Source organism: Mycobacterium sp. RTGN6, from assembly GCF_033804605.1.
Lineage (GTDB): Bacteria > Actinomycetota > Actinomycetes > Mycobacteriales > Mycobacteriaceae > Mycobacterium.
Genome location: NZ_JAPZKZ010000008.1, coordinates 171,815 through 229,485 on the forward strand (window position 1 = coordinate 171,815; position 57,671 = coordinate 229,485).

A 57,671-nucleotide genomic window follows, 5' to 3' on the forward strand; every position below is an offset into this window, starting at 1 on the left:
TGGCCAAAACCGTGGTCTCGTCGTCGCCGACGCGGGCGACGGGCACGTTCAGCAGCGAGTTCAGCAGCTGGCTCTTGCCTTGTTTGAGTTGGCCGGCGATGACCACCCGGATCTGCGGGTCGGAGATCCGCTCCTTGGCCCGGCCCAGTCGTTCCACCAAATCGCCGCGATCGTAGGTGGCCGCGATCTTGGTGCTGTGATCGATCAACTCGACGATGACCTTGACCTTGCGGGGATCGTTCGGTTGCGTCATATCGTCTTTCTTCTCTTGCGTGTTCGTCCAACGGTAGGCGCACGCACTAGCGGGGACCACCCCGATGAGAGGAGGTCCCCGCCAGTCGCGTTATTCAGTTGGTTCAGAACAAGCCCGCGTCCACCTCCACGTTGGTCTCGACCGTCTGCGAGTTGTCCACCGAGTTGTCGGTCTGCGAGTTGTCGACCGAGTTGTCGGTCTGCGAGTTGTCGACCGAGTTGTCGTCGTGGCTGGCGTCGACGTTCCCGGAGATGTCGCCGCCGCCGGTGTCGACGGTGGTGACGTCGCCGCCACCGGTGTTGGTGGTGGTGGAGTCGTTGTCGTTGATGACGATGCCGCCACCCCCGCCGCCGCCGCCGGCATTGGCGGAGTTGTCGTTGGCGACGCCTCCACCGAAGATGCCGCCGCCACTTTGCGTCGAGGCGTTGCCGCCGTCGCCGCCGCTCATGTCGACGTCGTTGATCACGGGGCCTTCGTTGCCGGAGATGATGTCGCCGCCGGCGGTCTGGTCGCCGCGGTCGTCGATCTCGTTGTCCTCGCCGACGTTGACGTTGGAGCCGCCACCGATGTTGCCGGTGTTGGCGTTGTTGTCGTCACCGACGACGTTCCCGTCACCCTCGACGTTCGTGGTGTCGATGTCGCCAGCGTTGCCGGTGTTCACGACGCCGCCATCGGTGGCGGTGTTCGTGGTCTTGTCACCGAAGGTGATGTCACCGAAGTCGAGGTTGACGCCGCCCTGCTGGAGGTCGCCGCCGGCATTCGGGCTCAGGAAGTCGTTGTTGCTGGCGACGTCCGTGTTGTTGCGGCTGGCGAACTCGGTCTGGGTCTGCGGCGCGAACGTCGTCTGCGGGGAGAACGGCGAGGCGATGCTGTGGTGGTTGGCCACCGCGCGCTGCAGGCCGACAACGGGATCGCCGCCGCCGCCGAGAGCGAGACCTGCCGGAGCGGCCGTGGCGGCCACTGCCTGGATCTGGGCGGGGCTGACGTTCGGCAGCCCGGCGTCACGCAGAGCCCCGTCCGGGTCCTGGATGAACGACGCGGCCACTTCGGGGCTGCGGAACAGATCGAGGATGAAGTCGAGCAGTGAGGTCATCGGAGTTTCCTTTCAGAGGATTGTTTCTTGGTCTGTCACCGGGTGGTCCGGCGAACTGAAGACAACGTTATGGAGTACGCGGGCTGCGGGAAACGGGGCCGGTTCCCCTTGATCGACACGGCCATGGCGGGCCGGGGCGGGGTTATGGGTTAGGGGATTAGGGGATTGGCCTGGGGGTGTCGGGGGATGGGGCGTGACGTGCCCAAATACGACGACGGCGCGGCCACCATGGGCCGCGCCGTCGTCGTACTGGGGTGAATGCCTAGATGAGATCCTCGAATCCCGGGGCGTCGGGGGTGGACTGATCGTCGTCGATGACGTGCTGAACCCATTCCGTCTCGTGCGCGGCGTCGTCGACCGGCAGGTCGTCGATGACGGGGGCGTCCAGCTGCAGCGCCGGGTCGTCCAGGCCTGCGACTGTGGGCACGTCGTAGCTCGGGGCGGCGGTATCGAACACCGCGTCATCGGAGGTCCCGATCAGGTCGTTGATCACGCCGTGCGGGTCGTCGAGTACCTGTTGTGGCAGGTGGTCGTCGAAGGCGTCGAACGCCGCGGTGGCCGCCCCGCTCGCCCACACATTGCTGACGGCGTCCGCGCCGAACCCGTCGACACCGGTCGTCGGCATGGCCGAGGACAGCGACTCCGCGACGACCGGGATCAACTGATTGACGTCCGCACTGGTCACGTCCGTAAGGTTGGCATCGGCGATGGCCTGGGCCGGGTCAGCGGCATACTGCGCTGCAGCCTCGGAATCACGCACCAGCGACATCACGAAGTCGAGGAGCGAATTGGTCACGACGCACCTCCTTTCTTGTCATCGGTTGTTGATGACGATGCTATCGACGATGCAGTCCGCCGTGATCGGTGCGAAACCCAGGCCTTTCGACATCCGGTTAGGGGGCCGACCGTTAGGGGTTCGTGGACACTAGGGGGATCGACGTCCCCGCCCACCCGTCGGCGGTTATGGTGAGGACTGATTCCGCCGCGACAGGCATCCGACACAGGGGTATCACATGAGCGACGCACTGGGATTGTCGATCGGAACCACGAATCTGGTCGCCATCCGCGAGGGTCGACCGCCGGTCACCCGACGGTCGATTTTGACGCTGTTCAACGACCGCGCGCCGGAGGTCGGGGCACCCGGGGAGTACCCGAACCCAGGTCAGCCCGGGCTCGTATTGACGTCGTTCGTCGAACGGGTCGGCGACCCGGTCCCCATCGTCGCGCCGGACGGGTCGTCGCACCGCGCCGAGTACGTGCTCGTCGATGCGCTCGACGCGCTGGCGCGCACGGTCGGCGGCGGAGCGCCCGTCACGATCGCCGTGCCCTCGCACTGGGGTCCCGCGGTCGTCGGCGCACTGCGGGCCGCGTTGCGCACGAAGCCGGGCTTGAACCCCAACGGCGTCGCCCCATCGATCATCCCCGACGCCGGGGCGGCCCTGACCGGCTTGCGGGCGGCGCCGGGACTGCCACCGAACGGGGTCGTCGTGCTGTGCGACCTCGGCGGGACCGGAACCAGCGTCACCCTCGCCGACGCCAGCGCGGGCCTCGCCCTCATCGGGGACACCGTGCGCTACCCCGAGTTCTCGGGCGATCTCATCGACCAGGCATTGCTCAACCACGTCGCGGCGGGCATCGCCGCGGCCAACGACACCGACCCGGGCAGCACGGCCGCCGTCGGGTCGCTGGCGCGGCTGCGCGACGAATGCAGGCGGGCCAAGGAGCGGCTGTCCGCCGACACCGCGACGGTCCTGCCCGCCGAGCTGCCCGGCTACGCCTCCGACTTCCGGGTCACCCGGCCCGAACTCGAGCACTTGATCGATCAGCCGCTCGGCGGCCTGATCAACGTCATCGAAGACACGTTGCAGCGCTACCGAATTCCGCTGTCGGCCATCTCCGCGGTGGCGACGGTCGGTGGCGGTGCCGCCATTCCGCTTGTCACGCAACGACTCTCCGAGCGACTGCGGGCGCCCGTGGTGACGACCCCCTCGCCGTTGCTCGCCACTGCGGCGGGCGCGTTCGTCGTCGCCGATCGCGGGCTTTCCCCGGATACGCCGACCGGCATGGCCCCGGCCGCCGACGACGCGACGGGACTGGCGGCCACGATGGGTTGGGCCGGCGGGGGCCCCGACGCCACGCAGATGGCCCCGGCCGAAGGCGCACCGACGTCGTCGGCGGGCTCGCTGGCGTGGTCGCAGGACGACACCGTAGGCGAAGAGCCGGTGCCGTACGCCGGCGGTGAGTACCAGTCGGAGTACAGCGGGCCGACCGATGCGCGTCCCGCCATGGCGTACGCCCACGACGAAGAAGACGACCTCCCCGAACCGGAGCCGCTCGCCTGGTACAAGCGGCCGCCCATTCTCTTCGGCGCCGCCGCGGCCGCGCTGCTGCTCGCCGCGGGCGGCCTCGCCATCACCCTGACCAGTTCGTCGGAGCCGTCGGGTCCGGTCACCGCAACGGCGACCAGCTACACCACCGACTCCAACGGCAACACGGTCCCGGTGCTGCCCCCCAACTCGGAGTCGCAGGTCGTGACCATCACCAAGCCCAACGGCGAGACGAGCACGTCGGTCGCGCCACCGGTGACCACGACGGAAACGACGACCTCCCCCACGACCACCTCGTCGACGACCTCGTCCACCACGACGACGACCACCACGACCACCACCACGACGACGACCACGACGACCACTCCCCCGACGACCACCACCACGACAACGACGACGTTGCCGCCGATCACGCCGCCGAGTTCGGAGGTGACGGTGCTGCCCAACACCGTGGTGTCACCCGCCTCGGTCGCCCCGGCAACGGCTCCCGCGGCGGTGCCCGAACTGACGGTCCCCGTATTGGCGCCTTCAGCGCCGTGACCGGACGCGGCGCGATCGCAGCGCTGACGGCGGCCCCGACGGAACCCGCCAAGCTGCTGGTCTCCGGCGGCATCGGCACGGGGAAGACCTCCGCGCTGACCGCAATCCGGTCGGCGCTGCGCGATGCGGGCGTCACCGTGCTCAGCCGACCACCGCGCCCCGACGAACGAACGACCGCGGCCGTCGTCATCGACGACGCCCACCTGCTCGACGACGACGAGCTCCGACGGTTGACCGAGCTGGTCTCCGATCCGCAGGCCACCGTCGTCGTCACCGCCGCGCCGCTGGCGCATCACGCCGCGCTCACCGAGTTGGTCACGGCCATCGCGCGGGAGAACGCGGCAGTGGAGTTGGGTCCGCTGCCCGGCAAGGAGCTGCTCCGCGCCGCGGCGGAAGTGCTTGGCGCCGTGCCGCCCGCTGAGTTGGGGCGGGCGCTGATGGCGTCGACGGCGGGGTTGCCGTTCCTGCTCTATCCGGCCCTGGACGCGGCCCGGTCGGCCGACGGGGATACGCCCGCAACGGCGGCCGTCCACGCGGCGCGCGTCGCGTTGGCCGAGCGCTTGGTCCGCGTCGCCGAACCCGTGCTGGACACCCTGCTGCTGTGTTCGCTCAGCCCCGAGCTTGGCCCGGACGACGTTGCAGCGGCGTTGCGACTCGAGGGCGCGGGGGCCGCCGCGTTGGTCGACGAGGCCAGGGCCACCGGCTTGCTGTCGCCGTCGCACAACCCCACGTTCCTGCGCTCCCTGCACCGCAGCCTCACGCAGCTCGTCGGCACCGCCCGGCATCACGACGTGGAAGCGTCGCTGCTGCGCTCACAGCTGGAGATGTCAACGCTGTCAACCGATCTCGCGCTGCGGCTGGCCGAACACGGCATGCGCGACGGCGCACTGGCCGACGAGCTCGCCAACCGTGCGGCGCACGGTCGCGGGGACCCCGGCCAGGCCGCCCGGCTCTATCGGGCCGCTGCGGAAGCCGGCGCCACCAAGCTGTCGGCCCAACTGGCCGATGCGCTTGCGATGACCGGGGACTGCGCGACCGCCGGGCGCCTCGCCGACGACCTGCTGAGCTCCGAGGACCCGGCGGAACGCGCGACGGCCGTGAGGATCTCGGCCAGCATCGCCATGCACGACGGCGGTGCGACCCAGGCCGCCGACCTGTTCCGCTGGCTCGGCCCGCAACCCGATGCGCACGTCGCCGCCGCCAGCGCGGTCGTGTCCGTCGCGACAGGCGACCCAGCCTCGGCGCGGGCGGCGCTCGACGTCGACGCAACGGGGCCGCCCACCTCGACAGCGCGCGCGGCGCGCAGTCTCGCCGACGGCTTGCTGCTCACCCTCGATCAGCCGTATTCGGTTGCCATGGCGCGACTTTCGCAGTCGATCACCGACCAGCGTCCGCCGGGCGTTGCGCCCGATACCGCGGCGGCCCTCGTCACCCTCGTCGCGCTGCACGGCGGCGACCCGGTGCGCGCGCGAAGCGTCATCGGACGGGCGGTGCGGGGAGCGGGCGACGACGAGGGTTTCGTCATCCACCGGCACCGGCTGCTACAGGGCTGGGTCCGGATGCAGGACGGCCAGCTCGCCGCGGCCTCGGCGGACGTCGCGACCGCGGTGGGCGCCGACCTTCACCGGCGCGACGCGTTGTGGGCGGCCGCGCTCCAGACGGCGATCGCCCGGCGCAGCGGCGACAGCGGGGCGGTGCAGAAGCATTGGTACACGGCGATGGAGGTGCAGTCGGAGCACTCCGTTGACCTGGTGTCGCTGCTGCCGCTCGGCGAGTTGTGGGTGGCGGCGGCGCGGGTGCATCAGGTCGACCGGCTACGCCAGCCGATCGCCGATGCGTTCGAACTGCTTGAGCGCCTTGGTAATCCGCTGTTGTGGTCGGTGCCGCTGCATTGGGCGGGCGTGCACGCTGGGATCCTGGCGAACGATCCCGCGGCGGTGGCCCCTCACGGTGCGGCGCTCACCGCCGCCGCGGCGCATAGCCCGTTCGCCAAGGCCCTGGCCGGGGCTGGCCGCACGTGGCTGCGGGTGCTGGCCAACCACGTCGACATCGACGAGGTCGGTGCCGCCGCGCGGGGGCTCGCGCAGTACGGACTTACCTGGGATGCCACGCGATTGGCCAGCCAAGCCGCGCTCCAGACACCCGATGGACGCGTGTCGGGTGCGATGCTTCAGGTGGCGCGCGACCTCAAACTCAACGCGTCGGGCGACGACGACGTGATGCCCGTGCCCACGTCGACTTCGACCGCCCCGCACGCCGGCACCGCCCAGGCGCCCTTCTCGCGGCTGTCGGATCGCGAACGCGAAGTCGCCGAACTGCTGCTGCAGGGCATGCAGTACCGCGACATCGGTGCTCAGTTGTTGATCTCGGCCAAGACCGTCGAACATCACGTGGCCCGGATTCGTCGCAGGCTCGGCGCGGAGTCGCGCTCGGAGATGCTCTCGATGCTGCGCGCGATACTGGGCTGACCGTTTGCGTTCGAGTGCGCTCGAACTTCTAACGTCGCGGCCATGACCACGCATACGGCACCACAGACATGGATCATCACCGGAGCCTCGAAGGGATTCGGACGTGCGCTGGCCGAGGCGGCCCTTGCCGAGGGCGATCAGGTCGTGGCGGCGGTCCGCAACCCTGACAGCGTGGCGGACCTAGCGACCACCCATGGTGACCGCATCACGAGCGTTCAGTTCGACGCCCGAGCCGTCACTGAAGCCGCAGGCCTCGTCCAGGTGGCGGTTGAGCACTACGGCCGGTTGGACGTCGTGGTGAACAATGCGGGCCGCGCCATCGTCGGCGCTGCCGAGGAGGTCACCGACACGCAGCTGCGCGACCTGATGGACCTGCACCTGTTCGGTCCCGCTGCGCTGGTGCGCGCGGCATTGCCGGTCATGCGGGCCCAGGGAGGCGGGACGATCGTGCAGATGAGCAGCCAGGGCGGGCGGATGTCTTTCCGAGGTGTGTCGACCTACTCGGCGTCGAAGTTCGCGTTGGAGGGATGGTCAGAGGCCTTGGCCGACGAGGTCGCCCCGTTCGGGATCCGCGTGATGGTCGTCGAGCCCAGCCGGTTCCGCACCGCGTTCAACGGCGCCGACGTGCTCGACTTCACCAACGCCTCACAGACCTATCGCGAGATCCTGGCCGACGTGCGAGCCGACATGGCCGGTGCAGACGGGAACCAGGAAGGCGACCCCGCCAAGGCCGCGCAGATCATCGTCTCCCTAGCCCATTCCGAGCAGGTGCCGCTGCGGCTGCCGCTCGGCGCCGAGGCCGTCGAGCGGCTCACGGCCACCTACCAACGCGGTCTGGACGAGGTCAGCCAGTGGGCTGAGCTGGCCCGCAGCGCAGACTTCACCGACGCCGCCGCCTCGCTGCGTCCGATCTAGGATCGAGTATGTCCACCGACGACCTGATGAGCAGGGCGCTCGCCTCGCTCAGCGAGCTCGACGGCCCGATGTCGATCGAGGTCATCCATCGGCTCGCTGACACCAGTGACGTCCGCGAGCCGATGACCATCGCCGAAGTCGCCGAGCTGCTCGACGTCTCCGCGCACACCCTGCGTTACTACGAACGCGCCGGGCTCGTCGAGGTCGACCGCGACAGCAGCGGCCACCGTAGCTACCATCCCGAGGCGGTGCGCCGCCTCGTCTTCCTCACCCGGATGCGACTGTCCGGCATGGCCATCCGCGATCTTCAGCACTACATCTCGCTCGTCGACAGTGGCGAGCAGACCGTGCCAGAACGACTCGACATGCTGCTCGAACATCGCGACACCATCCGCCGCCAGATCCGGGAACTCACGCTCTCGCTGGCCGCCACGGAATACAAGATCACCACCTATGGCGGCACCACCGGCGACACACACTAACCGCGTCCCCGTACGCGCCCCGATCCCCTAACGAAATTCCCCTACGGGGGTACCTAAGGCAGCGGGTCCGCCACCGATCCGATTAACGCGCACGCGTCCTACCGTCGTCCCATGCACACGAATCGACATGCCGGCCTGCGGAATTCGCTGGGCATCTCGGTCGGGGCGACGAACCTGGCAGCGGTTCACGGCGCCCAGACGATCATTGCGCCCGCCGTGGTGCGGACCGCACAGGGCGGCTGGCTCAGCGGTTTCGTCGATCGCATCGGCGACCCAGTACCCCTGGTGGCCTCGGACGGCTCGACCCACCGCCCTGAAGCGCTGCTCGCGGAGGCGCTCGAGACGACCATCATGGGCGCGACGCACGGTGCCCCGGTGTCCAACGTCGCGATGGCCGTGCCCGCCCACTGGTCACCGTCGACCGTGGCGGCGTTGCGCTCCGACGGCTCCAATCACAGACTGCTGGTGTCGGATGCCACCGCGGCGGCGTGGGCACTGCGCACCGAGGTCGGGCTGCCGTCCCGCGGCGTCGTGGTCGTGTGCGATTTCGGCGGCAGCGGAACCAGCATCACCTTGCTCGACGCCGCAAGCGATTTCGCGCGCATCGGCGACACGGTGCGCGTCACCGACTTCTCCGGTGACCTCGTCGACCAGGCCATCCTCTACAAGGTCGTCGCAGAACTCTCCGACGCCAGCCAGACTGATTCCTCCGGCACGGCGATGGTCGGCTCGCTGGCACGGTTGCGTCAGGCCTGCCGGCTGGCCAAGCACCGGCTGTCCGCCGAGACGGCGACGGCCATCACCGTCGACCTCCCCGGCACGCAGACCAGCGTGCGGCTCACGCGCGGCGAGCTCGAGACGCTCGTCGAAGGTCGCCTCGGGATGGTCGTGGGTGAACTCGAAGATGCCTTGTTGCGCAACGGCATTGCGCCGCAACACGTCGCCGCGGTGGCGGCTGTCGGTGGCGGAGCCCGCATCCCGTTGGTCACCCAGACGCTGTCGCAGCAGCTGCGCGCGCCCGTCATCACCACGCCGAACCCCCAACTCGCAGCCGCAGCCGGGGCGGTGTTGATGGCCACTGCCGAATCGGACCCCCGCACCGAGCTGACCCGGACCGCGCTGGCCCCCACGGCCGCAAAGTCAGCCCCCACGGCGGCAACGCCGGCCCCCACCGCGCTGGCCTGGTCGCAGGCCGAACCCGACGAGCTCGACGCGTTCGATCCACTGGAGGCCAGTCGCCCGGACGTCGACTTCGACCACGGCTCGGACGTCCCGGCACCCGAACGTCGCCGCGGACCCGTGCTCTTGTTCGTCGCGGCTGCGGCCGCCGCCGCGGCGGCACTGGCGGTCGTCGGCATGACGTCCTTCGCGCAGGACCTGACCCCGGCCAGCGCGGTCAGCACCATCGCGGTGTCGACGGCGCCCGTCAGTTCGACGCAGCTGCCGGTGTCGCAGGCAGGTGAGACGCAACCGGTCGTCGCGGAGACCGTCGTGGTCACGCAGGCCCCACGGCGGGTGCCCGTCGAGCAGCCGAAGCCCCAGCAGCCCGCACCCGTGGTGACCACGACACCGCCCCCGCCAGTGACAACCACCACAGCAACCCCTACCACGACCACCACCACGACGCCGACGACCACGACGTCGACGACGCCTCCGACCACCACCACCCCCACGTCAACCACGACGACCGCGACGTCGGCACCGGAAGTGACGATCAAGCACCCGATCGTCGTCAACCCGCAACCGAGCGTCTGAGGTTACGAGTTAGGACAGCCTTCGTAGCGACCTTCTACGCCATGATGCAACTATGAGCAGGCATCTAGCGTAAGTTACCGGCGAGTAACCCTCCTAAGTTACTCTCGAGTAACAAGATCTCGGGAGGCAAGCGGTGGAGACGCACACCCTGGTGTTGGTCACGATGATCATCGGCGTAGTGATGACCCTCGTCGTGCTGGCCTTCGCCGCAAAGCGGGTGCTGTTCCTGACCAACCTGATCCGGTCCGGCCAGACCACGATCGACGAGGACGCCCGCAAAGACGACCTCAAGACGCGCATCACGACGCAGTTCAAAGAGGTCTTCGCGCAGACCCGGCTGCTGCGTTGGTCGATCCCCGGTATCGCCCACCTCTTCACCATGTGGGGCTTCTTCATCCTTGGCAGCGTCTACGTCGAGGCGTTCGGCGTGCTGTTCTACCCGAAGTTCGAAATCCCGTTCGTCGGCCACTGGGACGCACTCGGATTCCTTCAGGACTTCTTCGCCGTCGCCGTGCTGCTCGGCATCGGCACCTTTGCGATCATCCGGTTGCGCTCCGAACCCAAGGAGTACGGACGGGACTCTCGGTTCTACGGCTCACACACAGGCGGCGCCTGGCTGATCCTGTTCATGATCTTCAACGTCATCTTCACCTACGCGATCTTCCGTGGCGCGGCCGTGGTCACCGGCAACCTGCCGTACGGCAAGGGCGCGTTCTTCTCGCACGCCATGGGCTGGCTGTTCGAGTTCTTCGGCGAGCACGCCAACCACTACATCGAACGCGGCGGGCTGCTGCTGCACATCGGCGTCATGCTCGTCTTCCTGCTGATCGTGCTGCACTCCAAGCACCTTCACATCGGACTTGCGCCGGTCAACGTCACCTTCAAGCGGCTGCCCAACGCGCTTGGCCCGCTGTTGCCGATGGAGTCGGGCGGCAAGTACATCGACTTCGAGGATCCCGACGAGGACGCAGTCTTCGGCCGCGGCAAGATCGAGGACTTCACGTGGAAGGGCTATCTCGACTTCACGACGTGTACCGAGTGCGGCCGCTGCCAGTCGCAGTGCCCGGCGTGGAACACCGGAAAACCGTTGTCGCCCAAGCTCGTCATCATGAACCTGCGCGACCACCTCTTCGCCAAGGCGCCATACATATTGGGCGACAAGGAAATGCCGGCCGACGCGGACTCTGCCAAGGAGCTGGTCTCCGCCGACGGTGGGTTCATCGAGACCAAGCACGACGACGAACACCACGTCCCCGAGTCCGGCTTCGAACGGATCATGGGCTCCGGCCCCGAGCAAGCGACCCGTCCGCTCGTCGGCACCCTGGAGGAGGGCGGCGTCATCGACCCCGACGTGCTGTGGTCGTGCACCACGTGCGGCGCGTGCGTCGAGCAGTGCCCGGTGGACATCGAGCACATCGACCACATCGTCGACATGCGGCGCTACCAGGTGATGGTGCAGTCGGAGTTCCCCGGCGAGCTCGGCGTGCTGTTCAAGAACCTGGAGCAGAAGGGCAACCCCTGGGGTCAGAGCGCCAAGGAGCGCACCACCTGGATCGACGAGGTCGACTTCGACGTGCCCGTCTACGGCGAGGACGTCGACTCCTTCGAAGGCTTCGAGTACCTGTTCTGGGTCGGCTGCGCGGGCGCCTTCGAGGACCGCGCGAAGAAGACCACCAAGGCCGTCGCCGAACTGCTCGCCACCGCGGGCGTGAAGTTCCTGGTGCTCGGCACCGGCGAGACCTGCACGGGCGACTCGGCCCGCCGCGCGGGCAACGAGTTCCTGTTCCAGCAGCTGGCTGCGCAGAACAAGGAGACCATCGACGGTGTCTTCGAGGGCGTGGAGACCGTCGACCGCAAGGTCGTCGTCACCTGCCCGCACTGCTTCAACACCCTCGGCCGCGAGTACACGCAAATAGGCACCAACTACACGGTGCTGCACCACACGCAGCTGCTGAACCGGCTGGTGCGAGACAAGAAGCTGGTGCCGGTCTCGTCCGTTTCGCAGGACATCACCTACCACGACCCGTGCTACCTGGGTCGGCACAACAAGGAGTACGCGGCGCCGCGTGAGCTCATCGGTGCGTCCGGCGCGACGCTCACCGAGATGCCCCGGCACGCCGACCGTGGGCTGTGCTGTGGCGCGGGCGGCGCGCGGATGTGGATGGAAGAGCACATCGGCAAGCGCGTCAACCACGAACGCGTCGAGGAGGCCCTCGATACCGGGGCGTCCAAGATCGCGACGGGCTGCCCGTTCTGCCGCGTGATGATGACCGACGGCGTCGACGACGTCACCGCAGGCACGGATCTGCCCAAGGCTGAGGTGCTCGACGTGGCCCAGCTGCTGCTGACCTCGCTCGACAAGTCCACTGTCACGCTGCCCGCCAAGGGGGCGGCGGCCGAAGCCGCCGCCGCCAGGGCCGCGGCCGCACCCGCCAAGGTCGAGGTGGCGCCGTCAGAACCCACGGCCGACGAAGCCAAGCCGCAGCAGGAGGACGCACCCGCCGCCAAGACCGAGACCGCCGCGGTTCCGGCCAAGGGCTTGGGCATCCAGGCGAAGCGCCCACCGAAGAAGGGCACCGCCGCAGCGGCTCCCGAGGCTCCTGCCGCCTCGGAGGCACCCGCGGTCGAGGTCAAGGGACTGGGAATCGCCGCCAAGCGCCCACCGAAGAAGGGCGCTCAAGCCGCTGCCGCTCCGGCCGCCCCCGTCGCCTCCGTCGCCTCGGAGGCACCCGCCGTCGAGGTGAAGGGCCTTGGCATCCAAGCCAAGCGCCCGCCAAAGAAGGGCGCTCAGGCTGCCGCCGCGCCCGCGGCACCGGCCGCGGAAGCTCCTGCGGCACCGGCGGAGACCCCTTCGGAGGCCCCCAAGGTCGAGGTGAAGGGCCTGGCAATCCAAGCCAAGCGCCCACCGAAGAAGGGCGTTCCGGCTACACCGGCCGCGCCGGCCACCCCCGAACCCGCGGCGGAACCCGTTGCCGCGCAGCCGGAACCGGAATCGGCGCCATCCAATGGCCAGCCCGCCGAGCCGGAAGAGCCTGCCGCCCCGGCGGTCGAGGTGAAGGGGCTCGGGATCGCGCCGGGCGTGCGCCGACCGCCGAAGCGGTAAATCGCTGGACAACCGATGGGACGATAGGGACGTGAGTACGCATCAGCTGCCGTGGCATACGGGCCACCAGCCACGCCAGCGCACGTTCACGCAGTCGACCAAGCTGCAGGACGTCCTGTACGAAATCCGCGGCCCGGTACACGATCACGCGGCGAGGCTCGAGGCCGAGGGCCACCGCATCCTCAAGCTGAACATCGGCAACCCCGCGCCGTTCGGCTTCGAGGCGCCCGACGTCATCATGCGCGACATGATCCAGGCCCTGCCGTACGCCCAGGGGTACTCGGACAGCAAGGGCATCCAGGCCGCCCGCCGCGCGGTGTTCACGCGCTACGAACTGGTCGACGGGTTCCCGCGGTTCGACGTCGACGACGTGTTCCTCGGCAATGGCGTCTCCGAGCTCATCACGATGACGCTGCAGGCATTGCTCGACAACGGCGATCAGGTGCTCATCCCCGCTCCCGACTACCCGCTGTGGACGGCGTCGACGGCGCTGGCGGGCGGCACCCCCGTGCACTACCTCTGCGACGAGACGCAGGGCTGGCAACCCGACATCGCCGACCTCGAGTCGAAGATCACCGACCGCACCAAGGCGCTGGTCGTGATCAACCCGAACAACCCGACCGGCGCGGTGTACGGACGCGAGACCCTGGAGCAGATGGTCGCGCTGGCGCGCAAGCACCAGCTGCTTCTGCTCGCCGACGAGATCTACGACAAGATCCTCTACGACGACGCCACGCACATCAGCCTGGCCACCCTCGCGCCCGACCTGCTGACCCTGACGTACAACGGACTCTCCAAGGCGTACCGGGTGGCGGGCTACCGGGCTGGCTGGCTGGTGATCACCGGCCCGAAGGAACACGCAACCAGCTTCCTCGAGGGCATCAACCTACTGGCCAACATGCGCCTGTGCCCGAATGTGCCTGCGCAACATGCCATTCAGGTGGCGCTCGGCGGGCACCAGAGCATCGAGGACCTGGTGCTGCCCGGCGGGCGGCTGCTCGAGCAGCGCGACGTCGCCTGGAACAAGCTCAACGAAATTCCCGGGGTGTCGTGCGTCAAGCCCGAGGGGGCGCTGTACGCGTTCCCGCGCCTCGATCCCGAGGTCCACGACATCCACGATGACGAACAGTTGGTGCTCGACCTGCTGCTGCAGGAGAAGATCCTGGTCACCCAGGGCACCGGGTTCAATTGGCCCGCACCCGATCACCTGCGCATCGTGACGCTGCCGTGGGCCCGCGACCTGGCCAACGCCATCGAGCGGCTCGGCAACTTCCTGGCCAGTTACCGCCAGTAACCGTCTACTGACTCTCCGGGAAGAGGAGCGCCTCTGTGACGCCGCCGCCGTTGACGGTCGGGCCGAGCAGCACGGTGGAGGTGTTGGCCGCCGGGTCGTAGCTCACCAACGCCGTGCCGCCGCCGCAGTCCGTGTGGCCCTGCAGCACCAACGTGTCACCGGCCGCCCCGATGACGAACACGCTTTCGGACATGCCGGGAACATCCACCCGCCTGGTGTGGCCGTCCAGGGTCAACCGAGACAAGAACGCCGTGCCGCAGGCACCCGCGGACTGGAGGAACGTACCGCTGGGCAGCTCCCACGCGATGCCGGCACCGAGGTCGTTCCCGAATCCCGGATCATCGCCCTGGCCGGAGTTGAGCGCGGTCAGCGAGGTGGACGCCCCGCTATCGATCGACACCGTCCAGAGCTGGCTTCCCGAGCCGTGCTCGGACGAGCAGCTGGCGACCAGCACCGTAGGTGCCCACCACCTCACCGGTGTGCAGTCGGCGTTCGGCATCGGCGTCGGCAGTGTTCGAATGATCTCTCCGTCGTTGCCGACCACCACCAGGCTGTTGTCGCTGCGCGGCACGAGCTCGTTTCCGAGGTTGGCGGTCGCGAGCACGAGCTGTGTCCCATCGGGCGATGCGAGGTAGCGGCCGCTGAACTGACCCGCTCCGCCGAGCTCCTCGGTCGGGTAGCTCTGTTGCACGTTGCCCGCCAGGTCGATCCGCGTCAACGTTCCAGGCTCGTTGCCCATGAAATGGGTTGACACCAGGAGCGCCTTGCCGTCCGGCCGCGTGTACTTGGGATAGCCGTCGGCAGGGATCGTCGTCTGCTCGCCGGTGTGCAGGTCGACCGAGATGACCTTCGAGGGCTTGGGGTACTCGCTGGAGGTGAAGAGGGCCTTGCTCCCGTCGCCCGACCAGTCGGCCAAGTCGAGGCGCGCGCTGGCGCCCGAGAAGGTCGTGATCGCGTAGCGGTTGCCTGCCGGGTCGACCAGGTACAAGGTCGTGGCGGCCGTCTCCGGGTCCGGCTCGCCAGGGGCAGGCTCTTCGCCGGGCCGGTGCGCGACGACGGGACTCCACGTCGCGAGGGTCCAACCAGGGCCGACGTTCGACCACGGCACGTCGTTGATCGTGGCCTCCACGCCGTTAGCCGCTGCAGGCGCGGCTGGCACCGATGTGGCCGCCGTCGTCGTGGGACCGCCCGATGGCTCGTGCGCCGCAGTCGAATTGGTCGACGAGCACCCCGACGCCATCATCGCGGCGATCGCGAAGGTGCCTACTCCAATGAGCAATCTGCGGTTCACGCTGATGTCCTTCCGTGGAACGGGCTTGTGGTTGTGTGGTGGCTAGCTTGCAGCCGATGCCTTGAAGGATTCTTGACGCCATCCCGTGGTGCTCGCGAGTGGTGCTTCAGCTAGCGCCTCTACCCTGTTCCGGGTGGCGCACTCACACTCACACTCGCATCCCTCCGGTCCTGCGCCGCTGAGCCCGCTGGCGGCCAAAATCGTCGTCGGCCTGCTGATCGCGATCGGCGTCGCCGTCATCGCAGGCGCCGCCCTTCTGTGGCCAGCGCATCAGACCGTCGACATCCCGCTGCCGTTCCAGAACGCGGCGGGCGGGGCGGTGACGACCGAGTCCGGCCACGTGTTGTCGAGCAGCGCCGCCGACTGCGGCAGTCCCTCGGTGGGTGAAGTGCTGACGTCCGCGCCGGTGGCCGCCCCGCCCGGCGCCGGCCAGTGCGTCCAATCACTCGTCGCGATCGACTCGGGCCCGAACAAGGGCGCGAACACCCTGCTGGAGTTCAGCCCCGGTCCCGGCCAGCCGAGCCTCGCCGTCGGCGACGCCGTCCGCGTCAGCCGACAGGTCGATCCCAACGGCACGACCACCTACGCGTTCTTCGACTTCGAGCGCACCTGGCCGCTGACCGCGCTGGCAGCCGTGTTCGCGATCGTCATCGTCGCGGTCGCCCGGTGGAGGGGGCTGCGCGCGCTTGTCGGCATCGTCGTCGCGTTCGGGGTGCTGATGGTGTTCCTGCTGCCCGCGCTGCGGGACGGCGCGCCGACCATACCCGTGGCCCTGGTGGCGTCGGCGGCCATCCTGTACGCGGTCATCTATCTTGCGCACGGCGTGAGCCTGCGGACCAGTGCCGCGCTGCTCGGCACCTTGACGTCGTTGTTGTTGGCCGCCGTACTGTCTTGGACGGCAATCGAACTGGCGCACCTGACCGGGCTGTCGGAGGATCAGAACAACGAGGTGGCCGCGTACCTCGGCGACGTGTCGATCACCGGGCTGCTGCTCGCGGGCTTCATCATCGGCTCGCTCGGCGTGCTCAACGACGTCACCGTCACCCAGGCCTCGACCGCCTTCGAGTTGGCCGAGACGGGCGCCTCGCGCAGGGCCATCTTCACTGGGGCGATGCGCGTCGGGCGCGACCACATCGCGAGCACCACGTACACCCTGGTGCTGGCGTACGCGGGCAGCGCGTTGCCGCTGCTGCTGTTGTTCAGCGTCGCCAACCGCTCGCTCGGCGACGTGTTGACCAGTGAGAGCGTGGCCATCGAGATCGCCCGATCGGCGGTCGGCGGCATCGCGTTGGCGCTGTCCGTGCCGCTGACGACGGCCATCGCCGCCGTGCTGGCCACACCCGCCGCTACCGCTCCAGCAGACCCAGCAGGTACGCGCCGTAACCCGACTTGAGCAGGGTATGGGCCCTGGCCGCCAGCTGGTCGTCGTCGATGAACCCGACTCGCCACGCCACTTCCTCGGGCACGCTGATCTTCAGCCCTTGGCGGCGTTCGATGGTGCGCACGTAGTCGCTGGCGTCGAGCAGCGAGTCGAACGTGCCGGTGTCCAGCCAGGCGGTGCCGCGGGCCATCACCTCCACCGAGAGCTTGCCCGCATTCAGGTAGCGCTGGTTGATCTCGGTGATCTCGTATTCGCCGCGCGCCGACGGCTTCAGCGACTTCGCGATCTCGATGACGTCGTTGTCGTAGAAGTACAGGCCCGGCACCGCGTAGTGCGACTTCGGGGTTTGCGGCTTCTCCTCGAGTGACACGGCCATCCCGTCGGCGTCGAACTCGACCACGCCGTATGCCGAGGGGTTAGCCACCTGGTACGCGAAAATCGCTCCGCCGCTGACATTTTGGAATCGTTTGAGGTTGGTGCCGAAACCCGGACCGTAGAAGACGTTGTCGCCCAACACCAACGCGACGGTATCGTCGCCGATGTGGTCGGCGCCTATGACGAAGGCCTGAGCCAGTCCATCGGGCTGGTCCTGGACCGCGTAGCTGATGTCGACGCCGAAATCGGAACCGTCGCCCAGCAATCGGTGAAAGCCGGGGGCGTCGTGGGCGGTGGTGATCAGCAGGATGTCGCGGATACCCGCCATCATCAACGTGGACAACGGGTAATAGATCAGTGGTTTGTCGTAGACCGGGAGCAGCTGCTTACTGACGCCCATGGTGATCGGGTACAGCCGGGTGCCCGATCCGCCCGCCAAGATGATTCCCCGCATACGCCAACCCTAGAACGGCGTGCGGCTCAGCCAGCCATCCCACACCCCGGCATCGCCGAACACCTCGAGCCCGACGTCGGCCGACGTCCTGCGTCGCGTGATCGCCAGCAGCAGGTTCGTCGCGCTCCCGCGGACGGCGACCTCACCTTTGGCGTGGTCATGCGACCAGTTCAGCCCGTCCTCGTCGTGAGTGATGGTCCACTCCCCCGTCGGGCCGAGCCCGTCGTCGGTGGCGTGCAGGTGCAACGACGTTCCGCGTGGCAGCGCGGGCTCGTTGCGGCCTGCCTGCACGGCGAGGTCGATCCACTCACTGACGCAGTCGGCGGCCAGCTCGGCCGGGGGCGCGAACTCAGTGCCCACCGCGAGTTCCGCGTCGGCCCGATGCACGAGGGTTTCGTGGACGCGCCTGCGGATCCACCACCCGGCGGGCTTGGGCCCGGTGAAGGTCCACACCCGCGCCTCGGCACCGACGTGCTCGACGGCGTTGATCACCGCCTGGGCACCGTCGCTCAGCCACGCGATCGCGGCGTCCACGTCGTCGGGTGGCTTGCCGTTCGCCACCTCGCGCGGATCCAACGGTTCGGTCCGTCGCTCGGCGACGATCTGTGCACACCAGCGGTCGCCGCGCCCGAGGTGTTTGAACAGTTGGTTGAGCGTCCAGCCGGGGCACGTCGGCACCGGTGTCTGCGGGTCGGCGCCGCGGTAGACGTCGGCGAAGGTCTTGGTCTCCTCGATGAGGGCTGCTCGGAAGTCCACGCTTACGAACGTACCGCCGCGCGTGCCTGCCCGAGCCGTATCGGTAGCGTCGACCAGCCCCGCAGCACCCGTGTCTCGCGGCGGCTCCCGGCGCCCGCGAGCCGCGCATCCGGGTACCGCTCGAAGAACGTGCGCAGGCCCACCTCACCCTCGGCGCGGGCGAGGGCAGCGCCAAGGCAGAAGTGCCTCCCGCCGGAGAACGAGAGGTGCCGGCCGGCGTTGTCGCGGGTGATGTCGAAGCGGTGCGGGTCGACGAACACCTCGGGGTCGCGGTTGGCTCCGGCGAGGTAGAGGATGACGAGTTCGCCCGCGCGCACGGTGCGGCCCGCGACCTCGGTGTCGACCTGCGCGAGTCGCGCGCTCAGCTGCACCGGCGATTCCAGCCGCAGGATCTCCTCGACCGCGCCAGGCCACAGGTCGGGCTGCTCGAGCAGCATCGCGAGTTGGTCGGGGTGCTCCAGCAGGATGCGAATCCCGCTGCCCAGCAGATTGACCGTGGTCTCGAACCCCGCGGCGAGCACCAGGCCCGCGGTGGCACGCAGCTCCGCGTCGTTGAGCCGCGTTCCGCCCTCGCTGGCGTCGATGAGTTGGCTCATCAGGTCGTCGCCCGGGTTCCTCTGCAGCCGGCGGATGTGCTCGGCGAGCCAGGTGTTGAACCCTTCCAGCCCCTGCTCGACCCGTTTGTACTGTGGCCACGACAGGCCGATGTCCAGGCTGGGCGCGGCGAGCTCACCGAATTCGAGGATGCGCGGCCGGTCGCCGTCCGGTACCCCGAGGATGTCGCCGATGACGGTGACGGGAAGCTGCGAGCAGTAGCGGTCGACGATGTCTACGGTGCCTACGGTGCCGTCGTCCAAGCCGTCGATCAGGGTCTCGGCGGCCTCTTGCACCCGAACCCGCAGCGCCGCAACGGCTCTGGTGGTGAAGACCGACGACACCGTCTTGCGGTAGCGGGTGTGTTCGGGTGGTTCGACGGAAAGCAGCGACGGCGGCAGCAGCGGGTGCAGCCTGCCCTTCACCATGGTGTGTTCCTCGAGCCATCCCAGCGGACCCGGAAGCGTCCTGCCGATCGCGGTGACGGCGAAGTCGTCGGAGCGCAACAACTGGTGGGCGAGGGCATGGTCGGCGGTCAGCCAGGCCGCCCGCCCTCGGACCAGCCGACCGCGCGCCCGGAGCTCGTCGGCGAAGCCCCCTGGATCGGCACGGACCGACGGATCGGCGATCAGCCGGCCCTGCAGCTCGCCGCGCTTGGCGCCGAACGACGCCAATCCGCGAATCACCCCGTGTAGAGCAAACCAATGTGTGCGCTCGCGCAGCGTCATGACTCGAGTTTAAGCACGGGTCGCAGATCGTCCAGCCTGTCGAACAGCTGCCAGACGTAGCTCGACGTGCCGTCCTCGCGATGCTTGTGCAGGTCCGCGAGCGTGGGGTCGTTGCAATATCCGTCGAACGCGTCCTTGCTCGGCCACTCGACGAGCACGAGTACCTGACGACCCTCGACCTCGCCGACCACGTTCTCGCGGAACTTGCCGAGCGCGACCACCCGGCCGCCGTATCTGGCCACCTCGTCGACCGAGCGCCTGGAGTAGGCGAGGTACTCGTAGGGGTCGGCGACGTCGAACAGGTTCAGCGCGTAGACGGACATGCGCCCCACGTTACGACGCGAGTGGCCCCGAGAGTTCCGGTATCTGACGACCCAGCGCGTACACCCGCCAGCCGGCGTGCTGCCACCTGGCCACGTCGAGGCAATTGCGGCCGTCAACAACGACTTTCGCGCGCACAGTTGCGGCCAACGCGTCGGGATCGAGGTCGACGAACTCCTGCCACTCGGTGAGCACCAGGACGGCGTCGGCGCGTTCGCACGCGTCGGCCACCGAGGTCGAGTAGTTCAACGTCGGGAACACGCGCTGCGAGTTCTCCATCGCCTTCGGGTCGTAGACGTTGACCGTCGCGCCGTTGAGCTGCAGCAGGCCCGCCACGTTGAGTGCCGGTGAGTCGCGGACGTCGTCGGACTCGGGCTTGAACGCCGCACCGAGCACGGCCACGTTGGCCCCGAGCAGCGATCCGCCGCACGCCTTGGTGGCGAGTTCCACCATGCGGGTGCGCCTGCGCATGTTGATGCTGTCCACCTCGCGCAGGAACGTCAGCGCGTGGTTGGCGCCCAGTTCCCCGGCGCGGGCCATGAACGCGCGGATGTCCTTCGGCAGGCAGCCGCCGCCGAAGCCCAGTCCCGCGTTGAGGAATCGCCTGCCGATCCGGGGGTCGTACCCAAGGGCGTCGGCGAGCAAGGTGACGTCGGCGTCGACGGCCTCGCAGACCTCCGAGATGGCGTTGATGAACGAGATCTTGGTGGCCAGGAATGCGTTGGCCGACACCTTCACGAGCTCGGCGGTCTGCAGGTCGGTGACCAGGAACGGCACGTGCTCGTCGAGCAGGGGGGCGTAGAGCTCGCGCACGGCAGCTTCGGCGCGTTGCGAATCACGTTGCACGCCAAGCACGATGCGGTCGGGATGAAGCGTGTCGTGGACGGCGAAGCCCTCGCGGAGGAATTCCGGGTTCCACGCGATCTCGACGTCGATGCCCTCGGGCGCGAGTTCACGTGCGCGCACGGCGAGTTCGGTGGCGGTGCCGACGGGAACCGTCGACTTGCCCACGATCACCGCGGAGCGTCGCAGCATTGGCACCAGGGTGTCGATGACGGCGTGGACGTGGCGCAGGTCGGCGCCGTATTCGCCCTTCTTCTGCGGTGTTCCGACGCCGAGGAAGTGCACGTCGGCGAATTCGGCCGCCTCTTCGTAATCGGTGGTGAAGTGCAAACGTCCGGCTTCGATGTTGTCGCGCAGGACTTTTCGCAATCCGGGTTCGTAGAAGGGGATGTCGCCCGAAGCTAGTTTCGCGATCTTGCCCGGGTCGATGTCGACTCCGACGACTTCGTGACCAAGTTCAGCCATGCCCGCGGCATGTGTCGCACCGAGATACCCGGTGCCAAATACGGTGCATCGCATACTGCCTGGATAGGCCCCCGCGATGAGCTAACTGCAAAGTGACACTGGATAGCGGACCAACGCTAGGTAACGAGTCGAGGTCAGCCGCAGAAGATCAGGAAGCAATTGCCGCCCTGACCGCCGCCGGAACCACCCTGACCACCTGAACCACCGTGGCCGCCGTCACCGCCCTGCCCACCGCGACCCGACTCCGAACCACCCTGACCGCCCGAGCCCTGCTGTGGCCACGGGTACTGGGGGTACTGCGGACCCGAGCCTTGGTTGCCGCCCGAGCCCTGTGGGGGCCAGTCGTCATGTCCACCGCGCGGTGGCTGTTGCGGCCAGTCGTCGTCATCATGGCCGCCGCGTGGCGGCTGCTGAGGCCATGGGTTCCACGGGGGTCGCCACACCGGCGGTTGGTTGTACACCGGCGGCTGCCAAACGGGAGGCTGCCAGACCGGCGGCTGCCACACCGGCGGGACGTAGACCGGCGGGACGTACACCGGCGGTGGCGGGGCCGCGGGCGGCGGAGCGGGTGGAGGAGCCTCCGGGGCCGGAGCCGGGGCCTGCTCGACGTACACGGTGCGCGGCGGAGCCTGCGGCTGTTCCTGCACGACGGGCACCGGCGCCTTGATGGTCTCCGCGGGTGGCGGGGGCGGCGGGGCCGGGGCAGGCACCTGCGCCTCCGGAATGGACGGGACCACCGCGGGCGGCGCGGCTTCGGGGACGATCGCGCCTCGGCCGGGGTCGGGCCGGGACTCCACGGTGGGCCGGATGCTCACCGCGAGTGAAATGACAAGGGCGACAACACCGATCACGAAGATCGCCGTCAGGGCGCTCCCGACGAGCAGGAACGGCTTGCGGCCCTCCTCGGCCGGCAAGTCGTCGAAGTCGGCGAATCCGTCGTGGCCGGCAACCGCCGGGGCAACGGCGCCGACCGGCCGCAACATCGTCGAAGCACTCGCCAGTGCCGCGTACTCGTGGCCTGCCGTCGCGCCGTCGGGATCCTGTGAGTAGGCGAGTCCTGCGGTGGTCGCGTCGAAGGCGGGCGCGTTGGCGGCCGCCAGCGCCGCACCGCGAGCCAACGCCAGCGCGGACTCCTCCGGAGCGCGCACGGGCATCGCGACGAGGTGTTCCAGATGTTCCTTGACGGACGCGATCTCGACGCCGGAGCCCACGACGAACATGCCTTGCGGCGGCGACTCCTGCGCCTCGACGGCCGACACCATGTCGCCGAGCACCGCCATGGCGTCCGTGCTGTGGAGATTGCGGCTGACGACCTTGACGATCGAGCCGTCGTCGCTGCGGACCACAGACAGCGTCGCGCTGTCCCGGTCGATGAACAGCAGCGCGGTGCTGTCGTATCCGACGGCCTTGCCAGCCGCCTGGGCAAGCGCGCCCGCGGCGTGCAGTTCGGAGACCAGGATCACGTCGCGGATGCCCCGCGCGGCGAGGGCGTCGCGCAGTTCGGCGGCCTCCGTGCGATCACTCCACGTCACGCCGATGGCACGCAGTTCGTGGCCGCCCTCGGCCGCGCTTTCCTGCGTTCCGACCACCGCCGCGACGACCTGATCGGCCGCATTGGTGGTTGCTGAGCCCTCCGATGAAGACACGTCGAAGGTGTCGTGGTCGACGATCTCGCCGTCGCCCTTTTCACCTTCGACCAGCACCATGCGGACCGTCTTTGGTGTCAACGACACACCAAGTACGATGTCCACCGACCCCTCCAATATGTTTGCTGCGTTACCTAGGTCGCGTCCGCGAACTCACCCGTCGCGAGCCATCGACTAGATGTTTCATCGTCCCTACCAGCGCACTCGTTACACGACGCGGCATTAGCTGATGGCTCGCTGCCGAGCACTCCGACGTGCCGCACATTCGACCCTACCCGCGCCCCCTCGGCGCGACGAGTCAGCTTTCCTCGGAGTGGCCCGGACGGGGCCGCGTCGCGATGCCGTGGACGCCTTCCGCGTAGGCGGTCTCGGCGTGCTGGGTGAAGTCGACACCGGCCAGCTCGTCCTCGGGGCTCACCCGGAACCCCATGACGCGGTCGATGAGCTTGGCCAACGCGTACGAGACGACGAAGGCGTACGCGGCGACCACGACCGCCGCGAGCGCCTGCTTGCCCAGTTGGACGAAGCCGCCCCCGTAGAAGAAGCCCTCCGGACCGGCCGTCATCACCTCGTTGGCCAGCAGGCCGATCAGCAGCACGCCGACCACGCCGCCGACGAAGTGCACGCCGACGACGTCGAGCGAGTCGTCATAGCCGACCCGAAACTTCACCCCGATCGCGAACGAGCAGACGATTCCCGCGGCGAGTCCCACCACGACGGCGCCAAGCGTGTTGACGGTGCCGCACGACGGAGTGATCGCCACCAGCCCGGCGACGACGCCCGACGCGGCACCGAACGTCGTTGGGCGGCCGTCGCGGATCCGCTCGACCGTCAGCCAGCCAAGCATCCCGAGGCAGCCGGCGACGAGCGTGTTGAGGAAGATCGCCGCGGCCATTCCGTTGGCGGCCAGCGCCGAGCCCGCGTTGAACCCGAACCAGCCGAACCACAGCAGCCCGACTCCGAGCAGAACGAACGGCAGGTTGTGCGGCCGCATCGCCTCCTTGTTGAACCCGATGCGCGGGCCGAGCACCAGCGCCAGGGCCAATGCCGAAGCGCCGGAGACGATTTCGACGACCAGGCCACCCGCGTAGTCGAGCACGCCGAGCTTGAACAGCCAGCCGCCAGGCGCCCACACCCAGTGCGCCACCACGGCATACACGGCGATGGCCCAGAGCGGGACGAACACCACCCACGCGGAGAACTTGGCGCGGTCGGCGATGGCGCCGCTGACGAGCGCCGCGGTGATGATCGCGAAGCTCAACTGGAACGTCGCGAACAACAGTTCCGGCACCGCGCCGTGCAGCGTCGTCGGGTCGATGCCCGCCATGCCGAAGTGGGCGAGGTCGCCGATGAACCCGCCAGCCTCGTCGCCCGAGAAGGCGAGCGTGTAGCCGGCCAACAGCCAGGCCACCGTGACCAGCGGGATCGAGATGAAGCTCATCATGATCATGTTGAGCACGCCGGTGGTGCGGACCATGCCGCCGTAGAAGATCGCCAGCCCTGGCGTCATCAAGAGCACTAGCGCGGTGGCGGCGAGCAGCCACGCGGTGGCGGCAGGATCGAGTTCTGGCACTTCGGGCCCCCTTCAAGGATTCCGAAGAGCATATGTTCAGTGTTTCGACATAGTTACCGAAGGCTCACAGAGCCGAGCGATCAGCTGGACTTGATGAAGTTCTGATACGACCGCGACGGCGTCGGTCCGCGCTGACCCTGGTACTTCGACCCAGCCGCGCTGCTGCCGTAGGGGTGCTCGGCGGGGCTGGTCAGCCGCAGCAGGCACAGCTGACCGATCTTCATGCCCGGCCACAGCGTGATCGGCAGGTTGGCCACGTTGGACAGCTCGAGCGTGATGTGGCCGGTGAATCCGGGGTCGATGAAACCGGCGGTGGAGTGCGTCAACAATCCGAGCCGGCCGAGCGACGACTTGCCCTCGAGCCGACCCGCGAGGTTGTCCGGCAGGGTGCAACGCTCGAGTGTCGAGCCGAGCACGAACTCGCCGGGGTGCAGCACGAAGGGCTCGCCCTCCTTTGGTTCGACCAAGGTGGTGAGGTCGTCCTGGCGTATCGCGGGGTCGATGTGGGTGTACCGCGTGTTGTTGAAGACACGGAACAAGTTGTCCAGCCGGACGTCGACGCTGGAGGGCTGGATCAGGTTGTCGTCGAACGGGTCGATGCCCAACCGCCCGGAGGAGAGCTCGGCGCGGATGTCTCGATCGGAGAGCAGCACCCGACGAGCCTAAGTCACAGGTGGCGCTTAACTCTGCGCCAGCCGTCGCCAAGCTGGCGCGACCAAGATCAGTCGGATGCAGGCAAGGTCGACACGGCTGGCGGCGTTACTCGCCGTGGCGGCCGCACTCACCGTGTTCACCTTGGTGATTGGGGCGCAGACACGAGACTTGCTGGCCCGGTCGGGCGTGGTGGCCTGCGGCTCGCAGCAGGCGGACGACGATGACGACGAGCAAGCCCGCCAACAACAACAGCAGTCCCTGGACGACATGATCCAGTCCGAGCAGCAGGACGAGCAGCAGAACGAGGCCGCTGAGCAACAGGCCCAACTCGACGAGCAATTGGCCAGCCAGTAGACAAGGAATGTTAGTCTTCGTGCTCACCAGCACGGCTGGTCAGGCCGATGTAGTTCAATGGCAGAACATCAGCTTCCCAAGCTGAATACGCGGGTTCGATTCCCGTCATCGGCTCCACGAAATCGCACCATCTGACCATCTCACCGTTAGCCTGAGCCACAGAGCGGCGGGGGACATAGGTATGGGTGGCATCTTCATCAGCTACCGGCGGACGGACAGTCAGTCCGACGCAGGTCGCCTACGGGATGCGCTGCGCAACCACTTTGGTGAAGAGCAAGTCTTTCGGGACATCAACACCATCAAGCCCGGCGAGCAGTTCCCCCGCATCGTCAAGCAATGGATCAAGTCCTGCGATGCGTTGCTGGCCATCATCGGACCCACGTGGTCGACGGTCACCGACGCGAATGGCCGAAGGCTGGACAACCCGAAGGATCTCGTTCGCGGTGAAATCACGACCGCGCTCCGCCGGCCCAACCTGCTCGTCATCCCCGTGCTCATCGGTACGACGCCGATGCCCGTCGCCGCCGAACTGCCGCAGCCCCTGGCCGCGCTCACCGAGCGCAACGCGATGCGGCTCAGCGACGAGGGCTGGGACGATCAGGTAGCCCGCCTCATCAGGGAGCTCGAGACGCGGGTACGGCGAACCGTCGTGCCCACGTTGGGCCAGGCCGCTGCGGCTGGAGGCGCCGACCCTGGCACCCAGCAGCGCCAACGCGCCGTCGCGAAGCTGGTCGAGGCGGTCCGCCTGCAGTGGGCAGAGGAGGCGAAGGTCCGGGGACTGTTCGACCCGGATCCGATGCCAGTGCAGTGGGGGCCTACCGAGCACGAGGTCTCCGACCACAACCGCTTCGTCACTCCCGACTCGATGACCATCGGCGGGTCCAGCAATCGGATGGCCGATCTGACCAAGCAGTTTCTGACCCTGTCCCGACGACGGCTGGTGATCCTCGGCGGTCCGGGGTCGGGCAAGTCCACCCTCGCGGTGCAGCTGCTCTTGCGATTGGTCGATGTCCGCACCCCGGCTGATCCCGTGCCCGTGTTGCTCACGGCCAATGGCTGGGACACCACCGCCCATCCACGGTTGCAGGACTGGCTCGCCTTCCGGCTCGGTAAGGACTACCCGGCGCTGCGGGCGATCGGCGAGACGATGCCCCGTGAACTCGCAGACAACGGCATGGTGCTGCCGATCATCGACGGTCTCGACGAACTCGACCCCGAATACCGACCCGCGCTACTCAAGACGCTCAACGACTCGCTCGGAGAGCGAGATCCGCTGATATTGACTTGCCGCACCGACGAATACGTCGACGCCGTCGACGCCGCAGACGTGCTCACCGCCGCCGCCGTCATCGAGGCGCGACCCCTCACCGCACGCGACGCCGCAGGCTATCTCGACGACTGTCTGCCACCCAGCCAGCGCCCACGGTGGAACCCGATCCTCGAGGAGCTCCGGTCCGGCGACGACACGCCGATCGCCAAAGTGTGCTCGACCCCGCTCGGAGTGTGGCTGCTTCGCAGCGTGCACATCGAGAACAAGCAAGATCCGACGCCGTTGGTCGATGCTGTCCGCTACCCGGACGCCGACGCCATCAAGGCCGACCTCTTCGATCAGCTGATCCCCGCACTCATCGACGAACGGCGTCCGGTGCGCAACGGGTCGGATCCGCTGCGCCCACGACGCGCCTGGGACCCGAACGCGACGCGACGATGGATGGGTTATCTGGCCGTGCAACTCCACGGTCAGCGCGACCAGCGCTGGTGGCAGCTGGCGGCCGCCGTTCCCGCCGGAGTCACGATGATGGTGCTGGCGCTCGCGGGCGTGCTAGCAGCGGGGATGACTACGTGGCTGATCGTCGCAGTGCTGAACGGACTGACCGGCCAGTTGGCATCCGCGATGGGGAAGGGGTTGAAGGTCGGGCTGCTGGTCGCGCCGGTGGTCGGACTCGTGTTCGGGCTCGTGGTCGGCTGGAAACTACGCGCCAGACCAGAGCCCGGTTACACCAATTTGCACTTTCACGGCCGCGTTGGCGCGCTCGCCCGAAGTCTGGCAGTCAGGGTTTTGCGCGTGATGGCGATCTCGCTGCCGATCGGGCTGCTGTTGGGTCTCGGTCTCGTCTGGATGTCAGGCGCAGAGTGGGCGACTGTGCCGTGGACCGGGGTCATCGTCGCGCTGTGGTCCGGGTTGGTGTTCGGGCCGGCCGTCGGCGTGACCAAGTGGATGAGGGTGCCGGTAAGCAATGACCTGTCTCGGACACCGACCTCGACCTATCGGGCCTCGCGCAACCTCACGATCTTCAGCGTGCTGGCCTTCCCGTTGCCACTCGCGGTGGCATTCGGAATCACCGCACTGGCCTCTCGACTCGTTCCGGGGGATCCACTTCCGATCGTGCCCATGATCGTGTTCGGGCTGTTGGTCGGGATGCTGGTCGGACTGGTCGTGGGTCCCAGGCAAGAGCCTGCGTGGATCGGTTTCGCCATGACGTCCCGCTGGTTGGCGTTTCGAGGCAAGCTGCCGTGGAACGTCATGAGATTTCTCGACGATGCCCACCGACTCGGTCTGCTGCGCACGGCCGGCGCGGTCTACCAATTCCGGCATGCCGAACTACAAGACCACCTGGCCAAGTCCCGGGGAGCTCCCAGCGGCTAGGCAGCCATCAGGTAGTGCGGCCCGCCGACGAAGACGACAGAGCTCGGATGCAGGGTGCTTGCCGCGCTCACGACCGCTCCGGCGAACTCGACCGTTGTTGGCGAGCCGTGGGTGCGTCGTGTGTCGATGGTGATGGTGTCATCGCTCAGCTCGCCGGACACCACCGTGAAGGAGACGCCCGCGCGGTTGAACTCCGAATGCATGGCGTGCAGCGCGGTTTCGCCCGCGCGCTTGCTCGCGGCGACCGCCGCATAGCCCTTCGGCACGGCCTTGTTCGGAAAGAAGTGCGCCTGATGGCTGGTGACGAACACGACGTGGCCGCCGCTCGGCATCAGCGGCATGGTCAGCCGGGCAAGGCGGCGCTGGGCATCGCTGTTGAGCCGCATGGATGCTCCCGACGCGTTGAGAATCACGGCGTCCAGCCGCCCTAGACGCGTCGCGATGGAGTCGACCATTGCGAACGCCTCGGCCTCGTCCGTGATGTCGGCGCTCAGCGTGGAGGCGTGTCCACCGGCCTCGCGGATCGCCTCGGCGACGGCTTCCGCACCCTCCTCGTCCTCGTGGAAGTTGACGATGACATGGGTGTTCTCGTCGGCGAGTTGTTGTGCGACCGCCGCGCCGATGCCCACCGATGCACCGGTCACCAGGATGATCCGTTCGGGTGTGGGTTCCATATCGAGTCTCTTCTGTCGCTGTGAACGTTCGGTTCGCAACCTAACGCTACACCAGTTCGTAAGAAAAATAAGGGATAGATAAGGTAACAATAAGGCGTCGTCAGCGGCCCCGGAACCGACGGTGATCTAGCCGGTGGCGTTGTCGCTGGGCTTGTCAGTGGTGGTGTCGCTGGCCTTCTCGGCAGGCTTGTCGGCCCCGGACAACGCATTCAATGTCTTCTGCACGTTGTCCGCGACATCCTTGGCGAGCTTGCCGAGACCGTCGGCGGCATCCTTCACCGAGGCGTCGAAGCTGGGTGTCACTTTCGGCGCGGCCTTGGAAGCGTTATCGGGCTTGGCGGGCACCTTGTCGACCACGTCGGCATCGGTATCCGTGTCAACGTCGGATTCCGCTGACGCCTTCTTGGCGCTCGGAGCCGGGGCCGTGGCGCCAGCATCGGTGTCGGCGTCAACGTCGGTGTCCGCCACCACCTTCGCGACGCTCGGAGTCGAACCCTGCGACTGCACCGCCGCCGGGACCGCGGCGCTGGCAGCGGCATTGACGGCGTTGTCGGAGAGCCCGGACAGTGAGGTGAGCCCGCTCAATGGGCTCACTGCGCTCGCCGCGCCGGGGAGGCCATTGATGCCGAGCAGATTGGCAAGGATCCCCAACGGATTGACGACGGGCGTACTGCTGACAAGCCCCTGGCTGATCGCCTGTTGAACGCCCCCTACGAGTTGAAGGAGAAGGTCACCAGGCACCTGTCCCCAGTCGACGCCTGACGGCAGCGTGCCGAAGGGGGTGATCACATTCGCTTGGTCGAGGGTGCGGTCGTACTGCGGGACACCGTCGACGACGGTGCGCTTCACGTCGGTGTAGCCGAGATTCGTCAGGCTGGTGAGGAAGGGCTCGAACGCGGTGGCGATGGGGTTGTTCAGGTTCGCACCGGTGAACAGGTTGATCACGTCGATCGGCAGCTTGACCGGCTCGAGCAAGGGCAGGGCGTTGTTGACCGGGACGGTGAGGTACAGGTTCAGGGCAAGCGGACCGCTCGTGTTGGCCAGCGCCGCGGCGAGTTGCGGATTCAGCTGACCGTCGACGACCTCGGTCAGGCTCGCGGCGTTCACACCCCGCAGGATGTACGTCGGGAAGAACAGTGCGGCAGCCGAATTCGCGAGCGAAACCGGATTCGGCCAGGCGGGTACGTCCGAAAGCGGGTCGTATTCGACCGTTCCGTCGACCTTGATCGGAATCAGGTTTGCGTCGCCGATCACGATGCCGGTGTTGCCCACCGGGATGCTGAGCCCGGTCCCATCGGAACTGCTGCTCACCTCGGTGTCCGGGGTGACGGTGTCGATGCCGAGCAATCCGGCCTGCGGATAGAAGCGTGCGAACAGTCCGCCGTTGGCGCGACCGGGGTTGCGTAGCAAGATCATTGGCAGGATCGTGAGGCTGCCGGCGAGCGGGTCGGCGCCCACGTTGTTCGCACCGCCGGGCTGGTTGGCCAGGTCCGCGACGACCTGCGGGTAGGCCTGGCCCGCGGCGAACGCGCCGAGTCCGAAGCCGATGACGATGGGAACGCGGACGTCGATCGCGCTGGAGTCACCGAAGATTCCTTCGGCAGTGAGGATCAATGGATCGAGGATGAGCTTGTCCGCGTCCGTGACGCCGGGCATGCCCTTCAACGCCTGCAGCAGGGCGACCGGACTGATGCCGAGGTACTGCGTGCCGTTGATCTCGTCGGCCACCGAGTTGGGGAACCCCGGCACCCACCCCAGGTCGATGCCCAGGAATTTCAACAGGCTGAACGGCGGGCCCGTCGTGATGATGTTCAGGCCGGGTGTGGGTCCGGTCAGACCCAACGGGTCGGACAGGTTTAGTCCGAGCAGGGCGAGTAGCGCCGCCACGTTGGTGATGCCTGCATTCGACAGCACCCCGCCAATCACGGGGACCTGGTCGACCGGGATCGTGACGCCCGTCAGCGCCGACACCAGTGCATTGCCCAGCGCCGTGTTGATGGCGGTCTCGGGGTCGACACCCAGACGCTCCAACACCCCGGACAGATTGACGTTGTTGAGGAACGCCGATTCCAGCTGCGCTCCATACGTCTGGAATGCCTCGTATCCGCTCGGCCCGAGACCGAACGTCAGATCGGGGATCGACGCCGGGTCGGGCGCCCCCGGTGCGAGTGCCATGGGTGGCAGTCCCGGCGACCCCACCGTCGTCGCCAGGGCTGCCAGCTTGACCATATCGCCGTTTGCCTGCGGCGGCGGCGCCGTACCGATGACGAGTGCTGTGGCAGTTGCGGTGGCGATGCCGGCAGCGGCTACCCGCTTGGCCGCACGAACGCGCTTGCGATTCTTCGATGCCATTTGTACAGCCCCTTTGCTGAATTCCTCAGGCTTATCTCAGGACGATAACACGCGTTATGCCCGACGGAGAGAGATAGCTGAAGAAATATTCGGCGAAATTTCAGGAAGCCATTTCCACATAGCTGCGAACAACAGCTATGTGGTTCCCGCATCGCCGTCAGGGCTGCTCGACCAGGCTCCGGACGATACGCTCACGATCGTGACTGAACGGCCATTCGTGCCCACCGACTTCGTGGTGCCACTGGAGCTTGCCGGGCCCGGCTTTCGGCTGATTCCAGTGGGCCCTGAACACAACGCCGCCGACCACGCCGCGTGGTCGGCGAGCATGGAGCACATCCACGCAACTCCGGGATTCGAGGGGCGGCCCTGGCCGCACGAGATGCCCGCCTCCCAGAACCTGGCGGACTTGGAACAGCACGCCGCCGACTTCGCCGCCCGCACCGGCTTCACCTATACCGTCCTGCCGGCCGACCGCCCGGATGCCGAAGAGGTGCTCGGCTGCGTCTACATCTACCCACCCGAGACTGGTGACCCCGGCGACGCCTCGGTCCGGTCCTGGGTACGCGCGGATCACGCAGCTCTCGACCCGGTTTTGTATGCGGCCGTTCGGAATTGGCTCGCCGACGAATGGCCCTTCGAGGCCGTGGATTACGCGCCGCGCCCCTGAAGGGCTGGGGACGGCGCGAGTCCCGTCAGCAGTGAGTCGACCGCGTCGGAGATCAACTCGTCATCGAGCGGGTCGATCATCTTGTTGTTGGCCAGGGTCGCAAGGCCGTGCAGCGTCGCGAACATCAACGTGCCGATGCGACGAACGTCGCCCTGCGCCAGTTCGCCTGTTGCCTGGCCCGTCTCGACGAGGCGTCGCACCGGCGCGGTGCTGACCTCGCGCGCACGCACCAGCGCATCGGACGCTTCGGCGAGATACCGGCTGCCGGACATCAGGTCGACCAGGGCCGGGTTGTCGGCGGCGAAGCGCACATAGGCGACCGCAACCTCCTTCAGCACGACCTTGAACTCGCGGCCGTCGGGCTCGGCTGCCGCTGCCAGCGCCCGGCCCAAGCGGTGAAAGCCTTCGGCGACAAGGGCTTCCAGTAGCGCGGCCTTGTCCTCGAAGTGGCGACGCGGCGCACCGTGACTGACTCCCACCGCGCGGGCGAGCTCGCGCAACGACAAGCCATCGGCTCCCGATACCTGCAAGGTCGCTTCCGCCTGCGTGAGCAATGCAGCCCGGAGATCGCCGTGGTGGTAGCGACGGTCGGCCATGAGCCGAGACTATCAAGATGTTGTCGTTGACAGCATTGTTGGCAATGACTACATTCGCACCATGCCGGCCGAAGGCGTCCGTACGATCCGAAGCTTCTGTCGGGTCTGCACCTCCGTGTGCGGAATTCTCGTCGAGGTCGACGGTGACGTGGTGACTCGCGTGCGCGGCGATCGCGAACATCCGCTGTCGCAGGGCTACACGTGCCCGAAGGGACGCGCGCTTCCGCAGATGCACCACCATCCCGACCGGATCGAACGGCCGCAGATGCGCGTCGACGGCCAGCTTCAGGACACCACGTGGGAGGCCTGCCTCGACGATCTCGGCGCGAGGATCCGCTCCGTCATCGACCGTCACGGCCCCGAGTCGCTTGGCATCTTCTTCGGCACCGGCGTCGGCATGGACGCCACCGGGACCCGGGTGGCCGAAGCATTGCACGCGGCGATCGGCACGCCTGCCAAGTTCAGTCCGCTGACCATCGACGGCACCGCCAAGCCGTTGATCTCCGACCTGGTCGGCGGGTTCGTCGGACTGTCCGGCCGACCCGACTACGACGACGTCGACTTCATGATCTTCGTCGGCACCAACCCGGTGATCTCGCACGGCCACGCGATCGCCGTGCCGAATCCCACCGGCACCGTGCGCGCGATCGCCAAGCGTGGCCAGGTGTGGGTGATCGACCCACGACGCACGGAAACGGCCCGACTGGCCACCGACCACCTGGCACCGCGACCCGGGACCGACCACGCCATCATGGCGTACCTCGTGCGCGAACTCCTTTGCTATGGTGCCGATCCCGATGTGCTGCTGCAGGACGTGGAGCTACTGGCCGCCGCCGTCGAGCCGTTCACCCTCGAACACACCGCGAGGCTCGCCGACGTTGCGCCCAACGCATTGACGCGACTCCGTGACGCGCTGCGAGCCGCGGGCCGCGTTGCGATCGAAACCGGTACCGGCGTGACGATGACGGCCGACAAGGCCAACGTCACGCAGTGGCTTTCATGGGTCGTGATGATCCTGACCGGATCGATGAACAGGCCCGGCGGCTTCTGGTTTCACCCCGGATTCGCCTATCAACTCGAGGGATTCGAACTTCCCGTCTCGCCGCCGGATGGCTCGTTCGGACCAGGCCCACGCAGCCGTCCCAACAGCCAGTCGTTCATGGGCGAATGGCCTTGCGCCGCACTGGCCGACGAGATCGAAGCGGGCAACATCCGCGCGGTGCTCAATCTCGGCGGGAGCCTGCTGACGTCGTTCCCGGACACCAATGCCCTGGAACCGGCGCTGCGCAAGCTCGAGGTGCTGGCCACCACCGAGATCATCGCCAACCAGACCGCGGCGCTGTCGACGCACGTGCTGCCGACCAAGGATCAGCTCGAGCGGTCCGACGTCACGATCTGGGACGCGCTCAGTTCCCGGGTGTCGGCTCAGCACACGCCAGCGGCCGTCGCCCCGGTCGGCGACCGGCGGTCGATGTGGTGGTTCCTCGCCGAGCTCGGCCACCGGCTCGGACACGACGTCGCCGACCCCACCCAGTCCGACGACGCGATCCTCGCGGGCGTAATCGCCGCGGCCCGATGCTCGTTCGGCGAGTTGGCGGAGACCGGCTGGGTCGACGCCGGCCACGAACTTCCCGCGCCGTGGGTGGAGCGCCACATCGAGCGAATGGGCGGCTGGCGGCTGGCGCCTCGCGTGCTCGTCGACCAACTGGCCACGCTGGCGGACCCCGCGCCGCTGGTCTTGACGCCGCGTCGGCAGATGCGGCGGCTCAACGCCCAGTTCGACTTCCTCGGCGATCCCGCCGATGTCCTGATCCATCCCGACGACGGCGCCGCGGCGGGCGTCGTCGACGGTGGTGCGGTGAAAGTCCGTAGCGCACACGGGGAATTGATGGGCGTGGCGAAGCTGGACGCGGCCATCCGCCGCGGCGCGGTGTCCGTGCCTCACGGACACGTCGAGGCCAATGTCAACGCGCTGACCAACAAGGACGACATCGACTTGGTCACCGGAATGGTGCGCTACTCCGGCATCCCGGTGAGCGTGCACCCGGCATGAGCGATCACCTCCGAGTGGTTCAGTGGGCCACCGGCAACATCGGCCTCAAATCGTTGCGGGGCATCATCGAACACCCCGCGATGACGCTGGCTGGTCTGTACGTGTACGACCCCGATAAGGTCGGGCAGGACGCTGGTCGACTGTGCGGGCTTGACTCCGTTGGGGTTTCGGCGACCAACCGTATCAAGGACGTGCTAGCCCTCGATGCAGACTGTGTGCTGTACATGCCGCGGACGTTCGACGTCGACGACGTATGCCTGCTGCTGGAATCCGGCGCCAACGTGGTGACGACGGCCGGGTTACTTCATCACCCTCCGAGCATGGACCCCGCGACGAGGACTCGCATCGAGGACGCCTGCACGGCGGGCGGTACGTCGATCCACAGCACGGGAAGCAGCCCCGGGTTCATCTCCGAGGCCGTGCCGTTGGTCCTGACGTCGATCCAGCGCCGCTTGGACAAGCTCGACATCGACGAGTACGCGGACTTGTCGAAGCGCGACTCCCCCGAGTTGTTGTTCGACATCATGGGATTCGGCCGCGAGCTCGCCCCGTTCCACCAGGCCCGCGCCGATCACCTGCGGTCGAGCTTCGGTCCGTCGCTGCGGTTGGTCGCCGATGCGGTCGGCCTGCCCTTGGACGACGTGACCGCCAAGGGAGAGTTGGCGGCGACTCCACGGGAGACCCACATCGCCGCGGGCACGTTGAAGGCAGGAACAGTGGCCGCACAACGCATTACGGTCTCGGGCGTCCGCAGAGGCCGCGAGCTCATCACCTTCCGCGCCAACTGGTACTGCACCACCGACCTCGAGCCGGCGTGGGAGCTCCGGGACACCGGTTGGCGGGTGGCCGTGCACGGCGACGCGCCGCTGGACGTCGAGCTGCGGATGCCGGTACCGCTGGATCAGATGGCCGAGACCTCACCCGGCTACACGGCGAATCGGGCGGTCAACCTGGTCGCGGCAGTGTGTGCGGCACCGCCGGGCATCCTGTCGACGCTGGATCTGCCACATGCGCTAGCCGTCATCGGACGACGCACTGGCTCGCCTTGATCGTGCCGTAGCCACCGAGCCCCAACCGGGCATCGTTGTTGGCCGCTGCGTAGCTGGGCCCACCGCCGCCGAAGAAGCGGGTCCCGTCGACGGCCAGCGCGGCGCAGCCGTTCTTCCAATTGACCGCGACCTGGCAGTCACGGGCCTTCGTGCTGCAGCGGTACAGCGCCTCGTTGGCCGCGGCCTGCTGCGACGTGTTGATCGACAGGCCCGTGAACTGGATGCTCGGCGAGTACGCGATCGCGACGTACCGATCCGACGCGGGCGGCGGCGCGGGCACCGTCGTCGGCGTGGCATTGGCGGTGGCCATCGGGCCCACCAGCCCGGCAACACCTGCGCCGGCTGATAGGAGCAGCGCGGCGGCAACGAGGCGGCGGCGGGAGGTGGATTGCTTGATGGTCATGTCGATCTCCTTTGGTGTTCGCCGCCCTCGCTGGGCCGCGTTCACCTGCTAGGGGGCGCGAGCCGACCGGTTTCGCACACTTTTTTCCAAGAGAATTCCCGGCTTCCTGCCGGTGACCCCGAGCCAGAATCAGCTCGACACGCGAACCTCGCCCGCGATCGTCGCGCGCAGCTCCGCAAGGCGGACGATGGTTGCCTCCGCGGCGGCGTCGCCGGTCCAGAGCTTCCCCAACACGGTGCCGGCGATCTTGAGTTGCTTGTCGGCCGCGGCGAGCTCACCGGCGCTAGGCGAAGTCTCGCGAAGCACCTTCTGGTACGCGGCCCGAACCCGTTCGGCCTCGTCGTCGTCGGACCCGAGCAGGGTCGGAAGGGCGCGCACGAGGGCCGATTCCGCGATCCCGATCGCCGTGATGAACGCCCGGTCGTTCTGGAACCGCTCGGACGCGGTGACCTCGCAGCGGTCGATGAGGATGTCGGCACCGGGCACCCCCTTGCCGAGGAGTGCCGCCGCCGCCAGCCAGTTCAGCACCGGGCACGGGTCGAACTGCTGCCGGTCCACGTTTCGCTGGTGTGCCATCCGATAGCTCTCGGCCGCCGCGGTGAGCGCGGTCCTGGCGTCCGACGCGTCCGGTTCGGCGACGGCGCGACGCGTGTAGACGTCGCCGAGCTGTGAATAGCGTTCGGCCGTCGGCGCCAGGGCGATGAGCCCTTCGAGCCGGGTGATCGCGTCCCGACGCAACACGACGGCGGTTTCGGCATTGCCGTCGACGTTGTCGTCGGCCTGGCACGCCTCGTACCGCGCGAGCTCCTCGACGGCGCGCATGGTCGTCGTGCTGTCGGTCCCGTCACCAGCGAGCGCCGCAGCGAGATAGTCGCGGGCCACGTCGAACCGGCCGAGTTCGCCGAACGCGTAGCCGATGTCCATCAGCACGTCGGTGCTGCCGAGCCAGTCGGTGGGGCAACGGTCGACCAATTCCTCGAGGCTTCGAACCGAAGCACCGAGCGAGCCGCCCGCATCCTTGTTGCCTTGGGCCGCCCGCCGCGCGACATTGCGTACTGCCTCGATGAATTCGGCGGCGTCGACGGGCCCGAGCGGCGGCGCGCTAGTGCGGTAGCCGGTCGGGTCGAGCCGATAGTCGGGGTCCCCGTAGGCCTGGTAGGCACCCCAGGTGTTGGTGTCGGGATGCTCGTCGAAGGTCGTGTCACGCGCCGCCCGGAGGGCACGCCCGAAGGTTTCGCCGTCCAGCATGTTGCCGTAGAACGTCTCGGCGAACAGCTTCGCCGCCACGTCGTCCACTGCCCAGCCGGCCGCGACGACAGCGCGCACTCCCATCTCGATCAACTCGCGAGAAACGCTGGCCGCCAAACGATTGAACTCCACGCCGGACGTTCGCGGCACCGCCTGCGGCCCGGTCTGCCCGATGTGGCAGCAGTTCAGGAACACGAGCTCCGGCACCTGCTGCATCTGCCCCACCTCGACCGCCGTGAGGAAGACGCCGTTGTCGAGCACCACACCGCTGCGGGCCTTCCCGTCCGGAGTCGGCGGCGGTTCGTAGTGACCGTGTCCCGCGATGTGCACTATGCGATAGGGCTTTTCGTACAGCCCGGCGAGCACCTGCAGCGCGGTCGGCGTCGTCGCGGGCTTCTTCACGTCGAACCGCTTACACAAGAGCTCGTAGACGGCATCGGCTTCGGCGGCCGCCCCATCGAGCTGGGAGAACGGCGGGCTGACCCGAGGATCGCCGACCACGTAGGCGGCCGTTCCCGCGCGGGCGCCGATCTGCGGACGGTAGCTCGAGGTCTGCAACTGCCGCACTAGCCCCTTGGCAAGACACAGCGGCTTGTCGCCGGGGCTCATCAATTCCCATGGGTACGCAGCACTTTCGGCATCGAGCACCAGCACCAGGTTGTCGACGCGCGCGAGCCCCGACTTGAGCTCGTTCGGAATCGTCAGCTCGAACAGCACGCGTGACTCTTCCTGGCTGAAGCTTGGCTGCGAGATCGCATCCTTGATGAGGCGCTCGACGAGCTCCGGCTGGCGCTGCTGCGACGTGGCTTCGGCACGCGCTCGGTCCGAGAGGGTGAGGAACCGGATTTCGCGATGAACCTCGGCTTCGTCGGTCTGCGCGCCGATCGCCAGCTCCGCGAGCGCCTCGACCAGTTCGGGGTCGGCGGCGCCCGATTCGACGACGGCCCGCTTGAGCCGATCGGCGAGTGGCCTAGGGAGCCGCGTCGGCCCCGTGGGGCGAGGGGGCGTCACGACGCTCACCTCCCACCGGCGCCAGGCGTCACGGCCCGTCGTCGACATCAGACGTCTGCGGCCCTCACGTCCGCGTTGAAGCAGGGGCGCCGCTTCGATGCGAGTTTGGAGTTCCTTGCCGATCTGTGGCGCGAGCCGCTTGACGGCGTGCGCCGCCTCGATCGCGGTGTCGGCGTAGAGCTCGACGATCTCGACCTCGTGGATGCTGTTGGCCCCTCCCTCGGCACTGGCAAGCTCGCGGTTGACCTGGGCGATCGCGCGCAGGATCGCCGCGACCGAATCCCCAACGGCGATGTTCGCATTGGAGTTGCCGCCGACCAGCAGCACCGAGAGGCCCACCTTCGCCGCATGCTCTTCGCCGTTCGACGGACCGCAGAGGTCGTTGCGCAGTTCGAGCAGGTACTGCAGCGCGGCACGTCGGATCAGGTCGCCGAGTTGCCCGGCCGTGAGCTCGCCCCACTTGCCGAGTCCCATGACGATCGCACCCGGCCTGCGGCCCAACGCCTCCTGCGCCGGCGTGGGCTTGCGCAGCACCACCGCCACCGACCCGAATACGCCGGGATAAAGCCCGAGCGAATAGCGTTGCGACAGTGCGCAGCCCAGCATTGCGTCGACCTGAGCCTCGGCAGCGATGATGGTGTCACCTTCGTAGTGCCCCACCATGATCGGGTGACGCGCATACCTCAGGTCGCCGTGCACCACCGACACCCGGAAACTCGGCTGTTCGGTGCGCCGGTACGGCCCGCACGGCTTCTTCCCGAGAATGCCTGCGGCCAGCGATGTCTCGGTCGGATACAGTACCGGCTCGGGAAGCGCGCGGTACGTCACGGCGCCACCCCTCGCCACGCTGGGTGCGACCGTCGGCAGCCGCGACGTGGTGCCCTTCTCGAGCAACTCCCTGATGGCGGGAAGGCCAGCCGGGTGGGACGGCAGATCGCCGTGCACCGCCTGCATGAACCACATTGGTACGCCCGGGAGTTGGCCCGACTCGTAGGTCACCCGGCCGTCACCCTCGGACGTGACCGACAGCACGACGCGACCCTTGACGAGGTCGACCCCTGACACGGTGCGCGCCGACACTCCAGCCACGTAGTGGACACGATCCGCATGCGGGATCACCGTCGTCGCCGTGGCGAGCGCGTCGAACGTGACCTTGGCGGCGGCGAGCCGTTCTGCGGCCGGAACGGCGAACCCCGACCATTGTGATTGCGCCCAATGACCTGGGGCGAAAAAGGGTTCCCCTGGAAGGAGTTCGAGCAGCCCCGGGTACCCCGCAGCGATGGCGGCGATGTCCGCGGTGTCTCGGCCATGGTCGAGCAGGGCGAGTTGCCGGATGCCCGCGGAAGTACCGAGCAGCGCCTCGACGGCCTCGTGAGAGCCTCGGTTCGGCGTGCCCAGCATTACTAGGCGCGCACCGGCGCGTTCACAGACCCGGTCCCACACGTCGCGTCGTTCGGCGATCATCGCGCGCACCACTAGCCCGCCCATGCCGTGGGCGACGATGCGGACCGGTTGCGTCGAGCTCCTCAGCGCATCGTCGACCTCGACGGCCAACAGCCCCGCCGCCCGGGTGACCGATCGGCGCCAGTCGTATGCGAACGGGATGACCTCGTGCGAGTCCTGCAGGTATTCGCAGAGATCGCGATAGCCGTCGCCGACGAGAGAGACCGGTTGGACGCTCGCGGCGTCCACGTCTGCGAGGTCACCGAGGTGGCCGTCCAACAGGGCGGAATAGTTCAGCCACACCTCTTGGTCGTCGACGTGCAGGTGAGAGCCCATGATGCCCGGCAGCACGAAGACCATCGGTCGACCGGATCCGGTTCCTCGCAGCGCCGAACGCAGCATCGGCACCGGTTGCACTTCACCGTGCGGAAGCTCGAGGAAGGGTTCGGCGGGCTCACCCAGCGGGGCGGCCAGCCAGCTGACGAGCGCGGCCCGCGTGCGCGGATTCCGGAAGTAGTTGAAATGGCTGACGTCGGCGCCCTTGTCGAAGACGTAGCCGGCCACCTCGCGCCGCGCGCCGTGGAACATCGCATCGGTGTTGACGACGAGGTCGTTGTCGCGAGACTCGTACAGGAACTGGTCGTTGGCGAAGACGCCGAGGCGCTTGAGCCAGTTGCCGCCTTCGATGTCGCCGGCGACGATGCCGAGCGCGCCGTTCGCGGGCGTCTCGGGGTTGTTGAGCAGCCCGACCAGCGGCGACTCCGGGACCATCGCTTCGAGGCCGGGGAGCAACTGGGGCCGGGTCCGATTCTTGATGATTTCCAGCGCGATCCGCGTGGTGACCTCGTACAGCGGGTTGCCGGTGAGTCCGGGAATCAGGCCGACGAGGTTCGTGAGCACCGACATCAGGAAGTCGAGGTTCTCCGACGCCAGCAGAGTGCCGCGCGACGGCGCGGCGCAGCGCACGAATCGTTCGACTCTGAGCTTCTTCTGCGCGAGCAGCCCTGCGAGCCGTTCCAGTTGGCGCCGGTCGTGCTCGTCGGCCTGCAGTAGTTCCGGATCCTTGCGGTCGAATCGCGCGACGAGATGCGAGCTGATCGACGTCAGTGACAGTAGGTCGCCGACGAGTCCCCCGCGCGAGTGGGAGACGAGGCTGACACGGGCATTCGGCGGCAACGCGGAGACCAATTCAATGGCGTTGTCGATGGGACTGTCGCTGATGGTGCGGTGCTCGAAGGCGTAGATGCGGTCACCGAAGAGTTGAGTCAGCGCTTGCCACTGCGGCTGTGCGTCCTCGCCGAGGAACGCGCCGAAGCTTCCGCGGGTGGACGACGCGGTGCCGTGGAGGAAGACGAGCATCGGCTTCTCGACGTCGTAGCCGTCGAACCTCGCGGGCTCGGGATCCGGTTCCCCTGGGACGAGGTCGCGGGTGGCGTCGCCCCAGGAGTACAGGCCCGGCCCGGGTCGGAGCCGGCCCTCGATCGTCCGCATCAGCGCCTTGGTCGCGAACCAGGCGGGCAGTTTCACCGCGAGGTCGATGCCGAGCTCGCTCGCCAACTCCTCGAGGTCCGACGGCCAGAGGTCCGGGTGTCCCAGAATGTCCTCGACTTTGGTGCGCTTCAACTTCAACACGCGGAGCCGGTTCTGAACCCAGTCCGTGATCCCACGCCTGGACACCCGCGGCAGCGTGTCGACGCTGACGGCGTCGCCGACCTTGGCGTCCGGCCGCAGCAGCAGCACTTCCTCCTGAAACCGGCGGGCTGACGTCCAGATCCTGAACCCGCCCTGAACCTCGAATTCGAGTATGTCGTCGTCCTCGACCGGCAACACTTCTGGCTCGTCGGCCCGTTCCCGGGCCGACCGAGACAGGTTGAAGGAGGCCACGACCTCGAGGTCGTCGAACAGGTCGGTGAGCGATGGGGTGTGTTCGGCGCCGGGCGGACCGCCACGCGTCGCGAGCCGATCACCCTCGTCGCGGCGGCCGAGAATCGACAGGTTCACCGTCATGTCCGCCTCCGAGTCCTCTGCGTTCCCGCCTCAGACTGCGCGCGGCAAAGGCCTCGGTGATGCGTAATGGACTACTCGAATGTCAGCTCAGCGGTAGTAGAGCTCGCCGCCGGTGGGATATCCGCCGCCGGTCGTGGTGATGTGGACGTGGTCGTAGTGGCCGTATCCACCGCTTCGCGCGCCGCCCGGCGTGTAGTACATGCCGCGCCAGATGGCGTCCTGGATTCCGAGCCGCTGCGCGTTCTTGAGCACGTACGCGACGATCTGGTTGCCGAGCTCGATGCCCTCGGTGGAGCTGGGATTCGGGATCATGACGTCGAGTGCCAAGCCGTCGGGATGCCACCTCAGCGCATCGGGCCGGACGCCGCCCATGCTGTGGATCTCGGGGAACAGCTGGCTGATGAGGCGCGAGACCAGGATGGTCTTGACCTGGAGCCCCTGCTCGGGAGCGTCCCCGACGGGCAGCAGCAGTGGCCGGGTGTCGACCCGCCACCTCGATGCCGAAACCAGTGGCATGGCACCCGAACTCGTCCCAGACGGCCCCTCTGTCGGAGGTGTCGCGAGCGCCGCGGGCGCGGCCGCCACGATCTCGAAGCAGCACGGGGCAACGTCGCCGACGACTGCCGACGCTTCGCGTACGACTGGTTTCGCTTGGGTGCTGACCGTGAGTGGATGGACGTCGCCGCCGGCCGCGAAGAACACGGCCGCCGGGGCGATGACCGCAGCTAGGGCAACTGGCGAGAATCTCCGGTTGCTGGCTAATTTGTGTCGGCCCACGGATGGCACCCTACGACCAAACCGAGGCATGGGCAGCAACCTTCCGAGATCTGACCGTATATCTTTCGTTACAAGATCGTGATCATAGCGGCGCGAATCGCCGACTTCAACCCGGCCGATCTCGTCTACGCAGGTCAGGGTCGCAGCTAGGGTCCCAGCCCCAGGCCGCCCGTCAGCCCGCCGACCGTATTCGTCAGGCCGCCCGTCAGCCCGCCGACGGTATTCGTCACACCGCCGGTCACGCCGCCGACGGTGTTGGTCAGGCCGCCCGTCACGCCGCCGACCGTATCGGTCACGCCGCCTACGGTGTCGTTCACGCCGCCGACGACGCTGCCCACCGGACCCGGTTTGGGCGTCGACGATGGCTTGGGCGTCGAGTACGAGCCGGTCGGCTTCGTCGACTTCGGCAGGTTGGACTCTTCCTTCTCGACGGCGACCTTCTCGTCGGCGTTCGAGTCTCCGTACGTCTCGATGACCGGTGCGTCGTTGCCGCCAGCCGCCGGAGCGGTCGCTGCCGTGGACGTCCTTGCCTCTGGTGCGGCGGTCGCCAGCGGTGACGCCTGCCCGGTCGCCGCGGCCAAGGGGTTCAGCCCACCCAGCACGGCGTTGAGGACGTCGCCGAACCCGCCGAATCCACCGGCCCCGCCGCCGAGAATGGTCGATAGCAGCTTGAACACTCCGGTGATCACGTTGGGCGTCGCGGGCGTCGGGTTGCCGCTGAAGAACTCCTTCTGGATGCCCTTGACCAACGAATTGAAGATGTCGCCTGGCACCTTCGCCCAGTCGATATCGGGGAACGACATGAACGCGGTCGGATCGCCAGCCTGGTCCAGCGTTCGGTCGTACGTGCCGTCGGGCAACCTGATGGCGTCGGTGTAGCCCAGATTGACCAGGCTGGTCAACGCCGGCGCAAGCGCATTGGCCAACGTGCCCAACGGATTCGGGAACGCTCCGAGGGTCATCAAATTCGTCAGGTCGGTCAGCAGGTACAGCGGTTCGAGCAACGGCAGGCTGTTCGCGGGCAGCGTCAGATACAAGTTCAACGCCAGCGGATCCGTGCCGAGCTTGCCCAGGATGTCGGTGAGCTGCGTCCCGAGCTGCGGGGTCAGGTTCGACAGATCGACGCCCCGCAGGATGTACGTCGGAAGCAGGAAGCCCATCAGGTTGTTCGCCAACGAGAACGGGTTGGGCCACGCCGCGAAGTCGGAGAGCAGGTCGTACTCGACGGTGGCGTCGATCTTGATCGGGATGAGATTCGCACCGCCGAGCGACAGCCCGGTGCCGAGGACCGGCACTCCGCCGCTGCTCGTTACCTGGGTCTCCGGGGTGACGGTGTCGATCCCGAACAGCCGCGCGAAGGGGTAGGCGCGGGCGAACAACCCACCGTTGGCACGACCAGGGTTGCGCAGCAACAGCATTGGCAGAATCGTCAGGCTGCCGAGCAGGGGATCGTCTGCCTTCGTGGGCGACTTCGCTCCACCCGGCTGGTACTGCAGGTCTTCGACGATCTTGGGGTAGGCCGCGCCTGCGGCGAAGGCGCCCATCCCGAAGCCGACGACGATCGGCACCCGCAGGTCGATCAGGTCGAGATTGGCGGGGATGGTGTCGACGACGTCGCCGAGCAGCCCGTCGAGTGACCCGACCAGTCCGCCCAGGTTCAGCAGTGGATTGTCCAGCGACAGGATCTCGAGCTTGTCCAGCACCGTGGTGAGCAGCCCGTTGACGCCGAGCTTGGCGTACTCGGTGTTGTTCACTTCGTCGGCCACCGAATTGGGCAGCCCGGGCACCCAACCGAGGTCCAGCCCAAGCAGTTTGAGCAGGGTGAACGGCGGGCCCGTCGTGATGAGATTCAGCCCGGGGACGTCGAGGCCCGCCAGGTTGAGCGGATCGCTGAGGTCGAGCCCCAGCAGCGCCAACAGCTTGGTCACCGTCGTCATGCCGCTCGCGTCGGTGATGCCGAGCGCCTTGAGCGCGGGCCCGAGGATGCCGTTGGCGGCATCGAGTCCGACCAAGTTCGCGAGCAGCGGCGACAGATCGATCGGGATCCTGTCCAGGACGCCTCGCAGCAAGGCCGGGGGAAGGCTCTGCAGCAGGCTGGCCGGATCCATCCCCGAGGCGCGGGCCAGCGCCATCAGGTTGATGTTGTTGGTGATCGCCTCGAGGATGGCCGCGGCGATCTGCTGGGCCAGGTCGTAGCCCGCCGTTCCGAGGCCACCCGTCAGGTCGGGGATCTGGTCGGGCGGGGGGAAGACCTTGACGGCCGCCGTGAGTTCGACGTTGCGGTTGAGCATCTGGTCCGTGGGCGGCGGAACCAGCCCGACGGTCAACGTGGCCGCGGTCATGGTCGCGGCGGCGGCGAGGGCGACCTTCTTCACTCGGCTGCCAAGGTTGCGATTCAACCGGCTCTTGATGGTTCGATCTCGCTCGAGACGATGCCTGTCGGACATGGCACTCACCCTTCCGCCGCGCACCCTACCCATGCACCGTAACCCCGCGCACCGTCAACAGAGCTAAATTTCGTAAAATTGCCGAACGCGTCAGAAGATTCCTCGTGCAAACAAGAAAACTACGCTGGCGTCAATTGTAACGACGGGATATCCGCAGTACAGGACATGTATGTGTCACGGCATCGGACGTCGCCCGCAACCGAGTCGCCGACAGCCATCACTCACTAGACACGGATTACAGCAAAGAATCGATCTCGGAGAGGTTGCCCGAAGTTGGGACATGTGTCCCCACCTTCGGATTCCGTATCCGTGACCCGTGCCCCGTGTACTGGGACTTGTGGCCCGAAGGCATCACCGTGGTGGCCATCCGCTGCGGAAACCGCTGTTAGCCACGAGGAACGGGCACTAGAACGCGTTCGGGTCCTCCTGAACCGCGACTGGAACCGGATGCTGGTAGAGCCGCGACGCGTTCTCCCACGTCACCTTTCGGATGATCGACTCGGGCAGCCCGTTGATCTGCTCGTGAATCTTGCACTGGGTGTGCGGCCAGGTCGAATCGCAGTGCGGGTAGTCGGCCTCGAGCAGGATGTTGTCCGAACCGATCCGTTCGTGCTGGACGAACGACGACTGGTCCTCCACCGCGCAGAACCAGAAGTTCCGCTTGAACACCTCCGCCGGAGTCAGCTGCTCCCCGAGCGCCGTCCACGTTCCGTACATCTCGTGGTAACTGAGCATGTGGTCGAGCCGGTCGAGAAGCCCGGCGACCCAACCAATCCCGCCCTCGGAGAGACATATCTTCAGCTCCGGGTACCTGGTGCAGACCCCCGAGTACAACCAGTCCACCGCCGCCGAGATGGCATAGGCGAAGAACAGCACGCCCTGGACGTCTGGCGGTGCGTCAGGGGTGGTCGACGGTGACGTGCCCGACGAACCGATGTGCAGGTTCACCACCGTGCCCGTGTCGGCGCAGGCGGCCATCAGCGGTTCCCAGTAGCCGGAGTGGATGGTCGGCAACCCCAGCATCGCTGGGTTCTCGCTGAACGTCACCGCGTGGAACCCACGTTCGGCGTTCTCGTAGATCATCTTCGCGCCCACGTCCGGGTCGAGCAGCCACGGCAGTTGGCAGGGAATGATGCGGTCGGGATATGCCCCGGCCCACGCTTCGAGGTGCCAATCGTTCCACGCCCGCACCGACGCCATCGCCAGCTCGCGATCGGAGGTCACCTGTTGCAACCGTTGCCCGGCGAAACCCGGGAGGAACGACGGGAAGTTCAGCGACGCATAGACACCGTTGAGGTCCATGTCCTTCACGCGTTCGTGGATGTCCCATGCGCCGCGGCGCATTTCGTCGAACCGGGTCGGTTCGAACCCGTACTCGGACACCGGCCGCCCGACCACTGCGTTGAAGCCGACGTTGGGCAGCGACTGCCCGTCGTACATCCACGTCTGCCCGCCGTCGTCGGTCTCCACCACCCGCGGAGCGCGGTCGGCGAACTTCTGCGGAACTCGCCCCTCGAACGTGTCCGGCGGCTCGACGATGTGGTCGTCGACGGAGATGACCGTGTAGCGGCGCTCGGCCCGCTCGGGTTCGGGCAGGAACGTCACGGTGCGGTCGGCGCCCGTCTTGGCGGTGGTAAAGGAAAGGTTCGCCGACATCTCGTCGATGGAAGCCATGCTCGTTCCTCGCTCCTCGTAATCCGTTGGGCGCTAGCTCAGTACGTCGCGGTCGGCCTTGATGGTCATCCGGGCCGCGCCGGCCCAGTACACGTCGGCCGCGCGCTCGATGAGCGATGCCTTCATGCCCACCATGTCGCCACGGTTCATCTGAGCCGGAGTTCGACCGGTGAGCATGACGTCGTAGGCCAGCCTGCACACGCGCTCGATGGACGCCGCCCGGTACACCGCCTCCGCCACGTTGCGGCCGGTGACGATCGCGCCGTGGTTCGCCAGGATCACCAGGTTGGCGGACCCGATCTCCCTCGCGAGTTCGGCTGCCCGCCAAGGCTCATCGACCTCGCCGTCGTACTTGTCGACGAGGAACATGTCGTCGAGGAACAGCGAGCCCGTCTGATGGACGAGCTCGGGCAGCACGCCGAGCGCCGCGAGCAGGCTGACGTAGTACGGGTGGTTGTGGATCACCACGCGCGCGTCGGGTCGCAGCCGGTGCAGCTCGGTGTGGATGTGGATCGCCGGCGTGACGTCCCAGCGGCCCCTCACCAGTCGCGCGTCTTCGTCGACGACGCAGATGTCGGACGCGGTGAGCTCCTGCCACCACAGGCCCCACGGATTGACCAGCATGTCGGTCTGTCCGTCGAGCTGCCACGTGATGTGCCCGGCCAAGTTCTCGGCGAATCCGATGCCCGCCAGGTGGCGGAAGGCCACTGCCAACGTCTGTTCGTCGGAGAGCTCGACGCCGATGGGCGGCACCGTCGACGGCGCCCACACCTCCAGCCCGCCGCGCCGCACCTCGTCGGTGGTCATGTCCCCAGTGTCGTTCTGATGGCATCGCGAAGTTGCCCTTTGGCGATCTTGCCGCCCGACGACCGTGGCAACTCGTCGAGGAGCTCGAGCCGTTCGGGCAGCAGTTCCTTGGAAACCCCCTGCTGGAGAAGGTGTTCGACGAGCGTCGGTAGATCCAGTTCGCCACCGTCCTTGAGTTCGACGAATAGGCAGACCCGCTCGCCGAACACTGGGTCGGGCATCGCGACGGCTGCGGAGACGGCGACGGCCGGATGGGTCGCGACGACCTCCTCGACCTGGACCGCGCTGATGTTCTTCCCGCCGCGGATGATGAAGTCCGACGTACGGCCCGTCAGGCTGAGGTAGCCGTCGGCGTCGAGTTCGCAGATGTCGCCCATCCGCATCCAGCCGTCTCGGGTATACAGCTTGTCGTGGTCGGTCCCACCGAGGTAACCCAGGCTCAGCGCGGGACCGCGGCAGGCCGGCTGTCCGCGGCCGGTCTCGGTGACGTCGCGGTCGCCGTCGAACAGCCGCACCTGCATCTCCGGGACGATCCGCCCGGCGGTACGCAGCCTGCGGTGCAACGGATCCCGGACGGTGGTCGCACTCAACATGCCCGTTTCGTTGGAGCCGTAGAACTGCAGGATCTTCGCTCCGGTCAGCTCCTCGAACTGCGCGGCCTGCGTGTACGGCAGCGGCTCTCCACCCGTGAAGACGACGCGCAAGCTGGTGATGTCGCGGTCCCCCAACGCGGGATCGGCCAGGATCATCATCAATTGCGTACTGACACAACATAAAACCGTTGCACGATGCCGTTCGATCGCCGCGCAGGTGTCGGCGGCGTCGAACCGCGGCATCCTGACCGCCGTCGCGCCAAGGTGGATCGGCGTGGTGTGAGACGTCCAGATTCCGAAGCCGAACGGGGTCGGGATGACGGGAAGGAACACGTCGTCGGGGGTGAGCTCGCCGTTGGCGACGGCCTTCTGATGGAAGTAGTGCCACCGATTCTGGGTGTGGACGACGCATTTGGGCAGTCCGGTGGTGCCCGAGGTGGAGTTGATCAGGAAGACGTCGTCGGCGCCGAGGGTTGACTGACCGTCCCCGCCGTCCGGGAGCGTGGTGTCGACGCACAGGTCGGCAGAGGGATCTCCTAGTGCCATGACGCGAAGCGCCGAGTCGGCGTCGGCGGCTGCCTGCTCAGCCGACGCGAGCCGCTCGACGTCGCTGACAATCAACGAAGGCCCCGTCGTGCGCAGGAGCTGGCTCACCTCGCGCACACCCGCCCTGGCGCCGAGGCCCACGGCCACTGCGCCACACCGTTCGATCGCAACGAGCAGGACGTGAATCGCGGACGTGTCCCCGTGCCAGACCGCGACGCGTTCGCCGGCCGCCACGCCCAACTCCCGAAGCCGGTTGGCGAGGTTCGAGGCGGCATGGTCGAATTCCGACCAGGTCAGTTGACGTTCGGTGACGCCCGCGGAGAAGTCGACGTAGGCCGCCTTGTCGGGCGACGACTCGGCGTTGCGCCGCACGCACTCGGACAAGGTCGTGTCCGACCACCAGCCCTGCGCCCGGAAATGCGCGGCTTCGGCACTGGTGACGGCGGCTGCATCGACGCCCATCACCGCATCATAGGAAACCGCCGGAGGAGGCTAGCGGGCTAGGCGGCGGACTTCCCCAATCCACACAGCGCCGTCGGTGACGTGGGCGGGATCAGCCCGACGGCACGCCGCGACTGAGTGCTTCGACGGATGCTGGCCATCTCGCGGAAGGTCGCCGCAACCTGCTCGGGATCGCCGTGCACGGTGAACGTGCGCCGGTCCCACCACATCATCTTGGTTTGGTACCGCTCGTCGGGGTACGGCGTGGCGGGGATCGCGGCGACCTCCCCACCGGACGAACGCCACTGCTCCAGGCAGTGCGCAGCAGCTGTGGCCATGCAGAAGTTGATGTCCAGTAGGGCCATCGCGTGGAAGGCGCTACGGGCGATCATCTTGGCGCGATGACCACCACCTCCTGGCTCCTTGGCCAGCCAGGCCGCCTTCATCTCGAGGATGCCGAGGGGCACCCGGTCGGCGATCAACGTGCGCACCTCGGCTTCGCCGGGACGTCCCGCCCACTCGACGACGGCGTGCGAGTCTTCGGGGCTTCGCAGCGGGCCCTTGCCGCGGACCCCGCCGACGACACGTCCGTCGAGGTCGACCAGCGCCCAAAAGAGGGCCGTGTCCGCCGCGCACCGCAACGTGTCGGGGTCGATCACGTCAGTGACGCCGAATCGCGCGTAGCTCTCGATGGCACCGCGGTGGTAGTCCGCGAACAACTCCGGCTCGGCGGCGGGCGTGGCCACGACCATCGTGGTTTCGGCGACCGGATCCCAGAACGCGACGCGTGGTCGGTCGTCGAGGGACGAGGAGGGGGCGAGTTCGAGTGTTGTCATACCGGGGTAACTCCATCGCGCGTGATCTGGACGAGGTCGCCTCCGCGGCACCGAAGACTGGTGAACAGCTATATCATACCATCGGTATAAACATTCGTTGAGCAGTAACTTCTTCATTGTGACTGAGCAATAGCAACGTTATTTGCTAGCAAAAGCGCAGCTCGCCCTAAATTGACCCTTGCGGAGACTCCGGCCCTGGCGCGGGCCTCCGAGTGGCGAGCGAAATCCGCGTCGGCGAAGGACGAGCGAGCCGGACGATGACCAAAACCCCCGCCGTACTGCGCTTTTAATCTCGACGTCCACGCCGCGCCGACGAACACCGACTCGGTCGAGCAAAAGACCCCCCGGCGACGTCGGCGGCGAAATCCGCCACCGATCACCGACCGCACGCGCGTTCCGGACACGGTTGCTGGGTAACGATCAAGAGTTTCACCACGTGTTTTGGCCCGATCAGGGCTGAGATGGCAATGGCAACGTACCCAGCAGACGGAGAGTTAGCGAATAAATTGCGGCCACGCTAATTTGCCTCGTCAACAACACCCAGCAATATCCAAACGCATAAGCTCAGGACAATCGGGTAAAGTAACCCTAGCCAACTTAGCGGTTCACGCTTGTGAGCAAACTTTTGGTGCTCGTCGGTGAGCGTCAATAGCAAATTGAGCTGGCTACTGGAGCGAAGTATCAGGTGTGGGGAAACGGTGATGCAGAGTTCGGTGTTCGGGGTCCCCTGGTGAGGCACCACGAACGATTCGTCGGTGCCGATGACCCCGGCACCGACCCCGTCCGTCCTGGCTACGCCCCCGAACCGAATTCGACGAACGGCCATCGCGACCTCGACCTGGGCCGATTCGCTCAGATCATCGATCACAGCCCGGACGCCATTTGCATCCACCAGGACGGTCGATTCGTCTACTTCAATGCCGTCGCCGTGCGTTGGCTGGGCGCACGATCGGTCGGCGAACTCGCCGGGCATGCCGTCTCCCGCTTCGTGCACGCCCGCTCCATCTCGTTGATCTTGGCGCGAATGGCAAACTTGCGGCGCCCCGGCGACGCGGCGGCGGCGGCGCGGGCAACGGTCGTGCGGCTCGACGGCTCCGAATTGCACGTCGAAGCGGTGTCGTCCATGACGACGTGGAACGGGGAGCTCGCCTACCAGCTGGTTCTTCGCGACCTGACCGAATATCGCGCTACCCACGACACGCTTGCCCACCAGGCCGCGCTCGTCGATCACGCCAGCGACGCGATCATCTCGATCACCAAGGGCGGCATGGTGACCAGTTGGAATCCAGCGGCCGAGCGTATCTACCGGCGGCCACCACACCGGGCGTTGGCGCTACCCATCGACGTCGCCGTCGGCGCGCCCGTCGACCCGGCCGCGATCGCCGAAGCTGGCGGCGTCGTCCATTCGTCCCACTACGCGATGGACGGTTCGGTGCGGACGATGCGCGTGTCGGCGACCGAGTTCGACAACGGCTACGTGCTGCTGTGTTCGGACGAGACCGCCCTGCGACGCGCGGCACGGAACCTGCGGACCGTCGTCAACACGCTGCAGGAAGGCGTCGTCGTCGTCGACCAGAACGGCTGGCTGCTAACCATCAACCCGTCCGCACGTCACATCCTGGGCGTGAGCGCCGAAGAGGGACAGGTCAATTACGGCCATCGGCTCCGCAAGCTTGCCGTCTACGACGCGGACGGCCGGCTGCTCTCCGAGCAGGAACGCCCCATCGCCAGGGCGTTCGCGACGGGCTTGCCGACGATCGGGCGCACCGTCGGCATCGACAGGACCGACGGCCGCCGCGTGTGGTTGTCGACCAGTTGCCAACTGCTCCACCCCGACGACCCCGAGCGTTCTCCGGTCCTGGTCTCGTTCACCGACATCACGGCTCAGCGTGCGGCCACCGAGCACCTGGTCCACCAGGCTGCCCACGACGCGCTCACGGGACTGCCCAACCGTGCCCACGTCCTCGAGACCGTCAACGCGCTGCACCGCCAAGCCGGATTGCTCACCGCCGTGCTGTTCATCGACCTCGACGACCTCAAGACCGTCAACGACACGCTTGGGCACGAGATCGGCGACACCGTCATCCAGGCGACCGCAGCGCGGCTGCGCCAGGCCGTCCGCGGCCACGACATCGTCGGACGCTTCGCCGGTGACGAGTTCGTCGCGCTGCTCGTCGGCGAGCTGGAGAACGGGGCCCTGGCACGCTTCGTCGACCGCATCCATCGCGTGCTCACGGAACCGATCGAGATTCCCGGCGGCACGTTGCGGGTGGGTGCGAGCATCGGCGTCATCCAGACCCACCACGACGATTCACGCGACGCGGCGTCCTTGCTGCGCGACGCCGACAGCGCCATGTACGCGGCCAAGGCCAAGGGGCGTCGCGCCAGTCACTTCTCCAAATTCACACGGACACAGCACTAGTCACTCGATTGGGTCGCTGGTCGTGGTGGTCGGGCTCGAACTGGGCGGCGTCGACGTGACGGTGCTCGACGACGTCGGCGTCGAGGTGCGAGTCGACGACTGGGTGGTCCGCATGGCGGAGGACTCCGGATCGCGGCTCGGGCTGAACGAACTGTTCGGCCGCGTGGTCGGTGCCGCCGGAGTGCGGGTGATCGATGGCGTCGGCTCCGTGGTCACGGTGGGCGCGTTGGTGATCGCGGTCGTGATCGGACTCGGCGCAGGCTCGCTCGGGCCTTCCGTGGCGGGCGGCGGCGGTGTACTCGGCGGCGCGAACGACGGCGCCGTCAGCGCGGTCACGGTACGGGGAAGTTCCGAGGTCACGTCGTCGAGCTCGGTCACCGGCTCCACCCGGTAGTCCTCGGCGCGCAGCGGCGACGCCACCTGCACCACCCCGGCGATCCCAAGGATGGCGAACACCACGATCAGTGCCGCACGGAGTGCGCTTGCCGAGCCACGCCCGCCGGCCCGAGGCCCGGGCAGCTCCTGCGAGGCCGCCGTGAGCGTGTGCTCGCGCAGGTACGCGGGTGCGGGCAGGAACACCGGCACCCCACCGAGCAGCGCGACGGGGTTGACCCTGCGGCGGCGCTCGGCGTCGCACACCGCACAACCATCGATGTGGCGCGCAGCGCGTTTGCGCATCAGGACCGTGAAGGTGCCGTCCCAGTCTTCGACCATGGCGGCCAGTTCGGGACACGACGCCGGGTCGGCCTTCACCCCTCGGCACACCAGCAGGGCCCCGAGCGAGCGCTCGACGCCGTCACGCAAACGTCCGGCCAAGGTGTTGGCATTGCTGTGGCTGACCCCGAGCGCCTCGGCAAGTTCGACGCCGTCCATGCCGTGTCGGTAGGTGAGCTCGAAGACGGTTCGATCGCGTTCCGACAGGGCGCCGCACGCCTCGGCGATCAATGCGGCGAGCTCCTTCCGTGCGGCGACGGTCGCCATGTCGGGGTCGCCGCTGTCGAGCTCGGGCAGCTCGTCGCTGGGCAGTTCCCTGCGGCGCGCCTTGATGCGTGCCAAGGCCTGATGGCGTGCGATCGCGTACAGCCACGACCGCAGTCGGCTGGGGTCGCGAAGCATGCCGAGCTGGGTGGCCGCGTCGACGAAGACGTCCTGTACGCAATCGGCGGCGGCGTCACCGTCGCGCAGCATGGCTGCACAGAAGTCGTAGAGCCGATCGGCGTATCTGTCGTAGATCGCGGCGAACGCCGCTCGGTCGCCGCGGGCAGCGGCCATCGCGAGTTCGGCGTCGTCGAGCGCGTCGGTGAACATAGGCGGGGCGATCGTCATAGGTCACTTTCCGTCGTCAAAAGGCAGCATAAGCGACGAATTCCGCAACCAAAACGTCGGTCCACCTCCGATATAGACGGTGGACCGACGTGTTTGGTTCAGTTTGCGCAACCCGACCACACCACGTACGAGCCCGGGCCGGTCCGCTGCATGGCGCCCTGCTGGGCGTCCCGGAGGTTCGCGCCGTACCAGCCGTAGTGGTACTGACCGCTGACGGCGAGCGCGACGCATCCGTTCTTCGACCACGTCTCGACCGCGCAGTGGCCGCCACACTGGCTCAGCGAGCCTGCGAGGGCGGCGTCCAGATTCGTGGCCTGCGCGCGGCCCAACTGACCGGTCGCGGGCGAGTAGGCGATGGCGATGTACTTGGCGGGCGCGGCGTTGGCAGGCACCGCGGTACCGATTGCGCCAGTGACGGCAGCCGCGGCCAGCATGGTGGCGGCGATCATCCGACGCCGTGGGGTCTTCAGGGTGGTGGTCATGGGGTGCTCCTTCGGTTGGTCGCGGTCCGTGTCGGACCGCGTTCACCTGCTATGGGGAGCCAGCCACCCGGTTTCGCACACTTTTCTTCGGCGAGTTTTCACCGGGAATGTCGGGGCCCTCCCCTCGGGGAGCCGAGGGGAGGGCCTGGGGAACGGAGCAGCTACTCGTCGCCGGGGTTCAGCGCCCGGAAGGTGAATCCGGCGGCGACGCCGGCGATCACCTGGGCGACGAGGTAGCTCACGATGATCGAACCGCCGAACATGCCCATCGTGGCGCCGCCGATCAACACGGCCGGGTTGAAGACACCACCCGAGATACCGCCGACGGCCACGGCGCCCGCCGCGACGGTGAAGCCGATGGCCAGCCCGTAGAAGGAGTTGTCGGGGTGGTCCTTGCTCGTCGCCACGTTGAGCACGACGTAGCACAGCGCGAACGTGAACACGAGTTCCGCGACGAAGGCCGCGACGGCCGCGTGCCCGGAAAGCGTCAGCGGCGCGCCGAGCGCCTGCGGGACGACGAAGCCGACGAGCTGGGCGCCGATCAGGCCGCCGACCACCTGGGCAACCAGGTAGCCCACGGCGTCCCGCCGGTCGATGCGGCGACGCACGAAGGCCGCGATGGTGACGGCGGGGTTGTAGTGGGCGCCCGAGACGTGCCCGCCCGCGTACACCATGGCCATCAGCACCGAGCCGATCGCCAGGGGCGCCAACGGGCTGCCGTTGCGTACGCATGCGCCGACGGTGAGCACCAGGAGCATCGTCCCGATGGCCTCGGTGGCGTACTTGACGGCGGCCCGGTGGCCGGGCTTGATTTCAACAGGGGTGAGACTTGTGGTTGTCATGCGGATCAGCCTGCGCCGCAACGGAAGCGACCGGCATCGTGCTATCGGACGGTGTGCAGGATGAACGGGGTGTCATCCGTTTGGATGACACGGTCATTCCAGCAGGTGAGTGCGCATGGCCTGGGCGACGGCAGCGCCGCGATCCGACACCCCGAGCTTCTCGTAGAGCCTACGGATGTGGGTCTTGATCGTGGTCTGCGCGAGATAGAGCTCCCGGGCCATGTCGGGGACGGACTTGCCGTCGGCGATCATGCGCAGGATCTGGCGCTCCCGCTCACTGAGCGTGGGTGCGGGCGACTGTGCGTGCTGACGGACCTGCGCGGTCAGCGACGTGACGAGCTCGGGGGGCAAGACGTCCTCACCGCGCGCGCAGGCCACCACGGCGGCGACGATCTCGTCGCGGTCGGATTCCTTCGACAGGTATCCGGCCGCGCCGTCCTGGATCGCCCGGTAGACCACCGGCCCCTCCGTGGTCGCCGACAACAGGAGCACCCGGGTGGGGAGGCGGTCGCGGGTTACCGCGTGGGCGATCGCGATTCCGTCGAGACCCGGCATCTTGTAGTCGAGCAGTGCGACGTCCGGCGCGAACTCGCGGATCGCCTCGAGCGCTGCGTGACCGTCGCCGACCGCGGCCACCACCTCGGTCCGGTCGCTGGTGCCCAGTGCCCGCACGACGCCGTCGCGGTACACGGGATGGTCGTCGCCGACGACGACCCGGACCCGCCCATGGGACTTGCTCACAATGCCTCCTGCCCGGTTCGCGCCGGCAGCCGGACGCGAACCCACGTGCCACAGTCCGCTCGCCCGAACTCGACGGTGCCTCCTAGAGTCTCGATGCGCGCGCGATGCGACGCCAGCCCGATGTGCCCCTCGGACAGCTTCTTCGCGATCACCCCTGGATCCATGCCGACCCCGTCATCGCGCACGTCGAGCGTGACCTCGTCACCCGTGTCACGCAGCACCACCTCGACGTGGGCGGCACCGGCGTGCCGGGCGACGTTGCCGAGCAGTTCCCGGGCCGCCGCATACAACGTCGGGTCGTCGGCGTGGTGCCGTGGATAGTCGACGGTGCATTCGACGGGCACCCCCGTGCGTTCGGTGAAGGTCGATGCCAACGCCCGAACCGCCTCGGCGAGCCCCGCTTCGTCGAGCACCGACGGGTGCAGCTCACGGGTGACCTGCCGCAGGTCGTGGGAGACGTCCGCGAGCAACTCGCTGGCTCGAACGACGTCGTCACCAACATCGCTGTGCCGCATGGCTTCTCGGAGATCCTGTTTGGCGGCGAGCACGGTCTGAAGCGCTCCGTCGTGCAACGTCTCGGCGATCCTGCGGCGTTCGCGTTCCTCGGCGGTCATCACGTCGGCCAGCAGAAGCGACCGGCTTGCGGTCAATTCGGCGATGCCTGCCAGCCTGCGCTGCTGAACGCGCGACACGGTATAGGAACAGAAGCACAACAGCGCCAGCATCGTCACCAGAGTCACGATCGTCGGCGTCGACATCTGCTGGCGGAACACAGGATCCGCGACGATGGCCGACCCTCCACCGACGATCGCGGCCACTGACATGACCGCCGCCCGCTGGCCGGCCTGGGTGGCGATGAAGAACGGCAGGAACGCCAACAACCCGAGTACCAGGTAGCTGCCCGTCGACAGGAACTGCAGTACGCAGATGGCCGCGATGTCGACGGGCACCATCGGCTCCAGTGCCCGTAATCTCCTGGCCCGCGCAGGATGTCGCAACCACACCCACGCCGCGATGAGCGCCAAGCCACCGTAGGCCGCGACGAGGGCGAACTGAGCGGGCCAGTCCGATCGCGACGTTCCACTCCACACCACCAGGGCCATCACGGCGACGAGCAACAACCGGAGAATGCTCCGCAAGCGTTGGGCCTGACGGTCGAACTCGAGGAAGATCTCGCGCACCGCCTCGCTACCCGCGGGCCCCGTCGCGATGGGTGGGACGACCAGGCTCGCCCAGAACCTACCGTTCACCTGCGACTCCGCGCTGCCGTCGTGGCGCACTCGCGGAGTCTAACCCGCATCGGTGTCAGTCAATCGGATGACACCGGATTTCATCCCACCGAGAAGCATTGGAAATAAAGAGCACTCACATGAACGTCCCGCCGTGGCGGTTGGAATCGGCTGCGGTGCCATCCTCGGCCCGGCAGGTCGGGCCAGCGCGGCCACAGCGAACTCACAGCATCAGCATCACCCGTCGCTGCTCGACCCGAGCGCCGCGGCGAACTTCACCGCTCCCGAAGTCTGACGTGGGCGTCAAGACAGCAGCCCCTCCCCGGCTACGGCGAGCGGCCTCACGTCGTCACAGCAATCGTGCCGCTGACTGAAACGAGCACGGTCGGAGGTAGAAGTGCGCCGTGGCGCAAAGGATCTGGGCCCAACCACCGGACGACGGCGGCACCGGATTCGGTCGCCCGAACGGCCAACGGCTCCGGATCGCTCGAGTTGCCGATGCCCGTATTTGGGAAAAGATGCATGAAGCATCGTCATGTGGCGTACAGGTTATGAACATCTGACGGACAGATCCGAGGGAGCAACATGAGCACGCCACGGAAGACCCTGACCATCGCCTGCGTGGCCGCGTTGACCGCGTTCGGCATCGCGGCCTGCGGGGGCGACAAGGAGAGCGGCGGAGGTGAAGCGGGC

The 57,671-nt window shown here is 67.6% G+C and carries 44 protein-coding genes and 1 tRNA gene (2 of these 45 running past the window's edge); 17 read left to right on the forward strand and 28 right to left on the reverse strand.

Annotated features, from left to right (window positions below):
• The 3 genes from SLQ33_RS20590 to SLQ33_RS20600 form a co-directional block, all read right to left on the reverse strand.
• Window positions 1-253, reverse strand: partial view of a dynamin-like GTPase family protein gene (locus SLQ33_RS20590; protein ID WP_319455725.1) — the 5' end (the start) only. It extends 1,604 nt beyond the left edge of the window; only the first 253 of its 1,857 coding nucleotides appear in the window; the start codon lies at window positions 251-253; the stop codon falls past the left edge of the window.
• Between the two features lie 103 nt (window positions 254-356).
• Window positions 357-1,346: an IniB N-terminal domain-containing protein gene (locus tag SLQ33_RS20595; protein WP_319455726.1), complete on the reverse strand. Its 990-nt coding sequence runs from the start codon at window positions 1,344-1,346 to the stop codon at window positions 357-359.
• A 262-nt stretch (window positions 1,347-1,608) separates the two neighbouring features.
• Complete coding sequence (locus SLQ33_RS20600; protein ID WP_319455727.1) at window positions 1,609-2,142, reverse strand: Rv0340 family IniB-related protein; 534 nt, start codon at window positions 2,140-2,142, stop codon at window positions 1,609-1,611.
• A 217-nt stretch (window positions 2,143-2,359) separates the two neighbouring features.
• Here SLQ33_RS20600 and SLQ33_RS20605 point away from each other — a divergent pair, with 217 nt between their 5' ends.
• The 7 genes from SLQ33_RS20605 (at window position 2,360) to SLQ33_RS20635 (ending at window position 14,230) form a co-directional block, all read left to right on the forward strand.
• Window positions 2,360-4,213 (forward strand): Hsp70 family protein, encoded by a 1,854-nt coding sequence (locus SLQ33_RS20605; RefSeq protein ID WP_319455728.1) that lies wholly within the window; start codon window positions 2,360-2,362, stop codon window positions 4,211-4,213.
• Window positions 4,210-6,681, forward strand: coding sequence for an isoniazid response ATPase/transcriptional regulator IniR (gene iniR / locus SLQ33_RS20610; RefSeq protein WP_319455729.1), 2,472 nt, complete (start codon window positions 4,210-4,212; stop codon window positions 6,679-6,681). The genes SLQ33_RS20605 and iniR overlap by 4 nt, the downstream gene beginning before the upstream one ends.
• Before the next feature lie 42 nt (window positions 6,682-6,723).
• Window positions 6,724-7,596: an SDR family NAD(P)-dependent oxidoreductase gene (locus SLQ33_RS20615; protein ID WP_319455730.1), complete on the forward strand. Its 873-nt coding sequence runs from the start codon at window positions 6,724-6,726 to the stop codon at window positions 7,594-7,596.
• Window positions 7,597-7,604: 8 nt separating this feature from the next.
• Window positions 7,605-8,078, forward strand: coding sequence for a MerR family transcriptional regulator (locus SLQ33_RS20620; RefSeq protein ID WP_319455731.1), 474 nt, complete (start codon window positions 7,605-7,607; stop codon window positions 8,076-8,078).
• 111 nt (window positions 8,079-8,189) lie between these two features.
• Window positions 8,190-9,833: an Hsp70 family protein gene (locus SLQ33_RS20625; RefSeq protein ID WP_319455732.1), complete on the forward strand. Its 1,644-nt coding sequence runs from the start codon at window positions 8,190-8,192 to the stop codon at window positions 9,831-9,833.
• Between the two features lie 163 nt (window positions 9,834-9,996).
• On the forward strand, window positions 9,997-12,936 hold the full coding sequence (locus SLQ33_RS20630) for a heterodisulfide reductase-related iron-sulfur binding cluster (protein ID WP_319455920.1): 2,940 nt from the start codon (window positions 9,997-9,999) through the stop codon (window positions 12,934-12,936).
• A 4-nt stretch (window positions 12,937-12,940) separates the two neighbouring features.
• A complete protein-coding gene (locus tag SLQ33_RS20635; protein ID WP_319455921.1) occupies window positions 12,941-14,230 on the forward strand; it encodes a pyridoxal phosphate-dependent aminotransferase in 1,290 nt (429 codons plus the stop codon).
• A 4-nt stretch (window positions 14,231-14,234) separates the two neighbouring features.
• Here SLQ33_RS20635 and SLQ33_RS20640 read toward each other — a convergent pair whose 3' ends face one another.
• Window positions 14,235-15,521, reverse strand: coding sequence for a hypothetical protein (locus SLQ33_RS20640; protein ID WP_319455733.1), 1,287 nt, complete (start codon window positions 15,519-15,521; stop codon window positions 14,235-14,237).
• A 133-nt stretch (window positions 15,522-15,654) separates the two neighbouring features.
• Here SLQ33_RS20640 and SLQ33_RS20645 point away from each other — a divergent pair, with 133 nt between their 5' ends.
• The gene (locus SLQ33_RS20645) at window positions 15,655-16,914 is read left to right on the forward strand and encodes a YibE/F family protein (RefSeq protein ID WP_319455734.1); all 1,260 of its coding nucleotides are present in this window, start codon (window positions 15,655-15,657) and stop codon (window positions 16,912-16,914) included.
• On the opposite strand, the gene rfbA is transcribed toward SLQ33_RS20645, so the two are convergent.
• From rfbA to dcd, 8 genes are all read right to left on the reverse strand, one after another.
• Window positions 16,868-17,731 (reverse strand): glucose-1-phosphate thymidylyltransferase RfbA, encoded by an 864-nt coding sequence (gene rfbA, locus SLQ33_RS20650; protein ID WP_319455735.1) that lies wholly within the window; start codon window positions 17,729-17,731, stop codon window positions 16,868-16,870. The two genes, SLQ33_RS20645 and rfbA, sit on opposite strands and share 47 nt — an antisense overlap.
• A 9-nt stretch (window positions 17,732-17,740) precedes the next feature.
• On the reverse strand, window positions 17,741-18,487 hold the full coding sequence (locus SLQ33_RS20655; RefSeq protein ID WP_319455736.1) for a maleylpyruvate isomerase family mycothiol-dependent enzyme: 747 nt from the start codon (window positions 18,485-18,487) through the stop codon (window positions 17,741-17,743).
• 2 nt (window positions 18,488-18,489) lie between these two features.
• On the reverse strand, window positions 18,490-19,803 hold the full coding sequence (locus tag SLQ33_RS20660) for a cytochrome P450 (protein ID WP_319455922.1): 1,314 nt from the start codon (window positions 19,801-19,803) through the stop codon (window positions 18,490-18,492).
• Window positions 19,804-19,805: 2 nt separating this feature from the next.
• Entirely contained in the window at window positions 19,806-20,132 is a 327-nt protein-coding gene (locus SLQ33_RS20665) for a DUF1330 domain-containing protein (RefSeq protein WP_319455737.1), read from the reverse strand.
• 10 nt (window positions 20,133-20,142) lie between these two features.
• Complete coding sequence (locus SLQ33_RS20670) at window positions 20,143-21,492, reverse strand: UDP-glucose/GDP-mannose dehydrogenase family protein (RefSeq protein ID WP_319455738.1); 1,350 nt, start codon at window positions 21,490-21,492, stop codon at window positions 20,143-20,145.
• A gap of 80 nt (window positions 21,493-21,572) precedes the next feature.
• Complete coding sequence (locus SLQ33_RS20675; protein WP_319455739.1) at window positions 21,573-23,189, reverse strand: hypothetical protein; 1,617 nt, start codon at window positions 23,187-23,189, stop codon at window positions 21,573-21,575.
• Between the two features lie 193 nt (window positions 23,190-23,382).
• The gene (locus SLQ33_RS20680; protein ID WP_319455740.1) at window positions 23,383-24,657 is read right to left on the reverse strand and encodes an ammonium transporter; all 1,275 of its coding nucleotides are present in this window, start codon (window positions 24,655-24,657) and stop codon (window positions 23,383-23,385) included.
• A gap of 80 nt (window positions 24,658-24,737) precedes the next feature.
• Window positions 24,738-25,310, reverse strand: coding sequence for a dCTP deaminase (gene dcd / locus SLQ33_RS20685; RefSeq protein ID WP_319455741.1), 573 nt, complete (start codon window positions 25,308-25,310; stop codon window positions 24,738-24,740).
• Between the two features lie 76 nt (window positions 25,311-25,386).
• Here dcd and SLQ33_RS20690 point away from each other — a divergent pair, with 76 nt between their 5' ends.
• The 3 genes from SLQ33_RS20690 to SLQ33_RS20700 all read left to right on the forward strand — a co-directional run bounded on the left by SLQ33_RS20690 (window position 25,387) and on the right by SLQ33_RS20700 (window position 28,312).
• Complete coding sequence (locus SLQ33_RS20690; protein ID WP_319455742.1) at window positions 25,387-25,665, forward strand: hypothetical protein; 279 nt, start codon at window positions 25,387-25,389, stop codon at window positions 25,663-25,665.
• A gap of 43 nt (window positions 25,666-25,708) precedes the next feature.
• Window positions 25,709-25,782: transfer RNA gene (locus tag SLQ33_RS20695), tRNA-Gly, on the forward strand.
• A gap of 64 nt (window positions 25,783-25,846) precedes the next feature.
• On the forward strand, window positions 25,847-28,312 hold the full coding sequence (locus SLQ33_RS20700; protein ID WP_319455743.1) for a TIR domain-containing protein: 2,466 nt from the start codon (window positions 25,847-25,849) through the stop codon (window positions 28,310-28,312).
• On the opposite strand, the gene SLQ33_RS20705 is transcribed toward SLQ33_RS20700, so the two are convergent.
• Window positions 28,309-28,986, reverse strand: coding sequence for an SDR family oxidoreductase (locus tag SLQ33_RS20705; protein ID WP_319455744.1), 678 nt, complete (start codon window positions 28,984-28,986; stop codon window positions 28,309-28,311). The two genes, SLQ33_RS20700 and SLQ33_RS20705, sit on opposite strands and share 4 nt — an antisense overlap.
• 126 nt (window positions 28,987-29,112) lie before the next feature.
• Window positions 29,113-31,338: an AAA family ATPase gene (locus SLQ33_RS20710; protein WP_319455745.1), complete on the reverse strand. Its 2,226-nt coding sequence runs from the start codon at window positions 31,336-31,338 to the stop codon at window positions 29,113-29,115.
• A 199-nt stretch (window positions 31,339-31,537) separates the two neighbouring features.
• Between SLQ33_RS20710 and SLQ33_RS20715 the strand changes: the two genes are divergently transcribed.
• Complete coding sequence (locus SLQ33_RS20715) at window positions 31,538-32,005, forward strand: hypothetical protein (protein WP_319455746.1); 468 nt, start codon at window positions 31,538-31,540, stop codon at window positions 32,003-32,005.
• Here the strand turns inward: SLQ33_RS20715 and SLQ33_RS20720 are convergent.
• Entirely contained in the window at window positions 31,987-32,601 is a 615-nt protein-coding gene (locus SLQ33_RS20720; protein WP_319455747.1) for a TetR/AcrR family transcriptional regulator, read from the reverse strand. The two genes, SLQ33_RS20715 and SLQ33_RS20720, sit on opposite strands and share 19 nt — an antisense overlap.
• A gap of 61 nt (window positions 32,602-32,662) precedes the next feature.
• On the opposite strand from SLQ33_RS20720, the gene SLQ33_RS20725 reads away from it, so the two are divergent.
• Together SLQ33_RS20725 and SLQ33_RS20730 are read left to right on the forward strand one after the other, a co-directional pair.
• Complete coding sequence (locus SLQ33_RS20725) at window positions 32,663-34,654, forward strand: molybdopterin-dependent oxidoreductase (RefSeq protein ID WP_319455748.1); 1,992 nt, start codon at window positions 32,663-32,665, stop codon at window positions 34,652-34,654.
• On the forward strand, window positions 34,651-35,703 hold the full coding sequence (locus tag SLQ33_RS20730; protein WP_319455749.1) for a dihydrodipicolinate reductase: 1,053 nt from the start codon (window positions 34,651-34,653) through the stop codon (window positions 35,701-35,703). Before SLQ33_RS20725 ends, SLQ33_RS20730 begins: the two co-directional genes overlap by 4 nt.
• Here SLQ33_RS20730 and SLQ33_RS20735 read toward each other — a convergent pair.
• From SLQ33_RS20735 to SLQ33_RS20770, 8 genes are all read right to left on the reverse strand, one after another.
• The gene (locus tag SLQ33_RS20735; protein WP_319455750.1) at window positions 35,675-36,106 is read right to left on the reverse strand and encodes a DUF4189 domain-containing protein; all 432 of its coding nucleotides are present in this window, start codon (window positions 36,104-36,106) and stop codon (window positions 35,675-35,677) included. The two genes, SLQ33_RS20730 and SLQ33_RS20735, sit on opposite strands and share 29 nt — an antisense overlap.
• A 129-nt stretch (window positions 36,107-36,235) precedes the next feature.
• Window positions 36,236-41,815 (reverse strand): CHAT domain-containing protein, encoded by a 5,580-nt coding sequence (locus SLQ33_RS20740; protein ID WP_319455751.1) that lies wholly within the window; start codon window positions 41,813-41,815, stop codon window positions 36,236-36,238.
• A gap of 87 nt (window positions 41,816-41,902) precedes the next feature.
• Entirely contained in the window at window positions 41,903-42,592 is a 690-nt protein-coding gene (locus SLQ33_RS20745) for a hypothetical protein (protein WP_319455752.1), read from the reverse strand.
• A gap of 146 nt (window positions 42,593-42,738) precedes the next feature.
• Window positions 42,739-45,039, reverse strand: coding sequence for a PE-PPE domain-containing protein (locus SLQ33_RS20750; RefSeq protein ID WP_319455753.1), 2,301 nt, complete (start codon window positions 45,037-45,039; stop codon window positions 42,739-42,741).
• A 405-nt stretch (window positions 45,040-45,444) separates the two neighbouring features.
• The gene (locus tag SLQ33_RS20755) at window positions 45,445-46,713 is read right to left on the reverse strand and encodes an amidohydrolase family protein (protein ID WP_319455754.1); all 1,269 of its coding nucleotides are present in this window, start codon (window positions 46,711-46,713) and stop codon (window positions 45,445-45,447) included.
• 33 nt (window positions 46,714-46,746) lie between these two features.
• The gene (locus SLQ33_RS20760) at window positions 46,747-47,520 is read right to left on the reverse strand and encodes a class II aldolase/adducin family protein (RefSeq protein ID WP_319455755.1); all 774 of its coding nucleotides are present in this window, start codon (window positions 47,518-47,520) and stop codon (window positions 46,747-46,749) included.
• Window positions 47,517-49,121, reverse strand: a complete 1,605-nt coding sequence (locus SLQ33_RS20765) for a class I adenylate-forming enzyme family protein (RefSeq protein ID WP_319455756.1) — start codon at window positions 49,119-49,121, stop codon at window positions 47,517-47,519. The genes SLQ33_RS20760 and SLQ33_RS20765 overlap by 4 nt, the downstream gene beginning before the upstream one ends.
• Before the next feature lie 38 nt (window positions 49,122-49,159).
• On the reverse strand, window positions 49,160-49,936 hold the full coding sequence (locus tag SLQ33_RS20770; protein ID WP_319455757.1) for a hypothetical protein: 777 nt from the start codon (window positions 49,934-49,936) through the stop codon (window positions 49,160-49,162).
• Between the two features lie 730 nt (window positions 49,937-50,666).
• On the opposite strand from SLQ33_RS20770, the gene SLQ33_RS20775 reads away from it, so the two are divergent.
• Window positions 50,667-52,358 (forward strand): diguanylate cyclase, encoded by a 1,692-nt coding sequence (locus SLQ33_RS20775; RefSeq protein ID WP_319455758.1) that lies wholly within the window; start codon window positions 50,667-50,669, stop codon window positions 52,356-52,358.
• Here SLQ33_RS20775 and SLQ33_RS20780 read toward each other — a convergent pair whose 3' ends face one another.
• The 5 genes from SLQ33_RS20780 to SLQ33_RS20800 form a co-directional block, all read right to left on the reverse strand.
• Window positions 52,359-53,684, reverse strand: coding sequence for an RNA polymerase sigma factor (locus tag SLQ33_RS20780; RefSeq protein ID WP_319455759.1), 1,326 nt, complete (start codon window positions 53,682-53,684; stop codon window positions 52,359-52,361).
• A gap of 98 nt (window positions 53,685-53,782) precedes the next feature.
• Window positions 53,783-54,166, reverse strand: coding sequence for a DUF4189 domain-containing protein (locus SLQ33_RS20785; protein WP_319455760.1), 384 nt, complete (start codon window positions 54,164-54,166; stop codon window positions 53,783-53,785).
• A gap of 161 nt (window positions 54,167-54,327) precedes the next feature.
• Window positions 54,328-55,008 (reverse strand): MIP/aquaporin family protein, encoded by a 681-nt coding sequence (locus SLQ33_RS20790; RefSeq protein ID WP_319455761.1) that lies wholly within the window; start codon window positions 55,006-55,008, stop codon window positions 54,328-54,330.
• 93 nt (window positions 55,009-55,101) lie between these two features.
• The gene (locus SLQ33_RS20795) at window positions 55,102-55,749 is read right to left on the reverse strand and encodes a response regulator transcription factor (RefSeq protein ID WP_319455762.1); all 648 of its coding nucleotides are present in this window, start codon (window positions 55,747-55,749) and stop codon (window positions 55,102-55,104) included.
• The gene (locus SLQ33_RS20800) at window positions 55,746-57,029 is read right to left on the reverse strand and encodes an ATP-binding protein (RefSeq protein WP_319455763.1); all 1,284 of its coding nucleotides are present in this window, start codon (window positions 57,027-57,029) and stop codon (window positions 55,746-55,748) included. Before SLQ33_RS20800 ends, SLQ33_RS20795 begins: the two co-directional genes overlap by 4 nt.
• Window positions 57,030-57,132: 103 nt before the next feature.
• Between SLQ33_RS20800 and SLQ33_RS20805 the strand changes: the two genes are divergently transcribed.
• On the forward strand, window positions 57,133-57,273 hold the full coding sequence (locus SLQ33_RS20805; RefSeq protein WP_319455764.1) for a hypothetical protein: 141 nt from the start codon (window positions 57,133-57,135) through the stop codon (window positions 57,271-57,273).
• Between the two features lie 290 nt (window positions 57,274-57,563).
• Window positions 57,564-57,671 carry the start of an ABC transporter substrate-binding protein gene (locus tag SLQ33_RS20810; protein WP_319455765.1) on the forward strand. The gene runs 1,548 nt beyond the window's last position, so 108 of the gene's 1,656 nt are visible here — the first part of the coding sequence; it begins with the start codon at window positions 57,564-57,566; the stop codon falls past the right edge of the window.

Coding starts and splice junctions, on each gene's coding strand:
- SLQ33_RS20595 (WP_319455726.1), bottom strand. CDS start 1,346: ATGACCTCACTGCTCGACTTCATCCTCGATCTGTTCCGCAGCCCCGAA.
- SLQ33_RS20605 (WP_319455728.1), top strand. CDS start 2,360: ATGAGCGACGCACTGGGATTGTCGATCGGAACCACGAATCTGGTCGCC.
- SLQ33_RS20615 (WP_319455730.1), top strand. CDS start 6,724: ATGACCACGCATACGGCACCACAGACATGGATCATCACCGGAGCCTCG.
- SLQ33_RS20620 (WP_319455731.1), top strand. CDS start 7,605: ATGTCCACCGACGACCTGATGAGCAGGGCGCTCGCCTCGCTCAGCGAG.
- SLQ33_RS20625 (WP_319455732.1), top strand. CDS start 8,190: ATGCACACGAATCGACATGCCGGCCTGCGGAATTCGCTGGGCATCTCG.
- SLQ33_RS20630 (WP_319455920.1), top strand. CDS start 9,997: ATGATCATCGGCGTAGTGATGACCCTCGTCGTGCTGGCCTTCGCCGCA.
- rfbA (WP_319455735.1), bottom strand. CDS start 17,731: ATGCGGGGAATCATCTTGGCGGGCGGATCGGGCACCCGGCTGTACCCG.
- SLQ33_RS20665 (WP_319455737.1), bottom strand. CDS start 20,132: ATGTCCGTCTACGCGCTGAACCTGTTCGACGTCGCCGACCCCTACGAG.
- SLQ33_RS20670 (WP_319455738.1), bottom strand. CDS start 21,492: ATGCGATGCACCGTATTTGGCACCGGGTATCTCGGTGCGACACATGCC.
- SLQ33_RS20690 (WP_319455742.1), top strand. CDS start 25,387: ATGCAGGCAAGGTCGACACGGCTGGCGGCGTTACTCGCCGTGGCGGCC.
- SLQ33_RS20700 (WP_319455743.1), top strand. CDS start 25,847: ATGGGTGGCATCTTCATCAGCTACCGGCGGACGGACAGTCAGTCCGAC.
- SLQ33_RS20705 (WP_319455744.1), bottom strand. CDS start 28,986: ATGGAACCCACACCCGAACGGATCATCCTGGTGACCGGTGCATCGGTG.
- SLQ33_RS20710 (WP_319455745.1), bottom strand. CDS start 31,338: ATGGCATCGAAGAATCGCAAGCGCGTTCGTGCGGCCAAGCGGGTAGCC.
- SLQ33_RS20720 (WP_319455747.1), bottom strand. CDS start 32,601: ATGGCCGACCGTCGCTACCACCACGGCGATCTCCGGGCTGCATTGCTC.
- SLQ33_RS20725 (WP_319455748.1), top strand. CDS start 32,663: ATGCCGGCCGAAGGCGTCCGTACGATCCGAAGCTTCTGTCGGGTCTGC.
- SLQ33_RS20730 (WP_319455749.1), top strand. CDS start 34,651: ATGAGCGATCACCTCCGAGTGGTTCAGTGGGCCACCGGCAACATCGGC.
- SLQ33_RS20735 (WP_319455750.1), bottom strand. CDS start 36,106: ATGACCATCAAGCAATCCACCTCCCGCCGCCGCCTCGTTGCCGCCGCG.
- SLQ33_RS20740 (WP_319455751.1), bottom strand. CDS start 41,815: ATGACGGTGAACCTGTCGATTCTCGGCCGCCGCGACGAGGGTGATCGG.
- SLQ33_RS20750 (WP_319455753.1), bottom strand. CDS start 45,039: ATGTCCGACAGGCATCGTCTCGAGCGAGATCGAACCATCAAGAGCCGG.
- SLQ33_RS20755 (WP_319455754.1), bottom strand. CDS start 46,713: ATGGCTTCCATCGACGAGATGTCGGCGAACCTTTCCTTTACCACCGCC.
- SLQ33_RS20760 (WP_319455755.1), bottom strand. CDS start 47,520: ATGACCACCGACGAGGTGCGGCGCGGCGGGCTGGAGGTGTGGGCGCCG.
- SLQ33_RS20765 (WP_319455756.1), bottom strand. CDS start 49,121: ATGGGCGTCGATGCAGCCGCCGTCACCAGTGCCGAAGCCGCGCATTTC.
- SLQ33_RS20770 (WP_319455757.1), bottom strand. CDS start 49,936: ATGACAACACTCGAACTCGCCCCCTCCTCGTCCCTCGACGACCGACCA.
- SLQ33_RS20780 (WP_319455759.1), bottom strand. CDS start 53,684: ATGACGATCGCCCCGCCTATGTTCACCGACGCGCTCGACGACGCCGAA.
- SLQ33_RS20785 (WP_319455760.1), bottom strand. CDS start 54,166: ATGACCACCACCCTGAAGACCCCACGGCGTCGGATGATCGCCGCCACC.
- SLQ33_RS20790 (WP_319455761.1), bottom strand. CDS start 55,008: ATGACAACCACAAGTCTCACCCCTGTTGAAATCAAGCCCGGCCACCGG.